Here is a 55,897-nt window from a genome sequence, read left to right as displayed (position 1 = left end):
CAGAGCACACCTTTCCTGGTGCGGGATTGCACGATCACCCGTAACGGCATGGCGGCAACGACGACATTAACGCCAGTCGCGACCATGTCATGCGATATTGATTGGCTGACTTTACACGAATCAAGCACAGGAACCACGCCATGATGCGAGTGCTCTTGATGGCCCTGTTATTGGTGACACATGCCAGCATGGCCGCAGAGCCATTGGGGCGTTTGTTCACTACGCCACTTGAGCGAAGCAACCTGGAGAAATTACGCCAGAGCCAACGTGGGCAACTGCTGGAGCAAGCTTCCCAACCTGAGGCAGCAGATAACATGCCAGCCACGGTGCCATTACCCCCACCAGATTTGAGTGTTCAAGGCTATGTAAAGCGAAGTGATGGTGGCAAGGGCACAGTCTGGATCAATCACCAGCCCTTGCAGGAAGGCAGCAACAATGGCCAGGTACAGGTGGGTACAGTGAATCAACAAGGCGTACCGCTGACTGTGCATGAAAATGGGCAGCATGTGCGCCTCAAGGCAGGACAAGTATTCAATCCCGAAACCGGACAGATCATCGAGCGTAATGTGCATACAACGCCTGGCGTACCTACCAGCCCGGCTGAGCAAGGCGTGATTCGCTAGGTGTGGGCGTGATGCCGTTTGACAATCACTCTCTTCACCATCGCAGCCAGCAAGGAGCCGCTTTGTTGCTGGCGATATTTATTATTGGTCTGGCAGCAACGGCTTATGTTGTGCATGCCGCTACACAGGCGGCTACCAGGCAAGCTCGAGCGGAGCAAGCTGACTACTTATTGTCGGCAGCAAAAGATAGCTTGCTGGGATTTGTACTTGCTAATGCTACTTCTGGTATGCCTTATCCTGATGTGTTATCAGAGGTGCCGCCAAATTATGATGGTTTGACTGAAGGCGGGTGCTTGGATTCTGCAAAAGCCAATGGTTTGCCCCTCATACAGACGGGGATCACTATGCGTTGCTTGGGGCGCCTGCCATGGAAAACGATAGGATTGCCAGTGGATGTTGCGCCACAACATGATCCATTGGGAGCCATGCCATGGTATGCAGTCTCCGCAAATTTAATTGATTTGACATGTCTCAAGGCATTGAATTCAGGAGTCTTGGAGCGGCAATATAATGGTATTCGAGATTGCTCAGGCCGTGATTTGCCCTATCCTTGGCTTGTAGTAAGAGATAGTCATGGCAATGTAATCAGTGATCGAGTGGCATTTATCGTTATTGTGCCAGGGAGTCCCTTAGGCAACCAAAAGCGGGAGGCATCAGTGCTGCCTGGTTCAGAGGCATACCTTGATAAACTGACAGTACTGAATGGATGCGCACAACCTTGCATCCCGGGGACTTATAGTAATGCTGATTGGGACAATGATTTTGTCGTAGGCGATGCGTTGAATTTGCCGCAGGTGAATGACAGGGTCTTGTTTGTCACCATAGAGGATGTCGTGCGGCAACTGGAAAGACGGGCAGCAGGCGAAGCACGAAAGGCCTTGCAACAGTATTATCGGGAGCATGGTAGGTACCCAGACGCGGCCCAGCTTGGGGCTACAAAGAACTATAGCTGCCAAGCTGGCTTAGCCGTTGGGTTTTTACCGATTGATACGCCAACAGTATGTCGTTATCAACACAACAGTCAGGATAACACCTGGGAAATGCAGTGCAGTTTCAGGGACGTTGATCTGATAAGGTTTACTCGAGACTCAGGCAAGTTCAGTAGTAGTTCAAATGATTGCAAGACGAATGGAAATGCGACTTGTTCGTGCAATGGAAATGGAAGGTGCGGTACGCAATTTTCGTGTAATAGTAAAGGGTTTTGTACTGCCAAAGTTGCTGGAGTCTTCTCACTAGAGGGGAGTCGTTTCACTGAGAGAACGGGAGTATGCGAGTTAACAAGAGCTGCAACATTGTCTGCTGGTTGCCATAACACGGATGCCATTATTAGTTGTAAAACTCAGCAAAGTGAGGCAGTAGGTACTGCTGCATACAGTACGACTGGCATGGTCTGTGTGGATCCACCCCTAAACGTGTCAGATTGGTTCCGAGAGAATAATTGGCAAGATTACATTTACTATGATAAATCTGCAGGGTTGACCATAGGGGCGTTAGCTGCAGATGCTGTGTTGATTAGTGTTGGTAAGGCAATTGCTTCACCTCCATTTGCACCATCTAAATTATCACCACAGTCTCGTCCCTCTTGTGATGCACAAGCTGCAAACGACTATTTGGATAGCCAAGAAAATGTCAATGGGGATACAAAGTATGATGCAGTGAACTCTCCCCGTTCCGTTCAATACAATGACCAGATGTTTGTGATCACTAGACCATTGCCATGATCCACTTCTACAAACTGCGAATGCAAGGCTTTTCTCTGGTGGAAATGGCTGTCGTCTTGGTGATTTTAGGCTTGGTCATGGTTGCATTTATTTCTCCGCTTAGTATGCAACATGAGATACGGAATATTGAGGGAACAAGAGCGTCATTGCGTCAGATTAATGAAGCTATTCATGGGTTTGTTATATTGAATGGGCGGCTCCCATGTCCTACTACTCAACCTGATCCTCTTGATGCTACATACGGAGAAGAGGATTGTTCTTTTTCAGGTGCTGAAGGATTTCTACCGTGGAAAACTCTGGGGGTTAATGCCACTGATGAGTGGGGTACGCCAAGGCGAACAGCGACGGAGTCATGGAATGGTCATTGGAGGTATCGTCGTGATGCCAATTTCGGAACAAATGCATTATTTCAAGCCAACATTCTTTCAACATCATCTTCAGTTTTTATAAATGCCTTAATGGTTAGAAATAGTTCAGGGGTTATGTTGACCTCTGAAACAGAAAGGCCGATAGCAATTATATATTCTACAGGGCGCGATTTACTCCCGAATGGACTTAATGCAGAAGTAGACAGCTCATATGAGAGTGATGTGAGTTCTCCAGTATTTGATGATGTTTTGATTTGGATTACCCGTCCTAGTTTGGTCAATAGATTAGTAGCTGCTGGTAGATTGACACAATAAATGACAGCACTTTTCCTATGAGGCTAGGTTATTGATCAATTGCTAGTGAGCGATTAACTGACTAAAATGATTGCATTGCAATCATTTTCCGCGAGGTGCCAGATGGCAAGTTTAACCATACGAAACCTAGATGACGCTTTAAAAACTAAGTTGCGTTTGCAGGCAGCTGAGCATGGATGGTCTATGGAGCAGGAGGCGCGGGAAATCTTGCGACGAGCGGTGAGTGCGCCTAGTACGGAGTTGGGTTTTGCGGACAAGATTCGACAGCGGTTTGCTGGGCTTGAGGGTGAGTTGGAGATTCCTGCGCGACAAACGGTGCGCCAGATTTCGCTGGAAGATTAAGCTATGCAACGTGGTTTTATGCTGGATACAAATGTGTTGTCTGAGTTGATCCGTGCCAAGCCTGATGCGCAAGTGCTGGCTTGGTTTGCGGACAAGCAACAGGCGCAGCTATATACCAGCAGCATTACACAGGCTGAAATGTTGTTGGGCGTTGCTTTACTGCCGTTAGGAAAGCGACGGGAAGCGTTGGCACAGGCCGTCATGAATATGTTTGATGAAGACTTCAGTGGCAATTGCATGCCTTTTGATCATCGTGCTGCACAGGAATATGCCTTGCTGGTTGCATCGCGCCAAGCGGATGGGATGCCTATCAGCACGGAAGATGCCCAGATCGCTGCGATAGCGATGTGTAATGCTTGTGTGCTGGTCACACGTAATACTAAAGACTTCTCCAACATCAAAGGATTGGCGCTGATCAATCCTTGGCTGAGTGTTTCATGAACGACAACCAATTACTTCGCTACAGCCGCCATATCCTCCTGCCGCAAATCAGTTATGAAGGGCAGGAGCAGCTCGTTAACAGTCATGCCCTGGTGATAGGGGCAGGTGGCCTGGGCTCACCCGTAGCGCTTTATCTCGCTGCGGGTGGTGTGGGCAAGCTCACGATCTGCGATTTTGATGAGGTGGACCTTACCAACCTGCAACGGCAAATCATTCATACTACGGCTGCTGTGGGACGCAATAAGGCGCAGTCGGCTGCCGATACGATTGCAGGCATTAATCCAGAGGTGACAGTGCATGCCGTGCAGCAGCGTGTGGATGTCGCCAGCCTGCGTGAATTGGTGCAGGCGGCGGATGTAGTGATTGATTGTACGGATAACTTTACGGTGCGCTACGCGGTCAACCAGGTGTGCGTCGAGCTAGGCAAGCCCTTGGTGTCGGGTGCCGCGATTGGTTTTGAGGGGCAGGTGACGGTGTTTGATATGCGCCATGAGGATAGCCCTTGCTATCACTGCCTGTTTCCCAATCTCGGTGGCGATGAAGGCTTACGCTGTGCCGAGAATGGCGTGTTTGCGCCGTTGGTGGGCATGATAGGCACTACCCAGGCGGCAGAGGCGATGAAGTTGCTGCTGGGCCTGGGCAGGAGCTTGCAGGGCAGGCTGCTGTTGCTGGATACCATCAATATGGAGTGGCGCAGCCTCAAGCTGGCAAAAGACCCGACCTGCCCGGTTTGCCAGCCCAAATAAGGCGCGTTATTTACTGCTGCCACCTACCAGTGCTTTGACCGCACTGACAACATCTCCCGGCATCACCACAATCTTGCTGTTGTTGGCATTGGACATGCGCTGTAATGCCTGGATGTAACGGTCACCCAACAGGAAGGTGGCCGAGGTGTCGTTTTGTTGTACGGCTTGGGCAATCAGGCGGATAGACTCTGCCGAAGCCTCTGCTGCCACTTTTTGCGCTTCAGCATCTTTTCTCGCGGCTTCCAGGCGTGCCTCGGCATTGAGGATAAGCGATTGCTTGTCGCCTTCGGCGCGTGTCACCACGGCAACGCGTTCGCGCTCGGCTGAGGCTTGCTGCTCCATGGCATTTTGCATATTCGCTGAGGGCTTGATGTCCTGGATTTCAACTGACTTCACTGTCAGGCCCCAGTCTGAGGCTTCGTCGGCAATGGCTGTTTTCAATTCGGTCTTGATGCGCTCGCGCGAGGTGAGGGCTTCATTCAAATCCATGCCGCCGATGATGGAGCGCAGGTTGGTTTGCACCATGTTGCGCATGGCTTCGCGAAAATCCTCAATGCCATAGACCGCACGCTCGATATTGGTGACCTTGATGAAAGCCAAGGCATTGGCGAGGATGACGGCATTATCCTTGGTGATCACGTCTTGCTCGGGTACGTCGAGAATGATGTCCTTGGTGGTGACTTTGTAGGTCACCTTGCTGAAAATCGGGTTGATGATGTGCAGGCCGGGTGTGATGACCGCATTGAATTTCCCCAGGCGCTCCACCACCCATTCTTCGCCTTGCGGCACGATGCGTATGCCTTTCCAGGCCAGTACGGCGGCTGCCGCTATCAATACAAATGCAAATTCGAACATGGTCTCTCCTCAGAGTTATTATGGTTGGGTTCTTTTGCTTACGCGCAGGCGGTTGCCTTCCACGGCGACAATCACCGCTTCGTTGCCTGCCTCGATTTCTTCATTCGCGATGGCAATCCACTGGCGACTGCCCAGCACGCCTTGGGCAAACTCGATTTGGCCGTTTTGCCGTGGGCTTACAGCGGCAGTGATGACGCCGATGCGGCCAATTTCATCGCCGCGTGATTGCCCGATATTGGAATCATTGTGTTCGCGGCGGTAGAACTGCTTCCAGATCACGAGCGAGCCGAGGGAAAGCACGGCAAACAGCAGCAGTTGCCAGGCAGTCCCTAGGCTGGGCATCAGGTAGGTGAGCAAGGCCAGGCAAAGGGCGGCAATGCCAAACCACAGTATGTACAGCGTGCCGGTGAGCATTTCCAGTGCGATCAGCGCCAAGCCGAGTATGGCCCATATCCAGAGTGGTTCCAGCATCTTGTGTCGATCCCGTTCAATATTCAGTACGCCATCGTACCAGAACTTTATGCGCGACTTCTGGCCATGCAGCGGGGGGGAATTTTTCAAGCACGAGGTTGAAGCTTGAGCATTATTTTTTCAACATCAAGGAGGTCGTGATGAAATTTCCCGTATTGGGTTTTGTGTTGACGTTAGCATTTGCACCCGCTGTACATGCCGCGACTACCATCAGTACGTTAGATCAATGGGATGGCGATGTTTCGCCATTCGGTACGCCGGATACTGCAACCTATGGCCAGACGATCACCATTGGCGAACAGGCGCAGGTTCTGGAATCCTTCTCTTTTATCCTCACCGAGCTGAATACACCATTCACTATTGAGGTCGGCACCTGGACCGGCTCGCGGGTCGGCGAAATTCTCTACCAATCCGATCCATTCCGTTTCAGTGCTGCCAGCGAATATACCGAAATCACGGCATATCCTTCGGTGACTTTGAATGCCAATAGTGAATATGTGCTGTATTTCACTACCTCCGGTATTCAGGGCAGTGGTGAAAATACCAATGCATGGGGATTTGCGCCGGATACAGCCTATGGCGGCGGTACCTTCGTTTACCTAAACAATGGCAACGATCGTAGCCAGTTGACCGGGGCTGCATGGAATACCACCCTGGGTGGCGACTTGGCGTTTACTGCAACCCTGGCGCCGGTGCCGGAGCCTAGCGCTTATGGCGTCATGCTGCTGGGTCTGGCTCTGGTCGGGTTTGCTGCGCGGCGTAATCGATCAAGCGCATAATCTCCGTTTAACTAACACCTAGGAAAGAAGGCCAGCATTGCTGGCCTTTTTGTTGGCTAAGATTGCGCTCACGAGAAAAGGCAGATTACACTGCCAGCAAAAAAGGGGAGGGAATATGCAGATTTTCTTGCTGGTGGTACTGGTGGTGGCAGTCGTGTATTTCATCATGGTCTATAACGGCCTGGTGGTTCTCAAGAATAATGTAGAAAAAGCCTGGGCCAATATCGATGTGTTACTCAAGCAGCGTCACGATGAATTGCCCAAGCTGGTAGATACCTGTAAGCAATATATGCAGCATGAGCAGGACACCTTGCAAAAGGTGATTCAGGCTCGCTCGCGTGTTGCCGAAGCGCGTGAATTGCATGATGTGGTGGCATTGGGTGCCGCTGAGAGCGCACTGCGCAGCGGCTTGGAGGCATTGTTTGCCGTGGCGGAATCCTACCCGGAGCTGAAAGCCAATGAGCAGTTCCTGCATTTGCAGGCGCGTATCAGCAGCCTGGAGAACGCGATCGCCGACCGGCGCGAGTTCTATAACGACAGCGTCAATCTGCATAATGTACGTATTGCCCAGTTTCCTGATTTACTGGTCGCCCGCCCGCTGGGCTTCCAGCGCCAGGCCTTATTGCGTTTTGCCAAGAGCGAATTGCAGGACGTGGATATTGCCAAGCGGTTCAACCAATAACGTACTGCTGTAACTCCTGTTTATGTTGCGGTGCTGGCGCCAGCATTACGTCGATTTGCTGACTTCTGTCAGTCATCTGGCATTGTTGCTGATCGGCATCCAGTTTGGCCGGCCCGATGTGTGGCAATGGTGCTTGGGGCTAGTGGCGTTGGTGAGTGGCTTGGCATGGGTCGCTAATTATCGGCGTGTGCGAGCCATTGCCGATTTACCTACTTCTCGCATCAATTCGGCCGCGCAAGGCTATGTCGAGTTATATGGCCGTGCGCTGACTGATCCCGAGCACTTGATCGTCAGCCCATTTTCAGCTTTACGCTGTGTCTGGTATCGCTATAAGGTCTATCGCAAGCATGGTCATCATGGTTGGCGCCTGGAGCATCAAGGCGTGAGCCATGAGACATTCATCATGACGGACGGCAACGGCCAGTGCTTTGTTGACCCTGATCATGCGGAAGTGATGGGGGCAGAGCGCAGAGTGACCTACCAGGCAGATTACAAGCGGGTGGAGGAGATACTCTTTGGCGGGTCAATTTACGTACTGGGCGAATTGACCACAGTGGGCGGTGCCAATACGCCGCTTAATCCACGCGAGGATGTTTCGGCCCTGCTGGCAGAGTGGAAGCAGGATAAAGCCAATCTACTGCAACGCTTTGACCTGGATGGCAATGGCGAGATCGACCTGAAGGAATGGGAGCTGGCGCGCCGCGCTGCTGCTCGTGAGGTAGAGAAACAGCATCGCGAGTGGCGGGCAACGGCGGGAGTGCATGTCATCCGGGCACCTGCAGATGGCCGTATATTCTTGCTTTCCAGCCTTTCCCCACAACGCCTGCGGCAGCAGTACCAATGCTGGAGCTGGGTGCATCTGCTGATATTGATCGTCGCGATAGGTGCATTCTTCTGGGTGGGTGAGCATCCTTGGTAGCTGCCGCAAATAAAAAGCCCTTGCATCGGCAAGGGCTGGTAGCGATAGAACGCTGAGTACTGTTAAGACTGCATTGAGCGGCGGCGTGTCACAAAACCAATCACGCCCAGCCCAGCCAGCAACATCGCGTAGCTATCGGCTTCTGGCACTGCAGCGATGAAGGCCTGGTTGACAAAGCCAGTAGTGGTGCCCAGGTCAGCATCGGTGAATTTGAATACAAAAAACTTGTTATCACCTGCTTCTGCAATGAAGTCGTTGTCGTTGCCCACATACAGGGTATGGTAGGTCAGGCCATTTTCGATGATGTCTGCACCGAAGGCCATGCCTTCAAGCTTGGATGGGATATTGCTGGCCGTGATGCCCGCTGCGGTGAAACTGCTCTTCAAATCCAGGAACAAGGTTTTCTGCACGGCATACGGCAGCAGGTTGGCTTCGCCACTCAGGTTCAAGGTGCTGATGTCGGTAGCGCCTGCCAGGTCAATCTTGTAGATACGCTTGACGTCAGCCTTGGAGCCATCACCCAGACCCTTGCCATCGCGCTCCAGCACCAAGAACTCATGGTCATTCACCGCCAGGATTTCACTGCTGTTGTAGGTCTTGTTTTTATCCGTGAGCAGGTTGTCATACACAAACTGCTTGGTGGCACCAGTGGCAGTGTCGATGGTAACGATGCGATTGATACGGCCACCGTCGCCACCATCCTGCAGTAGCGGGCCTTGCTCAAAGCCAACCAGTGTTTTGCCATTAGGGGTAATCGCCAGGCCTTCCATGCCTTTGTTGGCAAGACGTCCAGCACTGTTGCCGCTGATTTCCAGTGCGCCTTGGCTGCTCAGGTTGTTGGCTGCGAATGCGGAAGGCAGGCTGTAGACATTGGTGCGCTCGCCAGTGGCGCGGTTGAATTGATAAACATAAGGGCCGTATTCATCTGAGATGTAAACGCTTTTGCCATCATTGGAAACACGGATGGCTTCAGGGTCTAGCCGGGCATTGTTGCTGTTCAGCGAGTTGCCTGCGGCAAAGTTGTCAGAGCGTCCGCTGAAATAATATTTGCCTGCGGTGTTGATGCTGGGCGTGACAGCGCCATAGTTTAGCGCTGTGCTGCTATAAAGCAGGGTGGTGCTGGTCAAGGTGGGGGTCAGCGAATAATTGTAGACGCCGCCTGTCACGGTTGCGCTCAGGTTCAATGTCACCGTGTTGAAGCGAGGGATGTACGAAGTGGTGTTGTCTACTGCGGCGTTCCAATTAGTTGCATTCGGGCCACGATCCGGCAAGGCCAGGAAGGTATTGCCGCCAGCCCAGGCCAGGCCTGAACTCATGCCACCGAGAATATTGGCGGCTACACCGCTTTCCAGTGTGCCGGTCAGGTCGGATAAATCCGCACCGGAAATGGAGCCGGTGGCGATAAAAACAGGGGCCGCATGGGCGTTGTGGAAGGCCATTGCCAAGGCCATGGCAATCAGCGAGTGTTTCAATGTCATTGTGAGATCTCCGGTACAGGTGCCTTGTTGGTGGTGCTACTGTCGGCGCTTAATCTAGTGTGTTCCCGTGACAATCCGATGACTGGGCGGCCTATGGTTTTCTTGGGTTTTTTCAGAAATCAAACATGGTCGATATGCTAGAATTGCGCGCTATGAATACAGACGCACAAGCCAACGAGAGCACACTCGCTAAATCCTTTGAACCCAAGCACATAGAAAGCCGCTGGTACCAATTTTGGGAAGACCGTGGTTACTATGCAGCGGGCTTGGATTCCTCTAAACAAGACAATTTCTGCATCCTGTTGCCGCCACCCAATGTGACCGGTACGCTGCACATGGGTCATGGTTTCAACCAGACCATCATGGATGCGTTGACGCGTTATCACCGCATGCGTGGCGACAATACATTGTGGCAGCCGGGCACTGACCATGCCGGGATTGCAACGCAGATTGTCGTTGAGCGCCAACTCGATGCGCAGGGTGTCAGCCGCCACGACCTTGGTCGCGACAAGTTCCTGGAGAAAGTCTGGGAGTGGAAGGAATACTCCGGCGGCAGCATTACCAAGCAAATGCGCCGCTTGGGTACTTCGCCTGATTGGAGCCGTGAGCGCTTCACCATGGATGAGGGATTGTCCAAGACTGTCACTGAGACGTTTGTGCGTCTCTACAATGAGGGCCTGATTTATCGCGGCAAGCGCCTGGTGAACTGGGATCCCAAGTTGCATACCGCTGTTTCCGATCTCGAAGTGATCTCTGAGGAAGAAGACGGTTCACTTTGGCATATCCGTTATCCATTGGCCGATGGCAATGGCGAACTGACGGTAGCGACGACGCGCCCCGAAACCATGCTGGGCGACGTTGCGGTGATGGTGCATCCCGAGGATGAGCGCTACGCCCACCTGATTGGCAAGCAAGTGAAGCTGCCTTTGTGTGACCGTGAAATCCCGGTCATTGCCGATGATTATGTTGACCGTGAGTTTGGCACTGGCGTGGTCAAGGTCACACCAGCGCATGACTTCAATGACTATGCCGTGGGCCAGCGCCATCAACTGCCGATGATCAGTATTCTTACGCTGGATGGCCATATCAACGATGCCGCTCCAGCGCAATATCAGGGCCTGGAGCGTTTTGCTGCGCGTAAGCAAATCGTTGCTGACCTCGAGGCCCAAGGTTTCCTGGTCAAGGTGGATAAGCACAAGCTCAAGGTGCCGCGCGGCGACCGTACCAATGTCGTGATTGAGCCGATGTTGACCGATCAGTGGTTTGTGGCGATGAGCAAGCCGGGCGCAGATGGTCAGAGCATCACCGAAAAAGCACTGGAAGTGGTTGCCAATGGCGAAATCCGCTTCGTGCCGGAAAACTGGGTGAATACCTATAACCAGTGGCTGAATAACATCCAGGATTGGTGTATTTCGCGCCAGCTATGGTGGGGTCACCAGATTCCAGCCTGGTATAGCGACGATGGCAAGGTGTATGTCGCGCATAACGAAACCGAGGCGATCCAACTCGCTGCCAACGATGGTTATCGTGGCAACTTGAAGCGTGACTCCGATGTGCTGGATACTTGGTACTCCGCTGCCTTGTGGCCATTCTCTACATTGGACTGGACCGGTGACGAGGCGCAAGACCAGGCTAACCAGGCGTTGCAGCAATTCCTGCCATCTTCCGTGTTGGTGACTGGTTTCGACATCATCTTCTTCTGGGTAGCGCGCATGGTGATGATGACCAAGCACATTACCGGCAAGATCCCGTTCAAGGATGTCTATGTTCATGGCCTGATCCGCGATGCGGAAGGCCAGAAAATGTCCAAGTCCAAGGGCAATGTGCTTGACCCGATCGACCTGATCGACGGCATAGGCATTGAAGAGCTGGTGAAGAAGCGCACGACTGGCCTGATGAACCCCAAGCAGGCCGAGCAGATCGAGAAGCGTACACGCAAGGAATTCCCCGAAGGTATTGCTGCATTTGGTACTGATGCTTTGCGTTTCACCTTTGCTTCGTTGGCTTCGCCCGGGCGTGATATCAAGTTTGACTTGCAACGCTGCGAAGGTTACCGCAACTTCTGCAACAAGCTGTGGAATGCTACCCGCTTCGTGTTGATGAACACCGAGGGCAAGGATTGCGGTCTGGAAGATTGCAAGACACAACCAGAAGGCTACCTGGATTTTTCACCAGCGGACCGCTGGGTCGTGAGCCTGTTGCAACGTGTTGAGGCGGATATTGAGCGGGGTTTTGCCGAATATCGTTTTGATAATGTCGCGCAAGCCATTTACAAGTTCGTCTGGGATGAATACTGCGACTGGTATCTGGAGCTGGCCAAGGTGCAATTGCAGAATGGCGACGAGGCCCAACAGCGCGCCACGCGCCGCACCTTGCTGCGCGTGCTGGAAACCATCCTGCGCTTGGCGCACCCCTTGATGCCGTTCATTACCGAGGAAATCTGGCAGACCATAGGCCCGATGTCTGGCCGCACTGGCCCCAGCATCATGCTGGAGCAATATCCGGTGACCCAGCCAGCCAAGCTGGATGAGCAATCCGAAGCCTGGGTTGCTCTGCTGAAGGAGTCGGTAGATGCCTGCCGTAGTCTGCGTGGTGAGATGGGTGTATCACCTGCTACTCGTGTTCCCTTGATTGCGGCTGGTGATCAGGAAAAGCTGGCAGCGTATGCGCCACATCTGAAAGCCTTGGCTAAACTGTCTGAGGTCGAGATTGTCGCCGAGTTGCCAGAGGCCGATGCACCTGTGGCACTGGCAGGTGATTTCAAGCTCATGCTTAAAATCGAGATTGACGTAGCTGCCGAGAAAGAGCGCTTGAGCAAGGAAATCAGCCGCATCGATGCCGAGATGACCAAGGCACAAGCCAAGCTGGGCAACGAAAGCTTTGTAGCGCGTGCGCCGGCAGCGGTGGTTGAGCAGGAAAAAGCCCGGCTGGCGGCATTTAGCGATACGCTCGCCAAATTGCAGGCCCAGCTTGCCAAGCTGAAATAAACCTCACCCGGGTCGGGATAACAGGAGAAGTTCATGATCACTCATCCACAAAATCCCAGCGCCCGGGTACTGCTGTTTTCGCTTAAAGGCTCAATTATCCCCAGCATCTGGCGCAAGGTGCTGTTTACGACAGTGCTGAGCTCGCTGGTGGTGGCGACCCACGGCACGCTTTATCACTACAAAGTCACGCTGACTGCTACCCCTTTCACCTTGTGGGGCCTGACGCTGGCAATTTTCCTTGGTTTTCGTAATAGTGTGGCCTACCAACGCTTCTGGGAAGCACGCACGTTATGGGGCGAATTGCTGATTAGCGCCCGTAATCTCACACGCCAAGTGCAGCAGTTTTTTCCGCAACTGGATCGCGAAGAGCGTTTATATCTGCTGCAACCGTTGTTGGCGTACCCGTATGCGATGCGAAATTTTTTGCGCGACGTTATATATGAAAATACCAATCGGATTGCAGACGATGAGGTGAAGCGGCAACTTCATGCACCATCGTTGATGCTGGCCACCTTGGGAAAGCGCGTGACGGAGTATGCCCGTTTATCCAAGCTGGACCCTATCATGCTGGCGCAGATGGATACCCAGATCAACCAGCTATCGCATGTGCTGGGTGGGTGTGAGCGCATCAAGAGCACGCCGATTCCTTACCCTTACATCTTGATGCTGCATCGCGTGGTGCATGTGTATTGCTTCCTGCTACCGTTCTGCCTGGTGGATAGCATCGGTTGGCTTACCCCCGTGGCGGTATGTATCCTGGCTTATACCTTCTTTGGGTTGGATGCCTTGGGCGACCAAATATCAGACCCTTTCGGCACCGAGCCTAACGATCTGCCGCTGGATGCCATGAGCCGCAATATCGAGATTGCTGTGCTGGAAATGCTGGATGAGCCCTTGCCGCCTGCATTGCAGGCGCAAGAAGGTGTGTTGTTATAGCTTAATCGGCTGAGGGCTGGGCACCCGATGCGCCGCATTTGTGGCAAAAGCGCGAGAAAGCACTCTTGCGTGCATTGCAAGCCGTGCAATAGTTATGCAGGCCAATGCCGCAATGCGGGCAGAAATCGTTCAGCGTATCTTTAAGGTCGACGTTGCGTTCGCAACCTGGGCAGACATTCTTGGCAAGGCGAGCGAGTGCCGTATCATAGCTGAGCTCCTCGCGACGCTTCGTTTCCGGCTGTTGTTCTGCCAGCTTCTGTTTTTCAAGATAGCTGTTAAGCGCAATGATGGCTTGCCGCCCGATCAACACGGTTAACAGCAGGCCCACACCGTAGCGCACATAGCCGCCATAGCTGGGGAGATAAGGCACCAGTTCGACAAAGAAGGCGAACAGCGCAAACAGGATAAAGCCCCAGACAAAGGGCCAGTAAGTACTTTTTCTGTGCTTCAAGAATAACCAAGCGGCTACTAGCAGCAATGGCAGTGTCAAGGCCAGCCGATAGAGGAAAACGCGGATTTCCTGCGCGTGCATGGCATCTGCGTAGCGCTCATAGGCAGTTTGCTGCAGTTTGTCCAACTGTTGTTGCAAGCGAGATTCTTGCTGTTGGACGTCTAATGATTGCTTTTCTAATTGCTCGACGCTGGATTGTGTTTCGCGTTCCACGGCCTTGAGCTTATCCAACTGCTGAGTCCGGCTGATCAGCTCTGTATCTTGTGCGGCTTGCTCGGTGGCATGGCGTGTGGATAGCCAGTTATTGAAGATATCACGCGCGGCGTTGTAATCGCTGCTGGCCGTATTGCGCCTTAACTGCGCTTGCTGCACCTGCTCATGAATATCCTGGCGTTGTTGTTGGGCGTGATTGAGGTGTTCGCGTAGCGGGTTTGCCTGCGCATGGTCGAGGAAATCCTCAGTGGAGTAGTGGTGCTCAATGCGCGGCAGATCCTGGATGACGCTTTGGCCCAGCCCGATGAGGAAGTTGGCGAAGATCAAGGCAACCAGCCACAAACCACGCCGGAACCACTTTTCGGAAAGTCTCAACCCCTTGCTCATCGTGTTGCTTCCTTTGCGTGGTGAGGGTCAGGCGGCCCGTTTCTTGATATGGAAAATGAATTCTTTTTCAGGGGCATCCGCGTTCTCGGCCATGGCAAGCATTTCATGCCCTGTTTGTTTGCAGAAGGCCTGAAAATCTTTGACCGAGCCGGGGTCGGTAGCGGTGACCTTGAGGATCTCGCCTGCGGCAACATCGGACAGTGCCTTTTTGCAGCGCAGGATGGGCAGCGGGCATCTGAGGCCGCGTGCGTCTAGCTCTTGATGAAATTCCATGATCAATCCATCTTTGGTACAAAAGTGTAGCCAGCATTGGCCCATGCCAGGATGCCGCCACGCAGGTTGTAGACGTTGTCGCGCGCCATGTTGGCAATGAAGGCAGCAGCTTGTGCTGAGCGTATGCCGCTGTGGCAATAGAAAATGAGCGCGGTGTCGTTGTGTTCGCACAGCAAGTTACCCATGCCGGGAATCACTGCCATCGGCATATGCATGGCACCCTCGATGATGCCTCGGGCGACTTCATCATCGTTGCGTACATCAATCAGGATGGTGTTTTGTGATTCAAGCAGCGCGTGTAATTCGCTGGCATCAATATCGGTATGGCTGGCCATGGACGGTGTCGCTGGTGATAAACGGCAACATCATACCATAGCCAGCTGGTGGCTCTTGCCAGGCTAAGTCGCTGGCCAGGGGCTATGGCTGTTGCTGATCGCCAATACGCGGTAGCTGATGACTTCTTTGCCGAATTTTTCCTCCAGGGCTGGCAAAAAGGTGTTCAGTGTGAGTGCCGGGATTTGCAGCATGAACAGCACTTGCAGGCGGAAGCCCGTAACGCGTTCTGTCAGGCTCTCCAGAGAGCGGCCATATTGCTGGACCCGGCTGGTTTCAAAGACTGGCGCCTGCTCTTGTGCCAGCAGCCAATCGATCATGGCGTCTTCCAGTTTTGGGGAAACCAGGATGTGCAGCAGGTGATGTGACATATCAATTCCTTTCCGGCATGCCGAAGCGGCGATAGAGGATGGGCAGCAGCACCAGCGTGAGCAAGGTAGAAGTCACCAACCCGCCAATGACGACGATGGCAAGTGGACGCTGGATTTCAGAACCCGGCCCCGTCGCGAACAGCAAGGGCACCAGCCCGAATGCCGCGATGCTGGCTGTCATGAGGACAGGGCGTAGACGGCGCTTGGCACCTTCGATTACCACTTGCGCGATGCCCATGCCTTGCTCTGCCAATTGGTTGAAATAGCTCATCATCACGACGCCATTAAGTACCGCAATGCCCAGCAAGGCGATGAAGCCGACGGAGGCTGGCACCGATAAATATTCTCCTGAAGCCCATAGGGCAAACACACCGCCTATCATGGCAAATGGAATATTGCAGAGTATCAGCGCAGCTTGGCGTGCCGAGCGGAAGGTGGCGAACAGCAGCAGGAAAATCAGGCCGATAGCCAGTGGCACGACAATCGCCAGCCTTGCAGCAGCACGTTGCTGGTTCTCGAATTGGCCGCCCCATTTCATCAGGTAGCCTTGCGGCAGCTGCACTTGTTGTTGCACCTTGTGCTGGGCTTCCTCAACAAAGCCGACCAGGTCGCGGTCACGCACATTGGCGATGACGACGACCATACGGTTACCTCGTTCGCGGTCTATCTTGACCGGGCCATCGACGCGCTCCAGCTTGGCGACCGTGCTGATGGGCACATTGCTGCCATCTGGCAAGGTGATGCGGAGATTGCCAAACTCTGCTGCCGAGCGTTGCAACTCCTTGCTGCCGCGCAATAGCACTGGCGTGCGTCGTTGGCCTTCCTGCACAATGCCAAGTTGCTTGCCTTCCAGTTGCGCGCGCAGGGTGTCTTCCAGTTGCGTGATGTCTAGCCCAAGCCGTCCGGCTGCCAGGCGGTCTATCGTGATGCGCAGGTACTGCACGCCGCTGTTGATAGGGGTGTAGACATCTTCCGAGCCCTGGATGTTTTGCAAGACATCAACGGTGTGCAGTGCCAGGCGATTCAGTTCATCAATATCGTTGCCGAATATCTTGATCGCCAGGTCGCCACGCACACCGAGAATCATTTCATTCACCCGCATCTCGATGGGTTGAGTAAACGCATAGTGCATCCCGGGAATGTCGTGCATCACCTTGCGCAGCTTGTCTAGCAGCATGTTCTTATCAGGTGAGCGCCATTCGGCGCGTGGTTTCAGCACCAAAAAACTATCCGTCTGGTTGAGGCCCATGGGGTCTAACCCCAGTTCATCCGTGCCGGTACGCGCGATGATCTGCGTGACTTCCGGCACCTGAGAAAGGATGGTTGCCTGTACGACTTGGTCGATGGCCAGGGCGGATTCAAGGTTGATAGAGGGGAGTTTTTCAGTTTGCATGACGATGTCACCCTCATCCATCTCTGGCATGAACGTCTTGCCGATCAAGGTATAGACAAAAGCCGTGATCGCCAGCAATAAAAGGGCAACGGTGAAGACCAGGCGACTATGCTCCAGTGCCCAGTGCAATGCCGGCTGGTAAATCCGCAATGCCTGCCGTACTAGCCAGGGTTCCTCATGGTTGACCTTGCCTAGCAGGAAGGTGGCGAGCACGGGGATGACGGTGAAAGACAACAAGAGTGAGCCAGACAAGGCAAACACAATCGTCAGCGCCACCGGGGAGAACAACTTGCCTTCCAACCCTTGCAAGGTTAGCAGCGGCAGGAATACGGTGACGATGATGATAATGCCGGAGGTCACGGGCACGCTGACCTCCTTCACTGCGCGGAAAATCAGGTGCAGGCGCGGCAGCCGTGATTGTTCGCCATGGGCGAGGTGGGATACGACATTTTCCACCACGACCACCGCGGCATCGACCAGCATGCCAATGGCGATAGAAAGCCCGCCCAGGCTCATCAGGTTGGCAGAAATACCAACATGGCGCATGAGGATAAAGGTGATCAGCACTGCCAGCGGTAAGGAAAGCGCCACGGTGAGGGCCGCGCGCAGGTTGCCCAGAAACAGGATCAGCAACACGACAACCAGCACAATCGCTTCCATCAGTGCCTTGCTGACTGTGCCGATAGCGCGATCTACCAAGGAGCTGCGGTCATAGAAGATATGCAGGCTGACGCCCTTGGGCAATTGCGATTCAATCTCGGCAAGCTTGGCCTTGATGCCCTGTACCACTTCCTTGGCATTGGCGCCACGCAGGCTGAGCACCAGCCCTTGCACGGTCTCGCCTTCGCCATTGCCGCTGACCGCACCATAACGTGTCAATGCGCCAATGCGCACTTCGGCCACATCAGCAATACGAACAGGGTTGCCGTCTTGGTTGCGGATGACAGTGGCTTCCACATCCTGCAACGCCTGGAACCTGCCTTCTGCGCGCACCAGCAATGATTCTTCACCATCATCCAGACGGCCCGCCCCGTCATTACGGTTGTTGAGCTCCAGCGCTTGCTGCAATTGCACCAGGCTAATGCCACGTGCATACATACGAGCCCGGTCTGGGATGATCTCGAAGCTGCGTACGGTACCACCCAAGGCATTAACATCAGCGACGCCTGGCACCGTGCGCAAATGCGGGCGTATCACCCAGTCGAGCAGGCTACGTTTTTCCTGCAACGCTAGATCACCTTCTATGGTGAACATGAACATTTCACCTAGTGGGGTTGTGAGTGGCGCAACGCCACCAGTGGCATCAGGCGGCAATTTATCCCACACGCCGTTGAGGCGCTCTGTCACTTGCTGCCGTGCCCAGTAGATGTCGGTGCCTTCAGCAAAGTCGATGGTGATGTCGGTCAGTGCATACTTTGCTACTGAGCGCAGCATGGTCTGGTGTGGTAGCCCGAGCATTTCGATTTCGATGGGGGCCGTAATGCGGGCTTCGACATCTTCCGGCGGCATGCCGGGCGCCTTGATGATGATCTTGACCTGAGTAGTGGAAACATCAGGAAAAGCATCAATCGGCAATTGCTGGAACGCCTGGATACCCGCACCTATCAATAGGGCAGTCATGACCAGGATCAACAATCGCTGCGTTAATGCCAGCCGTATGAGGAAGGACAACATTTATTGCTCCTCCCCTGAATGGCCAATCCAGGTTGCCTTGAGTGTAGCGATGCCACTGATGGCGATGGGATGATCCAATGCGCTTTGGCTCTTGATCGTGAGCTGTTCACCGTGCTCCGCAATGACGTCTATTTGCTGTGCGACAAAACGCTGCTGGTCCAATTTGCGGAAGACATAGGCTTTGCCCGCATATCTCGCGACTGCATTGCGTGGCAAGCGGTATAGCCTGCCTTGGCCTGCTACAAGCGCTGTGTTTTCCAACGCCAACTGTGCCTCGACAAATTGACCGGGAATCAGGCGTTGCTCAGGGTCGCTGAATGCTGCCCGCACTTGCAGGGTTTGTTGCTGCCTGTTGGTGTTGCGCACAATCGCAATGACCTTGCCAGTCATCCCAGCCGCACCGATGCTGACGCGTGAACCTTCGTGAATGGAAGCCAGTGCGTCTACAGGAACATGGATCAACAGCCACAAGGTCGATAAGTCGGCCACTTTGAACAACGGCGTAGCTGGATCCACGCGCTGACCGGTCTGGATGTTTTGCTCAATCACTTGACCACTAATGGGTGCGGTCAATGTCGTGCCGCTTCCCAGATTGCGCGCGCCCTTGATCTGATTGATGGCAGCCTCGCCTAGCCCGGCAATGCGCAGGCTTTGACGGCCTTGTTGCAAGGCAGTGTCGGCCTCTTCAAACTCGGCTTGCGTGGCGAGATAGCGGCGTTCGGCAATAATGCCATCCTTGAAAAGCTCCGCATCGCGATCCAGGTTTTTCTTGGCAAGACGTTGCCGTGTCTGAGACAGCAGGTAGTCTCGCTGCAAGGCGGTCAGCTCCTGGCTGCTCAGGTGTGCCATGGCTTGTCCGCGTTGTACTTGCTGGCCGGCCGCGACGTACATTTTGTCGATCAAGCCTGCTTGGGGCGCGCTGATGATATATTCTTTGCCTACGGGCAGGATGATTTCACCTGGCAGCTTGAGGCTGTTGATGGTGTTCGCAGGTTCGGCCTGACCAACACGTATCCCCAGCGCTGCTTGTTGCTGTGGTGTGATGTTGATGGTGTCAGCGGCGGCTGCCTGCAGGCTACAGCCCAGGCAGAGCGAGATGAGGGTAAATGCAAGCTGCTTCATGGCAAAACTCCTACTGCCTGGTTGAATTTGGCGATATCCCATTTCATTTGGGTTTGGCGGCTGCGGTATGCGCGCTCAGCCTCGGTGGCGAGTGCCTGGATGCGCATCAGGCTGACGAGATCACTCTCGCCAAGCTGGAAGGCCTTGCGTGCCAAGCGCAGGTTTTCCTGCGCGAGGTCGCGTTGGCGGGTGGCAATCTCCAATTCTTCGTGGGTGACTTCCAGGTTGTGCATGGCTTCATGCAGCATGGTTTGCATGGCTAATCGCAGGCGATCAAGCTCTGCCGACGCACGAGCCAGGTTGCTGTTGGCGGTAGCGAGCATGGGGGCAGCGCGCACTTCTGCATCGAAAGGAATACGCAGGCTCAAGGTCAGTGCACTGTTGAACTGCGTATCAAAGCCGCCACGGATAGTGCGCGTGCCAACATTCACCATCGGGTTTTCGCGTTTCTCGATATTGACCAGATGCAATTCGTCCTCTGCCAAAGCCAGCTTGGTTCTGGCTTCTTTCAACAAAGGATGGTTGTCCTGCAGGGTACGGATACTGGCCAAATCTTCGGTAGGCCGGGCTGGCAAGATATCGAGGCCCGTGAGCTGGGTATAGCGATGCCGCGCATGCTTCACCTCGGCTTCGGCCCGGATAACCGCGGCTTGCGCTTTCAAGGTTTCATCTTCAGCCAGCATGGTGTCGGTACGTGGCAGTTCCCCGGCCTTGAAACGCGCCATGACATCTTTGTGGATAGCTTGCGCGTTCTCGTGCCGATATTGCGCTAGCTTGAAATCGTTTTCGCGCATCGCAACATCCCAGACCGTGTCGCGAACCAGCCCCGCCAATTGCATCATGAAACCCTCGCGGCTGGCGGCTACACCTTCCTGGGCATGGTTTGCCACGGCTTGCCTGGCGGCGCGTTGCCCCGGTAACCAAACCGGCAGGTCCAGGCCAGCTTCCCACTCACGCTCTCCACGGCCACTGCTGAGGCTATCGTTGACATGGCGCACACCCACGGCAGGTGCCATGGGTAACATGCTTTTGGCACGGGTATAGCTTGCTTGCGCCTCGCCATCCAGTGCCTGTAACAGCTTTTGCTGCGGGTTGCGGGCATAGGCTGCTTCCAACACCTGATACATGGACAGTGTGGCGCTACCCTCCAGTACATCGTCATGGTCAATATGGAGGATAGGTAATGCTTCGTTACTGTCTATTTCAAAAGGCGAGGCATGCGCCTGGCAAAATAGACAACTCATGGCGAACACCAGCCATGTCGTTCGAGATGCTTTCAAGGTCAAGGCCCTCTGATCATTGATCCAGCACTGCCATACAAGGCAGCGTAGTGAGCCCGGCGCAAAACAGCGCTAGGCTAGACGTGATGGATCAACGCAGGGGAGGGGCGCGCAGAAGGGAGCGAGAAAAAGTGGGAGCAGGCGCCGGGTGAAAATTATGCTCGCGCCAATAGATGCGGCGGATTGATCCGCTAAAACACAGGGCCAGCAGCAGGAAAGAGGCTAGCAGGAATAATGTCGGCAGATTCAGGCGCTCGGGCTCATGGGCATTGCCTACGCCGATCACCTGCACGTAATCATGCTGGATATGGATGGTTGGTATGACCCAGTGGTTGCCAAACTCGCTAACGACGTCGTGCATGTGAATGCCACTACCCATGCCTGATAATGGTGTCCCGGCAGGGTGTGCATGTATCAATGGCAAAAGCACTTGCAACATGGCAAGCAGCAATACCAGATACATCGAGAATTTCTTGAACCGCCGGGAAAGCATGAAAGTGATTGGGACGCCTATGAAATACGAGCCTAAGATAAAGTGTTTGTGCTTATTTGACAACCAGATGGCAGAGGATCAAGGGTAATGTTGATCTCTTTCCAGCACGTTATCACTGTTGTTTGACAGCCCGATGACATAGATCAACGCCGCATGAAGGGCTACATTGAGGCAGGGATAGATTTTGCAGTCAATGTTGCTTGATGCTCGCGCCAAGTCAGCCATACACGCATATCAAACTCCAGCTGCAAGTAATCAGGCTCCATATGGACGCACAATTGGTAAAAAGCCTTGTTGTGGTCTTTTTCCTTCAGGTGCGCGAGCTCATGTACCACAATCATGCGTAAAAACTCTGCGGGTGCCTCACGAAAAAGCGCGGCAATGCGTATCTCATTCTTGTTCTTTAGCTTGTTGCCTTGTACCCGGGCCACAAAGGTATTCGTCCCCAGCGTGCCTTTGACCGGGTGCTGTTGGTTATCGAACAATATTTTCGCGATGGCTGGTGCATTTTTCAGATAGCGCTGTTTGATGTCAGAGACATATTGATACAGTGACTTATCCGTTTGCACGTCATGCCGTGCAGGGTATTTGTGCGCTATCCACTGACCAAGCCGCCCTTGTTCCAGAATGGTGCAGACCTGTGTAACTAGGGGTGCGGGGTAGCCGTTGAGATAGGGGAGATGTGTCATAGGGAATGGTAGGGTGGTTTAATCGAATAAATTTCTCTGGGGAGCAATCACCTTGGGCGCTTGGTAAGTTCGAGGATCGAAATCAAGATCAAACAGCCCGGGCTTTCCCCTGCATGGGATGAATGTCACAGGGGCTACATTCGCAAAGACCAGCCCATAGTGACCGGGGCCGCTATAGGCGCGCTTTTCAAGCGGGAAGCCGCCGGATTCACCAGGCCTCAACACATCAACTAGTTCGCCCACGCCGACAATACCCCCACGTTCGAGGTCGACCATATCAGGCACATCAACGCCAGCAATCTGCCTGCAGTAATGAATATATTCCTCTAGCCCTGTTTTGCTGGCATGAATCGCAATTGGCCCTCGGTAATAAGGAATCCAGGTTCTGTCATCGACAACAAAATGACCATGGGCCAGCATCCAGGCAATAGGCTGATAAAAGGAGAGGGCTTTCATGGGATTTTTTTAATGCGCTGAAGTGGCTGAATCGGACATTTTACAAGCACTGGCTATTGAAGGTGCCTGAAATGCTGAATTGCACAATGTTTTGCAGGCAATTGCCAGACATGAAAAAGGGCTAGCTCATCACTGAAGCTAACCCTTTAATATTCTTTGGTGGTGGGACACTCCCCCGCCACCGACAGTAGCATGAACCTACGCAAAACAGCCTGCACGTACTGTTGCGAGCTGATGCGAAAGGTTCGACCAAGCTCGCATCCTAACGCAAAACCGGCTTGGTTCAATCATCTTTTGACGCCTCAGACTGGGTACCCGGAAGATACAAGATGAGCAAAAAATTCATGGGAAATTCATCTTTGGACGCACCAGAATGCCCTTCGTTTCATCTCGCAAGCGAGTCAATTTTTAATTTACCGATCGACCTCAAATACTAAAAACTTCTCATTTTCAAATGCTGGCTGCTGAATTGACATCGACCTAACAGCTCCTGGGCTCTCGCGATCCATAACAACCCAATCTGGCCGAGGGCTCATCTTCATAAAGTCAGAGACGTTAAGGCCTGCATAGAATTTCGATGAATTCATTCTGCCAGCTTTTCCAGTTGGCACACCACGGATATTTACGTACCTTACATAGTTTTCCCTCAGGCAGCGGTCTTCAAAGGGAAATCCATTTCCGTGATAAGTGCCGCGCCCAGTAATTAACGGAATCTCGACAGGCAAAAAACCACCCGAAGCAATTTCACTGGCAGGGTCTGTATTGACAACAATCCAATCAAGAAGCTCCTGCTTATTGGAGTCAATAAGATCTTGCGGAGCCTTTAGATGAAGAAATCCTGTCACACCCAACGCGGCAGATAAAAAAATAAAAATTGCTGAATAAATATATCCATATGGCTTGAAGATTTTGCCTGACATGAAATTTAACTTAAATTGACCAGCCGCGGAGAGGTAATGCGAAGGAAGATTATTAATCCTGTTTCGGAACTCAATCAACACAAGAGCAATGCACACAGCGCTCATCCAGTAGCCAAAGGCAGTAAATCTAACGGGAGATATCAGCAGTAAAGTTGTAGATACAGGGTATTTCTCCACAAATAAATACTGGGACACAACAGCCGAAAAGTAAACTGCGAAGAAACAAAACGCAATCAGTGATGCACTTTTCTTCTTCATTAGATATAGCGCAACGCCGGAGCCAAAAAAAATAAGATTAAGCAGAAAGAATGGAACATGCCATGGGAATGATCCCATAGCTACAAATCTGCTTGGTATGTAATGCTCTGGATGCAACCAAGAAAAATACTGAAAATATTCGTCCACAGAAAGTGCACCCGAGTCTGAGAAAATCTTGACAAAAACAAGACCCAGGAAAACGGAGCAGATTAATATGATGGCTCTTGGCTTTTCGCGAGACAATCCGAGCATTATGGTAAAGAAAATTACCCCCCCCAAGGAGTAGGCGGGGTGCACTAAGGCGGAAAGAAAAGCTAAAATCGATCCAAGCACTTTCCATCCAATGCGGCCAGCGCCTAATGCACACACTCCTAAGGATATAAGTGAAATAGAAAAAACAGATGGATGGAAATATGTTCCCCACCCACTCCACCAAGCGACAGTTAGCTGACTTACCCTTCCTGGATTGACTATTGCGATAGCAATAAAAATAAAATAAACAAAGGCACTTACATTATTTCTTCCAGGAGTGCTCGACTGAAGCCCCAAGTACAACGCCACTGGCAGGGCGGCACTGTTAATTAGCATCCACAGATAGAGTGTTTTATACCAGTCCAATCCAAGATGAATAGGCCAGGCAGTCAATAAGCCAAAAATCGCCCGCCCATTACTATCTCCAAAACAAGATGTAAAGAAATCATTTATTATCATCCCAGGCTTCTCCACCGAGGCATAATAAGTGGCCATATCGAGATCTGGCCATCCCCATGGATCAATTTCCCGCCAAACAAAAACAAAAAGACCAGCAATGCCTAAGAGATATCCCGGAAGCAAACCGGCAGAAAATGAATAATTGTTTGAATTTTTAAACATCATACTTGCCTAAACAAACCTTAAGTAGAGTCATTAATACTTCAAGATTCCCATTAAAGGCCGATATCTTTGTCGGAATAGACCCATTCGGATAACGCCTGACACTAGGCAGTTCCAGGCATTTAAATCTGCTTCTTGGTGCCTGCCATGACATGTAAGCAAGCAGCTCATAATTTACAAAAACATCTCTAAAAGGTGCGATCTTCGGACTTACGAGCAATCTTCTGCTATAGCCTCTAAAACCCTGAGTAGTGTCTGTCCATTTGAACCCAGATGCCAGACTTAAACACGGGGCATGGATATAACGGATAGCAAAGTCTCGTGACTTTGGCGTGTTCACAGCCACCCCACCAGGCAGGAAACGCGATGCCTGAACAAAATCAATACCGTTTTCTAGCGCCTCGATAAATCGCGGTATGGCTTCAGGGTCATCCTTGTCGTTCCCATCGATGGTGACAATGCCCTTGTATCCTTGATCGAGCGCAAAAGCATAGGCACATCTAAGTTGGGCGCTCAGCTTTCCCGGGCCTTTTTTAACCACAAGCCCTCTGACTCCCACTTGCTGCAGTGAATCTAGCTCCAAGGAGCCGTCCGTACTGCCACCATCAACAATGATGATGTCTGCAATCGACGAGATCCGCTCCGCCTCCATACGCTTAAGCAGGCTCTTAATACGCTCTCCTTCGTTAATCACGGGGATGACAACGCAGTAAGGATGTTGCTTGCCCAACCACAGCGGTGTCTCCATGGCGGGTACTTGCCACTTTGCCCGCTCTTTCGGAGAAATATCTTGTGTCGTATTCATTTGTTTATGCAACCCGAGCTGTGATAAGTGCCACGCCTGCAATCACGAGCAGGATGCCGGCACCTGTGGTCCAGTGAAAGGGTTCACGGAAGATCAAAACGGAAAAAAGTGCGACTGTTGCTACCGCCCCGGAAGTCAGTACCGGGTGAGCAACATTCAAGGGCAACCTGGCCAGTGCAGCGGCATAGAGCAGAAAAGCCGCACCGTATAGACCTAAGCCGAGCCAGAAGGGCCAGTTGCTCAAGGCTGCCAAAGGCTCTGCAAGAGAGGGGAACCTCCTCGGAGGCATCATGGCCATCTTGACCAGCACACTGGCAGACGCGTTTGCGGCGATACCAAGCACCAAGATCAACCATTTCATCTGGCCACCCCGTTTACAGTCCGGTAGCAATCAACGGCGTAGGTCAGAGCCCGCTCAATCGAGTGGAGGTGTGATTCCGCCTTTGTGGCGACCATCTCAATCGAGACCACGTGGTCTGGTAGGTAGCTGTTCAGAGCCTCGTGCATCAACCGATGATCCGTTCCACCATCGCCCAAGGGCAAAAGATCCGGCTCACTCGCGTGGACGTGCCCGATCAATCTGGCACTGCACTCCAACACGGCTTCTGGAGACTCACCATTGATGGTCAAGGCCCCAGTATCAAACTGCATCCGAATAGCCTCGTGACCAACCGCTGCGACGACATGGGCCGTCTCTTCGCTGGTCGTCATGAAGTTTGCCCCGTATCGGGTGGGGTTTGGTTCGAGGCAGACAAAGACTCCATGATCTTTTGCAGCATCGCCCAGACGTCGAAAAAAGCCCACTGCCTGTTCCAGGGTCTGGACGTCGCTCAAGCCGGAGCGGTCGCGATTCTTGGGTGAGCCAAATACCAAGCGAGTCGCACCAAGACCTGCTCCAATGCGGCACACGGCTCGCAGATGCTTCAGCATCGCTTCCTGACTCTTGCTATCACCAAATACATTTAGCCCTGTCGTGCCAAACAGCAAGGCTTGCATACCCGTGATTTCAATGCCGTGATCGGCCCACCATCGCCTGACGTTCGCGATGTCCTCATCTTTAGCACTGGCAGGGTCAGGAAAGTACTTGCCGGGCGCTACATCAACAGCATCAACACCGAACTTGCCCAGAAGGTCTGCGACGGAAGCATCCTCAGAGATGTCCCAGGCAATGTTTGAAATGGCGAGCCTCACGAAGCCACCCCACTTTCACTCTTCAAGGTAATGGGTTCGGACTGGGCATAGGCTCTAATCGCCAGAATGGTTTCGCGGGCACTGTACTGATACTGTCCAAGAGAACCGAAGATTTGCGCGTGCCGCGTTTGCATGTCGTAACGAGTGGGCGGGTTTTCCAGTGTCTGAGTAAACGGTCTTCCGAAGCCCTGTAGCGAGACATCCGCAACGCTGATCGGTTCGGCAGTCAGGTGAACCAGTGATAGACCAGCCTCAAGCGCCTTCTGAATGTCGAACCATAGGTTCACCATAGGATAGAACTGGAAAACCCCTCGACTCTCAATCGCATGAAGATTGTTGTTATTGAGGAAGTCAAAAATCACGTTCTTGCGCAAACCGGGTCCCACCAAACCCGGCAACCGAACAATCAAGTAATTGGAGAAATTCTGCTCGACAAACTTTTCAAGGAGTCTGCGATGGAGCCCATAGGCATGCAAACCTGACTCTTCAACCGGCGTAGATTCATCAACGCCAATCGGCTCCTTAAATACATCGACTGTGCTGATCAATATGAATGTTTTGCACGTAATCGTACGAAGGTGACCGATCAGAGAATCAATCTTTTTTCGATCATCTACCGGCTCACGATTGGCAATCCACTTCTGCGCAGGCGCACCTGCACACACCACCAAATCGAATTCACGATTCTCAATTTCGTGGATATTTTTCGAGCGATAAAGCGCAGAAAAGTTTTTTTGTTTGAGGAGCGTGCCCCCAACGAAACCAGAATAGCCTATTAGACCGCTTCTCATAATTTAAAAATCTTCACGGATTTAATGATTTGATGTACTGCGGAACAGCTTTAAAAGTAACAACGATAGCATTCACACATACATAAAACAGGGCAGGCACAAAGCCTAGGTACCATAGAACATAATTCATGTGAGTGTGTATATGCGAGTGCCCCTTTGCCATAACATACCAAGATAGGGGTATAAGCGACATGTAGGCAATGAGCGCAAAATCTCTAACAAATGTTTTATGTTTGATTTTTTTCTTAATCCACAACCCTAAGATCGCAATGATTATTAGCACCTTAAACGACTTGCCAGACACCTCTGCAACAAGGGGGGTTCTCCATGAGGTAACGTAGGTCTTGACAACAGCGATCGGGCTTGTACTAAGGGATTCAGCGTAGGCTGCGTCAAAATTCGACGGATCAGAGTACGTTCGACGCTTGACATCTTGCTTGTAAATTGCAACAACCCCTTCGGCAATAGTTTCTCCTCGCATTTTGGCGTGTATGACGAATGCACAAATGAAGCCAAGGACACATAAAACAAAAACGATGAGGGCCGGCTTCATGCATGGCTTTGATTCACCATTAAAAAACGGTCCCAGCATAAAGGGTGAGCACGCGAGCAAAGTTATCGATGTAATGTACTCATACCCACTCAGGCATTTTGCAAAAAAAGATATAAATATCAAAAAATAGAAAAATATCCGAACCTTGGGTGAAGTTACCGCATAAGCCAGCGTTCCAAAAAACAGAGGGAGCAGCCACATAAATGGAGACCAATATAAGTTCCTCGCAAATGAAACAACCCATGGCGAAAGAACCAAGACAAGAGAGAAAATTAGTGCATATCGTGCACCATAAATACGCCGATGCAAATAGTAAAACGCAACAACCAAAAACGCAAAAATGGCAGAGGGAAAATACTGAAGCCTTGAAATCGATTTAAAAGAAAACACTTTTTGCAGAGTCGAATAAAAAACCCCCAACCCTCCAACTTGCGAAACATATGGAGAATAAATCGCATTGAGTGCTTTTTCCTTATTGGAAAAAGCCTCATAAGAATCCATTATGTTATTAGGATACTGAAATTCACCATTCATCCCAATAAAGCCAAGTCCCCAAGCGTTTTTTTCAATACCCAACTCGTCGGCGACGATGCCGCCAACCACAAGAGCTTCCGAGTCTTTTTGAAATGAATCAAAAAAATCTTTATTTACTGTGTTAAATATATTTTTTTGAAACACAAAGAACGCCATCAAGAAGAAAATAAAAGGCAAAAAGCACTTCAACTTGTTAGCCAAAAAATTCTGCATCCAACTTCTCCAATACATCATATATGTTGTCGATCTTTCCGCCCAAAACTGAATAACAGCCGGGCAGCTCCGCATGTTTTTCAAAAAGAATCGGGCGACCATCATCCCCTTCGTTCTTGACCAAAACGGTTTTGACCTCAAAGAGGGAATCGACATACTTTGCTCCAAGTACGGCGGGTAGGTACCGGCCTACATCCCGAACCATACGATCGACGCGAGTGGCTCGATCGTATTCGTCGAGTTTCTTGTACGGGTCAGTTCCCTGCTCATCTTTCCAGCTGAAGTGTGGGGTGTAACGAACGTGCGACAGTGTGTGCAGGCCCCGAGCAGGGAATGGCATCATCGAGAAAAATGGGCCATCCATGACCGTGACCCCAATTTCCTTGAGCACGTCGGGCGCTTGCATGAGCGCCATCTCTGTCACTTCTTGCTTGAGGCCCGTTTGCGTACCAGGAAAGTCGCCGGAAAACTGATTCAGACCGCTGTAGGTACAGTTAAAAACGTATCGACAGGTTATGGACGATGCGCCCCCTGACTTCGGCTGGATGTCTACGGTCAAGCTTTTGTCGGTTTGCGAACGCGAAATCGCTAACGCACGGGTTGAATAATGGACCTCTACCCCCGCATTCCGAAGCTCCTCAACAGCCCACTCAGCAAGTCGCGTTGAGTCGAATGCATACTCCTCGACGAGAAAAACATCCTCAATCAGTCGTGGTTCAAAAAGCCGCTTTAAAACAGACTCAGCAGGCCTGATCTTGGCTCCGATTTCATGACAAAAACGCTCAAACTGCTTGGCAGTTACTTTAGAGTTGCGTTTTGCAATGGCGTAGAGCTTTACAAAATCCTGCTTTACGGCTTGCGGCCAATCTCGTACAAACCGAGGCAAATTGACTCGACTACGAAAGGCGGTCGTAAAGCTTCTTGGGTAGTGGTATCCGTTGTGTACACGTGCCTGATTGTTATACGAGGCACGGAGCAGCAGTTCCGGCTCACGCTCCAGGAGGACCACCCGGCGCAATCCACGGGTCTTGGCAAGGTAGATCGCAATTGCAGAACCGTAGAAGCCACCGCCAATGATGACTGCATCCGCAGTGACGCGTTGCACGGTCATGCAACAACCTGACCTGCATTGCGCGAGTCACTCGTTGCAGACGATGAGACATCTTCAATGTTGAGCTTCTCCCGTCTGGTCATACGTGCGCTCGTAAACTCTTGACCGACGTGATATAGCGGCCCTTCATTACTGAGGCTCGCCATATGCAATATATATTCCCCAAGCACTAGGAGAACCAGCGAAATCAGGAAAAACATGCCCGATTGTTGCAATGACATACTCACCCATCCGGGTGCAACATCAGTCTTAAAAAGGCCAATTGCAACGACATAAATTGAGTAGATTAAATTGGCTGCCGCCCCGAACAAGGACAGAGATGTCACAAGTCGCATTGGTGCTTGCGTCGTCGAAACGAGAAGACGCATCCCTCGATCAATGCTTTCCCGCAATTTCTTGGTGTTTGTCGCAAGCGGTTTGGCGCTGTACTCCATGTTGATGCGCGCAAAGCCACCCGTTGCAGGTAAGTGGCGGTAAGTAACGGCTGGCTGGGGATGCTGCAAAATAAAGTTCACGACGCGCTTACTCAGTAGCCTGTACTGGGGCGCCTCTTTGGCCAGATGTATTCCATTGAACGATTTGTATAGAAAATTAAAGGCTGCATAGGCGGCGCGGTAAGCGAAACTTTGGCGCGGCTTTTGCTGGTTGTTTGCAAAAACAACATCAGCCCCCGTAACTGCTTTATCAAGCATTTCGGGCAGAAAACAGATATCGTCAAGAAGCGGATCAATTACTGCAACAAAATCGCCAAGTGCGTTCTCAAGCCCTACCCATGATGCCGTGTCACCATCAACTTCCTTGGTGAGTGCATATACTTGTAAGTTTGGGTAACCCGATTGTCCTGTTAGGTTTTTTAGTACATTAACGCTTTCATCATCGGATGCGTTGTCCACGATGATCAGCTCGTAATCAGTGACGAGTGTTGAAAGTTTTTCAGATGCACTCTGAATAATGCTCTCTAGCTGCTGGCCTTGATTGCGTACAACATACACAATAGACAGAAATACCGGGAAAAAAGCCATTCTTGTGGTCCCCACAACACGCAACTTTGCGATGTGATTGCATTTATCTACAAAATCTTGTCATTTTAAACCGTGGGGGGGGGTACGTCACCTTTTCTGCATGCCTTCGCCATCATCTTTGCGCATCGCAGCGCCCACGTCATGGAGGGCACCTAGCCAAAGCAGCTTTCAAAATTTACCCGTCAGCTGATGGCAACCTGGGCCTTGGACTGACAACTATTGCAAGTCGCGATGGACAGCTTGGGCTCAACAGACCCACCTTCGCCATCCCAGGTTGTTTGGAAGTGCGTGAAGCTCGCACCGCTTTGCCACCATGAACCGTTCCAGTTGGAGCCTTTGTCGAGGACTTTCTGCGACTCGCTGGCCCCACATTTCGGGCAAGTGAGGGTATATGTCGTTTGATCGATGATTCCCATGGCCTCTCCTGAAGGATGCGTAAATGGTCATCCTACCAATTCAAGAAAACAACCGCTTGATCGATCAACTCGCAAGCCGTTGATTTACATAGGTCGCGAGCGTGACGCCTGCGGACTTCGGGCCGCTTTTCGGCGGAGAGGAAAAGGAGAGAAATGGCCCGGAGAGAGTGCCATGTGGCCACAGATGGGTAGCCAGCCAGACCGGCGAAGTCCGCAAGCCTACTCAGCGTTCCGCGCGTGTTCGCAGGGTCTGGCGGGAGCAGATAAGAAAAACCCCCAACCGAGAGTGGTTGGGGTTTGAATATTGGTGGCCAGGGGCGGAATCGAACCGTCGACACGCGGATTTTCAATCCGCTGCTCTACCAACTGAGCTACCTGGCCTTTACTGCTTGGATTACGTTGGCTCTAGAAGCTCACGCAAGGCCAGCATTATAGCAAACTTCGGCGTTTCGTCCAGCTGCGATCGAAAAATTTCCTGTTTTATTCCTCTAGTTTAAAAAAATGGCCTGGTCGGTTATGCTTCGGGCTTGATTTGAAAAGTAAATTTCATGAGCTTCCCAACGTCGTCCTTGCCAGCATTCGTTATACCTCCCTTGGATCAAAGCCTGGCAGCTGCATTACAAGCCAAGATCGATAACAAAACCAAGCCTATTGGCGCATTGGGCAAGCTGGAGCATGTGGCTTTGCAGCTGGGATTAATCCAGCAGTCTTTGACGCCAGTGCTGCAACGTCCTGCCATGCTGGTATTTGCTGGTGATCATGGGGTGGTTGAGGAAGGGGTTAGCCCGTATCCGCAGGAAGTGACGCGGCAAATGGTGATGAATTTTCTCGCTGGTGGCGCGGGTATTAATGTGTTTACCCAGCAATATGGCATGCGTATCCGCATTGTCGATGCAGGGGTTTGCCACGAATTTTCTGCGCATCCGGAATTGATACGCGCCAAGGTCAGCATGGGCACCAATAATTTCCTCAAGATGGCGGCCATGTCTTCCAGTATGTGTGCTCAAGCCTTGATCAACGGCCATAAGCTTGCCCAGGCAGAAGCCGACGCTGGCACTAACATTATGGGCTTTGGCGAAATGGGGATAGGTAATACTACTTCTGCCTCTGCGCTGGTGGCGGTGTTATGCAATTTGCCGGTGGAGCAATGTGTTGGCCGGGGCACTGGCCTTGATGATGCAGGTGTTGCTCACAAGGCCGATGTCATCAGTCAGGCAATCGCACGGCATCAAGTGGATAGTAGTGACCCTTTGGCCGTATTGGAAACATTTGGCGGCTTCGAGATTGCCATGATGGTGGGTGCCATGCTGGGTGCTGCGGAGCGTCGGGTGGCTTTGTTGATTGATGGCTTTATTGCCACAGCTGCTTTGCTGGTAGCGAGCCGCATTGCGCCTGCCATATTGGAATATTGTATTTTCGCGCATTGTTCTGATGAGGCTGGGCATCAGTTGGTGTTGGAGCAGTTGCAGGCGCAGCCATTGCTGAATCTTGGTTTGCGATTGGGTGAAGGAACAGGGGCCGCGCTGGCTTACCCGCTAGTGCAGGCTGCCGTGAATTTTCTTAACCAGATGGCTTCATTTGAGTCTGCAAATATCAGCCGCCAGGATGCTTCATGAAGCAGCAGTGGCGCTTGTTTCTAATGGCCTTGGGCTTTTTGACGCGCCTTCCCTTGCCTGCCATCAAAGGCTTTGATCCGGCAGAGTTGAATGATGCCGCACGCTACTTTCCATTAGTGGGCATGATAGTGGGCTTGCTTGCCGTGCTGGTGTTGATGGCCAGTTTGCACCTGCACTTGCCTGTGATGGTGGCGATCAGCCTGAGTATGGTGGCTAGTGTGTGGCTGACGGGTGCGTTTCATGAAGATGGTCTGGCAGACAGCATGGATGGTCTCGGTGGCGGCTGGACCAAGGAGCAGGCGCTCACCATCATGAAGGATTCACGCATCGGCAGTTATGGGGCGATCGCCTTGGTGCTGGCCTTGCTGCTCAAATTTGTGAGTCTAAGCTATATCTCCCTGGAGATACTGCCTTGCGTGATGTTGGCAGCGCATGCGGTGAGCCGCCTGGCTGCCGTGTTGGTCATTGCTTCGCAGGAATATGTGCGGGAGGAAGGCAAGGCCAAGCCGCTGGCACACAAGCTGAGTGCCGCCAGTTTAGGCGTGGCATTATTCACCGGCTTTGCGCCATTGGCCTTGTTGCCAGCTGGCTTGTGGCTGGCGTTGGTGCCTGTTGTGCTGGTTTGGCTTTGGTTCAGCCGCAAGCTCAGGCACCGCCTGGGTGGATACACCGGAGATTGCCTGGGTGCCATGCAGCAGCTCACTGAGCTGGCGTTTTATCTGGGTGTATTGCTGTGCGTGGCAAATTAAATGTGGAGTAAGTGATTTGGAAATTTATCTGGTGCGTCATACGACGCCTGCCGTGTTGCCTGGCACATGCTATGGGCATAGCGATGTTGATGTGACGGAAACTTTCCTTGCCGAGTTTGAAGCCTTGCATCCTAAACTCGGGCATTTGAGTAACCCCGTGATTTATAGCAGCCCCTTGCAGCGTTGCGTCAAGTTGGCAGAGGCGATGGCGGCGACATTCAGCCCGCAAATCACGGTAAAGACCGATACCAGGCTCAAGGAGCTGAATTTCGGCGATTGGGAAATGCAGTCCTGGAACGATATTCCGCGTGGCCTGGTGGATGTTTGGGCAGAAGATCATGTGCGCCACGTGCCACCGAACGGGGAATCATTCTTGCAGCTGTCACAGCGTGCGCAAGCCTTTATTGCCGAGTTGCATCACGATGACCAGCCAGCGCTGGTGTTCACGCATGCAGGTGTCATCCGTGCCTTGACGGGGTATGCGCTGGCATTGCCTTTGGTACACACGTTTAAATTACAGGTAGATTATGCCAGCGTGAGCAAGATCATTCTGGATGACCGTGTCACCAAGGTAGCCTACGTGAATCGCTAAGCGGGTGTGAGTCAGGCTAGCCTATGGCGAGTGCTTGCAGCACCTGACGCAGCTTGTCCCAGCCAGCTGTGGTAGGTAGGCCAATGCGTAGCCCTTGCTGGGCAGGGAAGTGGCGTGTCCATATCCCCTGGCTCGCTAGCTGGGTATGCCAATCCTCAGCATGATCTGGTTTCAGCCATTGAAACAATGCGCAACCATTGAGCGCACCCAGGCCAGATTCTTGCAGTAACGCAGCCAGTTGTTGGCTTTCGTTGAGTAGCCGCGCGCGGTTCTGCTGTTGCCAGTTCACATCCGCCAAGGCTGCTTGGGCCACGATTCTCGCAGGGCCAGTGATAGGCCATGGCCCTAAAATATCTGCTACGCTGCGCAACAATCCAGGCTCGGCAAGCAGAAACCCGACCCTGGCACCGGCGAGGCCAAAAAATTTCCCCAATGAACGTAAGATAATCAGGCCCGGCAAGTGGCTGTATGCGGCCAGGCTATGCTCCGGGGTTGTATCCATAAAGGCTTCATCAACAATGAGCCAGCCACCATGCTGGGCCAGTGCCTGGTGCCAGGTCAGTAGCGTTTCCGGGGAAATCAGCCGAGCAGTGGGATTGTTAGGGTTGCACAGGATCAGTACGTCGATACTGGCGAGTTCGCTGGTTTCGGGCAGGTGCAGGAGTTCACTGACGTGATGCCCTTGTTGCCGCCAGGCATGTGCGTGCTCTGCATACATGGGGCCAAGGAAGCTTACCCGGCATGTCGCGCGTAACCTGGGCAATGTTTGTATTGCGGCTTGCGAGCCTGCGGTCGTCAGCAGGTGCTGGGCACCGTAATACTCTGCCGCAATGTCCTCTAGTTGTTGGTTGGTTTCTGGCAGGCGTTGCCAGGCTGCTGCGGGAATGTCGGGCACCGGGTAGCCATGCGGGTTGATACCGGTGGAAAGATCTAACCAATCTGCTAATGCGATGCTGTATTGCTGGCTCGCCTGGTGCAAGTTGCCGCCGTGCTCAAGCATGGCAGGCCCCGATCAAGGCGTAAGCCACGATCATCACTAAACACCACAGCACAATGCTGCGGTTCACCAGCCTCACCGCGGCATCAATGCTGTGTGCTGAGGCAGCTGGCCCGGTGCCTAGCGTGGGGCGTATTTTATCTTCCCCGTGATAGCGCGCTTTGCCACCCAGTGTGACCTGCAAAGCGCCAGCGCCTGCTGCCATTACCGGCCCCGCATTGGGGCTGTACCACAGTCGTGCTTGCTGCCACCAGCACGATAATCCACTCCTGGTATGCCCACACAGCGCGTAGCTCAAGGCTGTCAGCCTGGCGGGGATGAGGTTGAGCAAGTCGTCCAACCGTGCGGCGGCCCAGCCGAAATAAAGAAAGCGCGGAGTGCGGTAGCCCCACATGGCGTCTAGCGTGTTGGCGAGCCTGAACAACAGTGCGCCTGATCCGCCTAAGAGCACAAACCAGAATATCGCACCAAAAATGGCATCATTGCCGTTTTCCAGCACCGATTCCACGCTGGCGGTGGCAATGTCACGTTCGTCCAGTTCAGTGGTGTCGCGACTTACAATCATCCCCACGGCATGGCGTGCGGCAGGTAAATCTTGCTGTGCGAGTGCGTGGTAAATGCGCAAGGCGTGCTCCTTGAGGCTGCGCGTGCCGATGGCAAAATATAGCAATACGATGTCGAGTAGCCAGCCATAGGTGAGTTGCGTGAGCCAGTAGGCTAACGCGCATGCTGGCAGCAGCAAGGCCAGCCAGGCTAGCAGGCCCATCAGGCGCGCCATGAGTGGCGTATGTTGGCGGTTGAGGCGCTTTTCCAGTGCGGAGGCCAGATTGCCAAACCCCACCAGCGGGTGCCAGCGCCCAGGCTCGCCTAGCAGCCGATCCAGCAACAGAGCGGCGATCAGCAGGGCTGGGGTTGCGAGGAAACTAATGGGATAATGGGCCAATGACATATGCCAACACATTGATGGTTCAGGGCACCACCTCCGATGCGGGCAAAAGCACGCTGGTGGCTGCGTTATGCCGGGTATTGTACCGCAGGGGCGTGCGTGTCGTGCCATTCAAGCCGCAGAACATGGCGCTCAATTCCGCCGTGACCAGCGATGGTGGCGAGATAGGCCGTGCGCAGGCGGTGCAGGCGCAGGCGTGTGGCTTGCAACCACATACCGACATGAACCCGGTGCTGCTCAAGCCGAATACCGATACCGGCTGCCAAGTCATTATTCATGGCAAGGTACTCACCAATCTTGAGGCTACGGCCTACCATGCCTACAAGCCCAAGGCGCGCGAAGCCGTGCTGGCGTCATGGCAGCGGCTACGCGAGCAGTATGAGTGCATCATTGTCGAGGGTGCGGGTAGCCCTGCGGAAATCAACCTGCGGCAGAACGATATTGCCAACATGGGCTTTGCCGAAGCGGCAGATTGTCCCGTGATCCTCATCGCGGATATTGATCGCGGCGGCGTATTCGCCCATATCGTTGGCACCATGGCCTTGCTCTCCGAGTCGGAAAGAAAGCGCGTTGTTGGCTTTGTCATCAATCGCTTCCGCGGTGATATTGCCTTGCTGCAACCCGGCCTGGATTGGCTGGAGCAGGAAACCGGCAAGCCCGTGCTCGGCGTGCTGCCCTACCTGCGCAACCTGCATCTCGAAGCCGAAGATAGCGTGGCGAGAAGCACCCCGGAAAAATCGCAGACCTGGCTACGCGTCATTGCCCCCGTGCTGCCGCATGTCAGTAACCACACTGACATGGACGCCCTGCGCATGCACCCGCATGTCGATTTTCAGTTTATTGAGCTCAATGAGCCTGTGCCGCCAGCCGACCTGATCATTCTGCCTGGCAGCAAAAATGTACGTGGCGACCTGGCCGTGCTTGAGGCCCATGGCTGGCGCGATAAGATCGCCCGCCACCTGCGCTATGGCGGCAAGGTGCTTGGTATTTGCGGCGGCTTCCAGATGCTGGGTCGGCATATTCACGATCCACATGGCATGGAGGGTGATGCTGGCTCCAGCGATGGTTTTGGCTGGCTGGAGATGGAAACCACGCTCACCAAGGAAAAGCACCTCAAACAAGTCGAAGGCAAACTTACTTTTGCCGAGGCGACGGTCACCGGCTACGAAATCCACATGGGCGTCAGTAGCGGCCCAGCCCTCAAGCGCCCGTTGCTGCATCTGGGCACCCAGCCAGAAGGGGCTCTGAGTGAAGATAGCCAGATAGCGGGCACTTACCTGCATGGCTTGTTTGACCATGCCGAGGCCACCCAGGCCTGGCTGGATTGGGCAGGTTACAACCAGCTGAAACAGGCGCAAGAAGAAATTGCTCACTACGATTACACCGCTCTGCGCGAAGCCAGCCTGGAGCGCCTGGCGGATGAAGTGGAACAGCATCTGGATTGGAGCAAGTTGCAGCCATATTTGCCTAGATAGGCAAAGGCAATAATCATTTCAGGGCTGTGCCTTCATCCCTGGATTTGCATTAGAATGCGAACAATTCTTATTGTATTGCTTTCGCCATGTCTGTCGATCAGCCGCAATCTTTGCATAGTCTGTATCACCATCATCATCGCTGGTTGCATGATTGGTTGCGGCGCAAGCTGGGTGACTCCTTCTTGGCGGATGACCTCGCGCAAGATACTTTTGTCAGCATCATGTCCGCCAATGCCTCAGATGACATCCGGGAACCGCGGCCTTTCCTAGTGACGATAGCGCGACGCTTGATGGCCCATCGTTATCGGCGGCAATTATTGGAAGCCAGTTACCTGGAAATGCTTTCTTGCTTGCCGGAAGCGATGGTGCCCGCACCTGAAATACGGCTGATGGCGCTGGAAGCTTTGCAACAGGTTGATAAAGCGCTGGATGGTTTGCCGCCACAAGTGAGAGAGGCGTTCTTACTGGCTCATCTGGAGGGCTTGAGTTATGCGGCTATTGCCGAGCGTCTGCAAGTGTCTACCAGCTCGGTGAAGCAATACCTTACCAAGGCCAACCGTCAGTGTTTGTTCGCATTGGCTGTGTAACGCCCCATGACCCTACCTGATTCCCGTGATGTGTCGGTACCCATGCTGTTAGTGGGTGGAAGGCTAATCAAGGCAGCTGCAGCGGATGAGGCTGCCGAATGGCTGACCTTGCTGATGTCGGACGAAGCAACGCAGGAAGAGAAGCAACGCTGGCAGCAATGGCGCGAGGCTGATCCTGACCATGAGCATGCATGGTCGCATATAGAGGCCGTGACTGGCTGGCTTGGGGGCATGCAACCACAGGCGGCTTATGGCGCACTCTCGCCTTATGCCCAATCCAACACGCCGAAGTTACCGGGTCGGCGCAAGATGATTAGTTTGTTGTCATTCGGCGCAATTGCCATCTCCAGCGGCGCACTAGTCTCGCGTAGCAGCTTTTGGCAGAGACGCACTGCTGATTATCACACTGCAGCAGGTGAGCAACGTAGCCTGACACTTGACGATGGCACCGTGGTGACCTTGAATACCGCCAGTGCAATAGACGTGCGCTTTGATGCGCATGCCCGTGTTGTTCACCTTGTGGCTGGTGAAATAGCACTTCTTACTCGGCATGCCGCCGCTGGTGCTCCTGCCGACCCCAGACCCTTGTATGTGTACACTGCGCAAGGCCGCATACAGGCCTTGGGTACGCATTTTGTCGTGCGGCAGTGGGATGGGCATAGCACTGTAGCGGTGTTGCAGAGTGCCGTGGATGTTGTGCTTACTGATAATCCAGCAAACCATCGCGTTGTACAACAGGGCGAACGCCTGCTTTTTACCAGCACCAGTCTGGGTGCGCCAGTGCCTCTGGATGAGCAAGCATTGGGTTGGCTCAAAGGCCAGATTATTGCCGACAATATCCGCCTAGGCGACTTCATGGCAGAGCTGGCACGCTATCTCCCCGGCATTGTGCGCTGCGATCCTGCGATAGCAGATTTGCGCTTTTCTGGCGTATTTCCATTAAACGATATTGACCGAATTTTAGCGACGCTACCCAGCGTGCTGCCGGTGCGCGTGCAGTTGCGCACCCGGTATTGGGTGACGTTGACCAGTGCTGAATAAATAAAATGATCGCATCAATCTGCCCGATTGATGATTTCGCGGCACTTACCTTGTGAGGGAATTGATTTTTATTTTCAAACAAGGGGAAGTTATATGCCAGCCCGGCAATTACATCAGCGCAGCATGACATCATTGAACACAGCCACGCTATCTAACATAGGTATACCAAGGCGATCTATTGCTGGTGCTTTATCCGTATTGTTTTCCACCAGTCTATATCTCGCTATACCAGGGATTGGGCAGGCTGAGCCTGCGGCAGCAAATCACAGTATTGAGGCAAGCCAGCATTACAGCATCCCGGCTGGGCCTTTGGCACCGGCTTTGCGTCAACTCGCCAGCAACAGCAATGTGCTACTGACCTTTACCGATGTGCAAACTGCAGGGAAAACGACAGCAGGCATAGCCGGACAATACACACTATCAGCCGCGTTATCCGCTTTGCTGGCAGGGACGGGAATGCAGGCGGTACAGGTAAGCGGTGGTGGTTATGTGTTGCGAGCAGCGCCAGAAGTTGGCGTGAGCACGTTGCCCGAGGTGGCGATCAAGGCAAGCAGGGAGCCAGAGGAAAAGGCTACAGGGCCCGTGCGTGGCTATGTGGCCAAGCGCAGCGCCACGGGCACGAAAACAGATACGCCTATCATCGAAACACCGCAATCTATTACAGTGATTGGTCAGGAAGAAATGCAGACACTGGGCGCACAAAGTCTGCAGGATGCATTGAGCTACGCAGCAGGGGTGAGCCGGGCGGAAGGTCTGGATAGAACCACGGATAGTTTCTTCTTGCGTGGGTTTCGTACCAATGTTGGTAGTACCTACAGGGATGGTAGCTTATACACCGTGAATATCTACAATGGGCGGCAAGAAACCTATGGGTTGGAGCGTATTGAGCTGCTGAAAGGGGCTGCTTCTGTGTTGTATGGTAGCGCTGGGCCGGGTGGCATTATCAATACCGTGAGTAAGCGTCCGACGATTGAGCCATTGCGCGAGTTGAGTGTTCAGCTAGGCAGCTTTGATCGTAAGCAGGTAGCGGGTGATTTTGGTGGCGCATTGGATAAAAATGGCGAGTGGTCATATCGCCTGACTTTCCTCAAGCGTGATAGCAATACCTTTGTCGATTATGTGCCTGATGACCGCGTCTATATTGCGCCTGCACTCAAATGGCAACCGAGTACGGATACTTCCTTGACCTTGCTGAGTGAATATCAGGAGGACAAGACGAGTTATGTTTATGGCCTGCCTGGTGCTGGCACTGTGAATCCCAACCCCAACGGCAGGATAAAGCGTAGTTTGTTTCCTGGTGAGCCAGGCTATGACAAGTTCGACGTGAAGCGTTACTCAGTGGGCTATTTGTTCGAGCATGCGTTCAATGACCAGCTCAAGCTGAGAAACAACGTGCGTTACTATCATGCAAGGAATGAATATAACTCCGCTGATATCTGGCAATTGCTCAATGATCAAAGAACCACGCGTTTCCGCGGTGCCCAAGACCGTGAGGACACATCATCGGCAATTACCGCTGATACATCGTTACAGTACCAATTCGCACATGGTAGCGTGCAACATACTGCCTTGGTAGGTGTCGATATTGCCACGCTTAGGCATCAGGACAAACGCTACAACCGGGATGGCGTGTCTCTGGATCTTTATGCTCCTGTTTATGGTGGTGCTTTAAGTGATGCAGTTCCTGCAAGTAACTCAGCCGTTACTAAAACAAGGCGCCAGGGCGTTTATGTGCAGGATCAAATCAAGATCGCCGAGAAATGGGTAGTCTTGCTGGGTGGTCGCTATGACACTGTCAATCAAGATGGAAAAGCCTTGTTTACCGGTGAGAAATGGGCAGATGATGAAAAGAGTTACGCCTTCACCGGACGGGCTGGTGTAGTGTATCTCGCAGACAATGGTCTTGCACCGTTTGTCAGCTATAGCGAATCTTTTGAACCAACCACGGGCACGGATCGCACTGGCAGCCGTTTTAAGCCTACCGAAGGCAAGCAGATTGAAGTGGGCCTGCGCTATCAACCCAGCGGCTCGGATACCTTGTTGTCAGCTGCGATGTATCAACTGACACGTGAAAACGTCACGGTGGCTGATCCTGGTGGTCCCGCTTTCTCCATACAGGCTGGCAAAGCAAGATCCAGAGGCCTGGAACTTGAAGCGCGTACGCGAGTTGGTCAGCACGCCAACCTGATTGCTGCTTATGCCTATACTGACGCGCGCACAACACAAGCCAGCCCATTGTACCCAGAGCAAGAGGGGCAACGGTTGGATAGTGTGCCGTTTAACCAGTTATCTTTGTGGGGAGATTACAGCTTAGCCGCATTCGCATTGCCTGATTTGAAAATTGGCGCTGGTTTGCGCTATGTAGACGAAACCCGTGGCATGGGGCATGGCACGGCGGTGAGTGTGCCAGCCTTCACCTTGCTGGATGCGATGGCAAGCTATACAACAGGCGCATGGAGGTTGGCGTTGAACATCACCAACCTGACAGACAAGACCTATGTTGCCAGTTGTACCTATGGCTGTTTCTACGGCGAACCACGCAAGGCTGTGTTGTCTGCGACTTATCGCTGGTAATAGATTGCACTGAGTTTTAATCGAAAAGCACTCCGAGGGGTGCTTTTCTTTTGCTCAGGGTTTGCCATGTCATGATGCAATCCAATAAAATGAGAATCATTTTTATGTGATAAGCATTCCATGCCACCCGATAGCTCCACGGTTCAACAAGCCATCAGTTCGCTTTACTCCTTGCATCATGGCTGGTTGCAGGATTGGTTGCGGCGCAAACTGGGTGATGGTGCAGATGCTGCCGATGTGGCGCAAGATACGTTTATGCGCATTTTGACGGCGCCGGAGCATATCGCCGAGAAGCAGGCGGGGTGGGCGTTACAGGAGCCGCGTGCTTATCTCACTGTGGTGGCCAAGCGCCTAATGGCGAATCTGTATCGTCGGCGGGCATTGGAGCAAGCTTATCTTGACTCCCTCGCACTCATGCCGGAGCTGGCGGTGCCTTCTGCCGAGCACCAGCTTGTGATCCTGGAAACCCTGCAACAGATCGACAATATGCTGGATGGCTTGCCAAGAAAAGTGCGGGCGGCTTTTCTGCTTGCCCAGCTTGAGGGCATGACCTATGCGCAGATTGCCGCACAGTTGGACACCAGCGAGCGCACCATTAAGCGCTATATGGTGCAGGCCATGGCGCAATGCATTCTGCTGGCACCATGAAACATATGGATGAGGCGATGGATAAAGCCATAGCCTTGCAAGCAGCGGAATGGTTTTTCCGTTTGCAGGAGGCGGAAGCCTCTGAAGCTGATCAACGTGCTTGTGCTGCCTGGCGTGCAGCCGACCCTATGCACGAAACGGCCTGGCAGCGAGCGCAGCAGGTGAGTGGCATGCTGGGCGGTGTGCCCGGTAAGCTGGCGCATGCCACCTTGCAGCGCAGCCATGTTGAAAGCCGCCGCAATGCGATCAAGGCAATGGCGTTGCTGGTAGTGGCAGGAGGGGCTGCTTGGCAAGGCTCGCGTAGCGAGCCAGTGCGGCTACGCTTGGCGCAATACAGCACGCGTACTGGGGAACTTAGGCAAATCCACCTTGCCGATGGCACTTTGGTGCACCTCAATACCTCCACTGGCATCAATACTGCTATTAATGCTCAGCAGCGGTTGATTGAGCTGGAAATGGGAGAGGTATTGATCCAGACAGGTAAAGCTGGATCAGCTGGTCATGCAGCATATCGCCCATTGGTGATAGCAACAAGGTATGGGCAATTGCAGCCTTTGGGTACTCGTTTCATTGTGCGGCAGTCTGCGGATGATATTCGGCTTTCTGTATTGGAGGGTGCGGTAGCAATTACCACGCGTGAAGGCCATCAACAGGTTATAGAGGCAGGTAGGCAAACACGTTTTAATGACCATGTCATCATGCCGCCTGTTGCTTTGGCAGATCATGCAGATAGCTGGACACGAGGTGTTCTGCATGTGCGCGAAATGCGTCTTGTGGATTTCGCTTCCGAACTTGCACGTTATCGACACGGCGTGGTGCGCTGCTCAACTGAAGTGGCAGATATCCGGATTTCTGGTGCGTTTCAGATTGCGGATACTGATCAGGTATTTGCCAGCCTGCCTATGATGGTGCCTGTGAAAGTCAGCTATCTCACGCGTTATTGGATTAGTGTCAACGCAGCTAATGCAGGGATTTAGCATTTCAAGACAAGATAGCTGGAAATTTTTTCAAGTGGTGTCCCCTTTATTGATTTGGCGTGTGAAGTGAATTGAAAGCAATTCTTATTCACTAAAGGGGAATTCATGTATCCGCAACATCAACGTCACCTACTGCGTCAGGCAGTCCAAGGTGCGTTTCTTATTTTTACCATGACTAGTGCTACTCTGGGTTTTGCCTCCACCGCATTTGCAGAAGAGCAAAAGCAAGTGAGTAACTACCAGATCAAGGCTGGCACATTAGAGCAAGTGCTAAGTGACTTTGCGGGTGCTGCAGGGGTGAGTATTACATTGCCGCCAACGCTGGTAGATGGCAGAACGAGTACAGGACTGAGGGGTTCTTATAGTGTGCAGCAGGGCTTTAATACGCTTCTGACTGGGACTGGCTTGCAAGTTGTGAACACAACTACGGGTGTTTATCTCTTGCAAAAAACCCAGACAGTTTCCAGCCAAAAGACAAGTGATGCGGCAACATTGCCAGAAGTGCAGGTCTCTGTTGCCAGTGATAAAAACGTCATGAGCGAAGAAACCGGTTCCTATACCGTGAAATCATCAGCGACCGCGACACGCTTCAATCTTTCTCTGCGAGAAACGCCGCAGTCGGTGAGTATCATTACGCGTCAGCAAATGGATGATCAAGGCCTGACCAGTATTGCGGATGTATTGCAGCAGACACCTGGCATTACTGTGAATCGTGAGAATACCGAGGGTTATAGTTTTTACGTACGTGGGTTCCAGGTACAGAATTTCCAGTTTGATGGGGTGCCCAGCTTATCCAGTGATGGGGGCAATGTTCGTGATAACTACAGTATCACGAATGCTGCAATCTATGACCGTGTCGAAGTGCTCAAAGGGGCAACTGGATTATTAAATGGTGCGGGCTACCCCTCGGGTGTAATTAATTTTGTTCGTAAACGTCCAACGGCTGAGTTCCAAGGGCATCTCATGCTCGGGGCTGGTTCGTGGGATAACTATCGTGCTGAACTGGATTTGTCTGGAGCATTAATTGAGGATGGCCGTATCAGGGGCAGAGTAGTCTCTGTGTTGCAGGATCAAGGCAGCTTCATGGATTATGCGCGTAGCGAGCAGAATATTTTCTATGGCATCCTAGAGGCTGACCTGACTGATAACACCAAGGCCTCACTCGGGATAGACTACCAGCAGAACAATAACGATGCGACTACCAACTCACATTTGCCCACCTTCTTCACTGATGGTTCGATTGCTAAATTCAAGCGCGATACCAATCCAGCAGATAAGTGGGCGTATCGTGATCAAAAAACCCAAAGAATATTTACCGATCTAGAGCACCGTTTTGACAATGATTGGGTAGTCAAAGCAACCGTGAGCCATCGAGACTATACTTCCAAAGAGCTCATTTCAGGAATGGCAAGTCCTTCCTCGACAGGGTTGATTAACGTGGTTGATCACAGTGCTCCACATGGTTTCTACGTTGGGGGTGCAGCTAGATTTAATACTGATACCAAAGAAAACGGCATAGACCTGATGGCTAAGGGTGAATATTCTTTGTTTGGTCGCAGCCATGAATTGGTATTCGGCTACAACTTTGCCAAAACTGAGTCCAGGTCACGCCGTTATGATGGGGATACGGATAGCACGGTCAGTGATGTCTTCAATTGGAATAATAATGCTACCAAACCAAGTCGGTTTGATTGGTGGCTTACCCATGATGTGGATGTGAAACAGACTGTATTTTATGCAGCTACGGCACTAAAACCTACTGACTATCTTTCTATGATTGTCGGTGCGCGCGTAACCAATTATGAATGGTCTTTGCAGAGTAGCAATGCACTACCTAGAACAGCGCTATATGATACCAAGGTCAGTGGTGAGGTCACGCCTTACGCGGGTGTGACCTTGGATGTTGATTCATATCATTCTGTGTATTTCAGCTACACCGACATCTTTAAACCACAGGCTTACAATTTCAACGCCGCAGGTCAGCAGCTTGACCCATTGACCGGTAAAAGCTATGAAATAGGCGGCAAGGGAGAATATTTCGATGGCAAGCTGAATGCCAGCATTGCCTATTTTCAGATAAAACAGGATAACTTTGCCATTCTGGATCCTAGTGGTGCGGCAACACCTACTGGTGGTTCAGCGATGATTGCGGCCAAGGGTGTTGAAACCAGAGGTATAGAGTTGGAAATGTCTGGTGAGGTTCTTCCGCGTTGGCAAGTGCTGGCAGGCTATACGTATCGTCATTCCGTCGATGCCAATGACGAGCGTGTGAGTACTAACCAGCCGCTCAGTCTGTTCAAGCTGGCTACTCACTATCGTTTCGCAGGTATGCTTAATAAACTGTCGGTGGGAGGCAACCTCAATTGGCAGAATGGTACTTACTTCAACTTTGCTGTGAATAATGCCACTTGGAAGTTTGAGCAGGATGCCTATGCAGTGGTGGGTGTTAATGCCACGTATGACATCAACCCTAAATTGAGAATGCTGCTGCAGGTGAACAACCTTTTCGACAAGCATTACTACAGCGGTATTGGCAATTACAATACTGTGTTCTATGGAGCACCGCGTAATGCAATGCTGACATTGCGTTATCAGTTCTAGCTATTGCTGATGGCATGTACAAGCACTCTTTCGAGAGTGCTTTTTTTTGTGCTTCTCAAGCAGGCTATAATTCTATCCTGGCAGTCTAATACCGATAGAGATGTGGTGACATGATGAGTAATGTGGTCGAAAGTAGTGAAAATGCAGGAAAAAAGCTAGGCATCATTGCTTTATTACTTTCTGTTTTCTGCGTGCCGTTGCTGGGCGTGGTGGTTGGTGTCTTTGCGTTGTTCAAGTCACGGGCCGCTGGGCAAAGCAATTTGTTTGCAATCCTGGCGATCATCATCAATGCGATCTACACTATCCTGTTGTTATTTTTCCTGGTCAGCATCTTTGCTGTCTCCAAGGCGGTGGTTGAGCAGCGCCAGCAGGAGGATGCGCTGGAAGCATTAACCCTGCAACAGCAACAGGCGGAACGTGCGGCTGGCCATGTGGATACTGATCGTATTGCGGAGGAGTTGCAGGCCAAACTGGAAATGTTTCACCAGGCGCATGGGGTTTACCCATCCTTCGGCAAGCTCTTGTCCGAACGTGGGCCGCTGGCATTGAGCGAGGAGCAGCGCGAGGTATTGGTCAGCACTGCCACGCCGCGTAGCACGCGCGTGGGGTTTCAGTCCTGTGTTGCGTCCAATGGCGTGAGTAGTGGTGTGATGCTCCGGCCAGGCTCTGGCAATGCTCCGTTGATCGTGGGGGATTGCAGCAACATCGCGGCTAGACGCGAGTAAGCCTGCGCCAGCCCATCACCATGCCTGCGGCGGTGAGGATGACTCCCCCAATCGAGAACAGGATCACGACAATCCAGCGCGGGATTTCTGCATTATCTAGCGGCGCGAAATCAAGACGGTGTAGCGCTGCAAACAGCCAGCGGTAGGTGCGGCTGCTATTGTCCTGTGATGCCACGATGCGCGTGGTGGCTAGGTCAACGTAATAGCTGGTGGCAGAAGCATCATCCAGGTCGATGCGGATGACCAGGGACACAGCTTCCAGCCGTTTGCCGTAGTAATACCGGTCGCCATGCGTGAGCAGCGTGGCTGTTTTAACTTGAGCCTCGGGGAGCAGCCCTGCTGCCTGGGTTGCAAGTGCTGTGGTGGTCAGTGGAGCCAGGCGAGTACCAGTGTGTGCATTGAACATCAAGGTGCGATGCTGCGCAAGGCCGAGCAAAAGAGGTTTCCCGGCAAAATATATCCATTCAATCTCGCCAATTTTTTCTGGGGAATCTATCTGCGCTGGCAAGGTTGGCAATGGCCCGTAGCCAGGCTTGCCTGCCCAATGCTGTGATTCTTCTGTACTGAGCTTCCTGCCGGAAAACATATCGAACGGCTTCATCGACAGCCAGCCACTGAACAGCCAGGTCAGGCATAACACACCTGCGAGCAGGCCAGAAACATGGTGCCATTTGGCCCAGCCGCGATAGGGCGTCATACGGCCACCCTTGTAGCGGCGACGCAGGCGCAAGCGGTCTATGCCCAGCCAGATGCCCATCAGACTCATGGCCGTGGCGGGGAAGGACAGCCACATGACGATTTGACGCCAGGCTTCGTGATGATCAAAACGCAACGGCGTGAAATAAATCCAATGGATGATGGAGCCCAGCCAGTTCCAGGCACGTTCGCTACGTGAGGTATCCAGCACGACTTCAGCCGTGCGGCTGGATAAATACAACACGTCCCCGTTACTGAAACTCACGCGATGCAAAGGCCGATGCGGATGAAGTGAGGACGAGATTGACCATTGATCGCGCTCGATTAACTCGATATTGTTGATCGATAAGCCAGGCAAGAAAGTCTGCGCAGATGCGCGAATGGTGTCTGGCGTTACATGCAGTGATTCGCCATGATCGGCCCAGATAGACTGCCAATGATCTTCATACAAAGCATGATAAATCGGCCTTCCCTGGTGCATCGTCAGCCGGAGTTTGTCCGGCTCCCTTCCAAGCATCATCGCGACCTGATGCGGCGTGATGTTTACTTGCTCGGGTGCCACTGTTTCCAGACGAGGTATGCGTTCTTCCTGCGTGAGTTTGGGGTAGGCCACAAACAGCATAACCACCCCGGAAATAAACCAGAGCAACACCAGCACCCCAAGCGCTATCCCCAGCCAGCGATGCCAGAGGTGGAGATTACGCATGGAAAAGAGCTTCATGGTGCTGTGCTCCGGAGCTTAGTAGCGGAACTCGGCAGTTAGCTCGAGCTGGCGGGGTGTGCCTACGATGGCTTGGTCGGTATATGTGGCTCGAATGCCATATAGTTTGTCAGTAATGTTGCGTAAATTGGCGCGCAAGGTCATACGAGGGTTGACATGCCATGCAGCACTGGCATCAAACACGGTATAAGCATCCAGACTATTGCTATTGGCATTGTTGACGTAACGTTTGCCGACATAACGAGCACCCACTCCAGCCTCCCATGTTGGCTGTGTGTAATACACCCAGGCATTTGCGACTTTTTCTGGTACGTTTTCAGGAGTGTTCCCAGCTCTAGAGATTGCAGTATCTCCTTCTTTCAGCTCATCAAAACGTGCATTGAGCAGTGTAGCATTGAAATCTAGGCGCCAAGCCTTCGTAGGCAGAACGGTGGTTGAGAACTCAATGCCGCGTGATGATTGCGAGCCTCCTTGTGCGGGATTCAAGGGGTTATCTTGATTACGCGTGATAATGTCATCTTTAACGATATGAAACGCTGCCAATGTCATCTCACCCTTGGCTTCTGGCAATAGATATTTCCAGCCAATTTCTGTTTGACGTGCCTTGGTCAGGCTGAACAATCGATTTGCCAGATTCATGCTGATTAGGTGCCTGACAGGGTCGGTGCCACGGCTAGTTTGTGCATAGACCGAGGCATGTTCAGTTGCTTGGAATACTGCGCCTAATCGCCATGTTAGTGCTGCGTAATCTCTGGAGAAGTTAGCGGCATTCGTTGGGTCAACGGAAATATCGATAAACTCCTTACGCAAACCAATCAGTAACTTAAGTTTGTCTGTAGCATCCCATGCATTTTCAGCGAAGAAAGCATTTTGATTGGCTTTGGAACTGTAAGTACGGCTTGCATTGAGCGAGCTTGGGAAGAAGCCTGTAAAACCGGCATTCACTGGTAATGTATCCGTTGGGCTTGTGCCGGAAATATAATAATCCAGGTCTGTGCGAGAGATTTCCCAGCCCATGTTCCAGCGATTACTATGTCCAAACAGTTCTGCAGAAGATACAAGCTCTAATCGGTTTCCTGATTGACGGGCATCATGGGTAATATCGTAGAAGTTATCACGAGTGACAATATTGCTTGCCGGGTTGAGTAGTCTATAACGCTCAGCTGTCACCCAATCACGATCTGTCTTGAACCAATAGCTTACGTTGCGTAGAGATAGGGTTGAGGAAATATCCCACTCCACCTTTGCCTTGAAGCGAGTATCACGAAAATCCATTACCGTATCTTCTATGTTCAGGTTGGTTTTGCGGAAAGCAGAAACCAGCTTGCCATTACGCAATGGTGAGCCAAAATTGGCAGTGGGAGATTCGTCAGAGTGATCTAGTGTGAATCCAATCTTGAGGTGGTCGGTTGGTGTGAGTTGCAAGGCAGTCATGATTTTCTTGCTGTCATGCTCGCCGCGGTCAATAAAACCATTACCGCCAGTCGTTGATGCATCAAGGCGGAAGGCACCGATTTCCCCGACTGCGCCAGTGCCGCCAATCCCAATACGATACTCACCTCGTGTACCGATACCAACCAGTGCTTCTGCGGAAGCCTCACGCTTGGGTTGTTTGCGAATACTGTTGATAATTCCACCGGCGGTGGCATCACCGTATAGCACAGAAGCAGGGCCTCGTAATACTTCCACACTTTCGTAACCCCAAATGTCAGAAGGGTAGGTAAGCGTGCCGCCAATCGTCATGAGACGTATACCATCTTCGGCTTGACCGACAGAACTGTTATCAGTAAATCCGCGTGAGGAAAATGCATTGCCACGGCCAGGTGTTGATACATCGGTGAGGCCTGTAGTGCGTGTAATAGCATCACGGATGCTGAAATCACCTCGCTTCTTGATTGTCTCAGTGTCTAGAGATTCCACGCTGGCTGGTGTTTCTTGTGCAGTGAGTCCCAGACGACTACCAGTTGAGTTTCTTTTTGTCAGATTCAGGCCGGGTTTGTCTTGAGATGTTTTGACCTGAACCTCTTCCAGCGTGGTTTCTTCCGCCAGCGCCCCGCTGGAGAAGATGGTCATCAAGGCGCTGGCCAGGATGTAGTGACGATTTTTCATTATTTGCTCCCAATGTGATAGTTCAGCATGACGACGTCATGTGGAAATCAGCCATCTGGTAGGGGCAAGAGGGGGCAATGCATGCAAAGCGGCCACAATGGCAGCTCAACTTGAGGGCAATGATAAAGCCCTCAAAATACATACATCAATGAGTACGAATGAATGTGGTGAACATTCGCCGATTTCAGGACACCCCGCCCTTGCTCGAACAACATGACTGACTTGCGGCAGGTCTCCTGACTCTCGGGTCATCGTCTTGTTTGCGGCCTTCCCGGATCAATATCCAGTGGCAAGAAATGCAAACAGACTCACCGATTACAGTTGCGGGGGCAGTTCCGGATTACGATCATGATGTCTTCACCGGATTCCCTATTAATTTCCCCCTCTTGACGATGGGGAAAACCGTAAGTGGGGCGGATTCTACGGGCGGGAGGTGGAAAGGTCAATGAAAATCATAGGGTTGCTGCTTTATGCTTGAGGCAGCACGGTGATGGTCTGACCCATGCACTCCACCACTTGGCCAGCGCGGATTTTGGCGGTTTTGCGTTGTTCTGGCTGACCATCGACAGTGACTAGGCCCTCCGCCACCATGGTTTTGCCTCGACCACCAGAATCAGCGATGCCAGTGAGTTTGAGCAGGTTGCACAGTTCGATATAGTCGTCACGCAGGGTGAATTCCATGGGGTCATGCCTTGAGGTTGAATGCCCGCGATTAGATCATGTTTTCTAGCATGGTGAAACGAGTGTGCGCTGCTTTCACGTAAAATAAGGCCTGGTTCATCAACAAGGGTATGTCATGCAGCATTTTTCTCCACCAGCATTCGGGTCACGCTTCACCCAGGCGATCACCACATTTGATGCACGCAATGCCCGCGACCCAAACCAGACCTTGGTTGATGGTGTCGCAACGCCGAAGGAGCTGGCCTATGCCCAGCGCATGACGGAGATGCTGCAACGCTACCAGCCCGATGCGCCCGAAACACTGCACTTGGCAGCCCGTTGTCAGCACATTGAGCGCTGGACCTTGCCACGCGATGCTTACCCGATGACCAAGCCTGGCTATCACCAATGGCGGCGCAAGCTCAAGGAATATCATGCCGAAGTGGCAAGTGAGATCATGCAGCAGGCGGGATATGACGCAGAGGCGATCGCACGTGTTACCAGGCTGGTGAGCAAGGATGCGCCGCTGGCGGATGCCGAGATGCAGGTGCTGGAAGATGTGATCGTGATGGTATTTGTCGAGTATTACCTTGAGGAATTCGTCGCCCAGCACCCGGAGTACGATGTGCCGAAATGGAAGGATATTTTACGTAAGACCCTGCGCAAGGTATCCAAAGCCGGACACCAAGCCTTGCTGACCCAGGTGAAATTACCTCAGGCGTTGGTGCCGCTGATCCAGGAAGTCATGACGGAGGAGGGCTGGTTATAAGCCTGCACGAGCGATAGTTCGTCTTAGCTTTTCAGCACTAGTGGTAATCCTGCCGCAATAAAACTGACTTTGTTGCAAATGGCTGCCACGGCCTGGTTAAGGCGGCCTGCTTCATCCTGGAACTGCCGGTTGATTTCCCCCAGCGGCACGATGCCCATGCCGACTTCATTACTCACCAGCAGTATCTTGCCGGGCAATGACGGGAGCACATCGAGTAGGGCGGCGCGTTCGTGTTGCCAATCCACACCCTCTGGCGGTGCGCATTCCGGGCAGATGCATTGCGCTAGCCATAGGGTCAGGCAATCCACGAGTAGGCAACGGCCTGGTGCGGCCTGCTGCTGCAAGACCTCCGCCAATTTGTGCGGTACTTCGACGGTATGCCAGTGTGATGGGCGGCGTTGCTGGTGCTGGTCTACCCGCTTGCCGAACTCTGCGTCATAGACCTGTGCCGTGGCGATATAGACAACTTCCAGGCCGCTTTCCTGGGCTATTTTTTCTGCATAAGCGCTCTTGCCGGAGCGGGCGCCGCCAAGAATCAAGTGGTGGTCGTGTGCATTCATGGTCAACTCCAATGCTTGCTGTGCATCTGTTGGACGCCCCAGCGCTGAATAATGGTTTGCAATTGCGCCAGGCCATGCAGAATGGCAGAGGGGCCGGGTTGCAGGATGTCGGCAGACTTGATTTCATGCACTTGCCCGGTCTGTACGGCAGGTATCGCCTGCCAGCCCGGCCTCGCCAGGACTTGTTCTGGCTGGAATTTCTTGCCACACCAGGAACCAATGATGATATCAGGCTGGCGCTGGACGACCTCATCCGCTGCAATGACGCGCTCCTTGGCGGATTTGCAGGCGGATAACTCAGCGAAGCAATCGTTGCCGCCAGCAATCGCTATCAATTCGCCCACCCATTGGATGCCGCTGATCAGCGGGTCATTCCATTCCTCGAAATAGACCTTGGGTGCACGCGGCAGGTAGCTTGCCGTCTCGGCAGCTTGCTGTATACGTGCCTCTAAGCCCGCAATCAGGGCCGTTGCCCGGTCAGATGCGTCAGTCAGCGCCCCCAAGGTTGCGATCATGTTGAAGATACCCTGGATAGAGCGCTGGTTAAACACATGCACCTCAACCCCGGCGCGTACCAGTTCGGCGGCAATGTCTGCTTGCAGGTTGGAAAATGCCAGCACCAGGTCTGGTTGCACGGCAAGGATTTTTTCCAGCTTCGCACTGCTGAAGCCCGAAATCTTGGGTTTTTCCTTGCGCGTAATGGCAGGGCGAGTGGTAAACCCGGAAATGCCCACAATACGCTCCTGCTCGCCCAGCATATAAAGCACCTCAGTAGTTTCTGCTGCCAGGCAGGCAATGCGCTGCGGGCCTTTCATTCTGTAGCGGCCCAGGTGTTTTCCATCATCAGCTCTGACAATGGGCGCTCCTTGGCCCAGCCCTCCTCTACCAGCATCGGGTTTTTGTAGAACTCATCCACATAGCCCAGGCACAGGATGGCGATAGGCTTGGCACCTTCCGGCATATTCAGTAGCTTGGCGAGCTTGATCGGGTCGAAAATCGACACCCAGCCCATGCCCAAGCCTTCAGCTCGTGCGGCGAGCCAGAGATTCTGGATCGCGCAGGAAACCGATGCCAAGTCCATTTCGGGCAGAGTGCGGCGACCAAAAATAAAGCGTTCGCGGTGATCACACAGACCAGCTACGAACAACTCCCCACATTGCTGAATGCCTTCCACCTTGAGGTGCAGAAACTCGGATTCACGCTCACCCAGCGCATGCGCTGTCTGCATACGCTCCTCCTGCACTAGGTCATAAATTGCCTGACGTACTTCAGCGCTGGTGATGCGGATGAAGCGCCATGGCTGCATCAGCCCGACACTGGGCGCATGGTGCGCTGCATCCAGCAGCTTATGCAGGATTTCTGGCTCTATCTTGCCTGGCTTGAAGTGGCGCATGTCGCGGCGTTGGTGGATGGCACGGTAAACGCCGCTCATCTCGGGTTTGGTAAAGGCAAATTCGTTACTGGACATAGTGATCGTGAGCTTGGAGGCTAAGGCTTAAGTATAAGAGGATTGCGGCATGAACTTAAGGAGGCGTTGTCGTTTGCTCAATCAGCACTAGCTTACCGGTCTTGGGGTCGCGGTAGACTTGCCCAACAGCCTCGTAACCACTCCCTGTTGCATTGCTGCTGGTGGTTTCTGGTGCTTCGATTTCCTTGCCTTGCTCTATTTCCTTAGGCTTTACCAGCATGGTCTGCCCACCCGCGCTCAAGGCGGCAAGCAGCCCGCAGGCGAACACCAGCATGACATCCACCAGGTTGACCAGGCTGGCGCGTGGGTCTTCGTCTTCGTGATCAAACCGGCTTTTGAGGCGGAGCTTGCTCATATTGCTTTTGCTCATGGCTGCGATTCCAGCGTTTCCAGCACGTCTTCATACCAGCGGCGGCGCAGTTTGCCGACAACCAAGCCGATAATGCCTGCGATCAACCCCAGCACTGTCGCGTCGAATGCCGTGGTGACGGCTTGCGCCAATTGTGCTGGGTTGCCTTGACCGAGTGCGGCTAGCCCAGGGCCAAGCGGGATGATGGTCGCCATCAGGCCCAGCATGGGCGGAATGCGAGAGAGCAGGTCGGCGCGCTCCAGTCGATGGCGGGCGAGCCTGACCACGGCATCGGTATTGCCTGAGTTTCGCATCGCCTTGAGTCCGAACAGGCGCTCGCCTACGGCCAACCCGGCTTCTAGCACGGCAATGATGACGCTCAGCGCCAGGATAATAATGACCGGCTTTAACAGCCAGGTAATCGCGTGATGCAGGGAGTCGAGTTCAAATGACATGGCGGAGAGTGATCCTGTAAAAAGTTAGAGCCGGGGTTTGCGCGTGCCGAACCACAGACCCGCTACGAATACTGGCAGCAATGCCAGCCACCAGTACCAATGCTCACGCACGGACTTGATGGCGACTTCAAAGGCGCGTGGTACAGGCGCGGCCTTGGCTGTCTCAGGTTCAGGCGCTTTTGTAGCAGGCTTGGGTTGTGTTGCCGGAGTTGCTGGTTCCCGTGCTGCTTCTGGCTTCGCTTCCGCAGGGATGGCGACTTGTTCGGCCACCATCGCCTCGTTGCTTGCATAAGCAGGTGCGGCATCACCGCGTGCCTTGGCAAGGGTTTGTTGCAGGGCGGCGGCAGTGTCGCTGTCCAGGTGCTGACCCAGCCATTGCCACATCGGATGGTTGGGTGAGGTGTGACCGCTACCGGGCAGGCCGTTTTTGTTGACCAGTCGTGCCAGTTCGCCACCTAGCTGGCGTAGCGTTTGTTCATCGGTATGCCAGAAGCCTTTTTCTGCTGCTACCATCATGATAGCGAGCATGTGCGCTTTCACCTGGGCGTTGTGTTTGTGCTCAAGGAATGGCTTGAGGCCGAGTTGCAAGCTGTCATCCATATACACCTTTTTCACTTCGTCCCAGGCCCAATCCTTGATGATGTCGGGCCGGGTGACTTGCCAGCCCCACAGGTTTTCCATGAATTCCTGCCCCATAGTGCGTGCGCCAGCATAACCGTGTTGCATCAACGGGCGTATCCACGCCGGGTTGAGGTAGCGCCCGCGTAGTTCCATCAGTAGCGCGGTTTCTAGCGGGTCGTCGCTGAGATTGTCAGGGTCTGTATGGTTGAGGATGCGCGCGGTGGGGCGTTTGCCAGTGACAGTTTCCGTGGCGAGTGATAGGCCACCGAGGTAATCAAAGGCGTCGTTATTGTCCATCAGGCCATAGAGGTTGGAGGCGCGACCATGGTAAGTGTTGCTGATGCTGGTAAGGGCGGTTTTAAGCACCTCGTGCGCAGGTTGGCCCTGGGCATCCATGCCGTAGGCGTGACCCATGCGTGTGAGGTAGGCTTGCCCCAGTTCGCTGCGGTCTTTCCAGGTGCCGGAGCGTTCGGTCA

Annotated in this window: 57 protein-coding genes, 1 tRNA gene and 1 riboswitch (2 of these 59 only partly in view); of the genes, 24 read left to right on the top strand and 34 right to left on the bottom strand. The window is 52.8% G+C overall.

All coding sequences use genetic code 11. The features are described from left to right. The 7 genes from ACIKP9_RS09505 to ACIKP9_RS09475 all read left to right on the top strand — a co-directional run. On the top strand, positions 1-144 hold the 3' end of the coding sequence (locus ACIKP9_RS09505; protein ID WP_400881772.1) for a hypothetical protein. It extends 471 nt beyond the left edge of the window; only the last 144 of its 615 coding nucleotides appear in the window; its start codon lies off the left edge, out of view; it ends in the stop codon at positions 142-144. Then, the gene (locus ACIKP9_RS09500) at positions 141-623 is read left to right on the top strand and encodes a hypothetical protein (protein WP_400881770.1); all 483 of its coding nucleotides are present in this window, start codon (positions 141-143) and stop codon (positions 621-623) included. The genes ACIKP9_RS09505 and ACIKP9_RS09500 overlap by 4 nt, the downstream gene beginning before the upstream one ends. Before the next feature lie 11 nt (positions 624-634). Continuing rightward, positions 635-2,344 (top strand): hypothetical protein, encoded by a 1,710-nt coding sequence (locus tag ACIKP9_RS09495; protein ID WP_400881768.1) that lies wholly within the window; start codon positions 635-637, stop codon positions 2,342-2,344. Next, entirely contained in the window at positions 2,341-3,027 is a 687-nt protein-coding gene (locus ACIKP9_RS09490; protein ID WP_400881766.1) for a type II secretion system protein, read from the top strand. The genes ACIKP9_RS09495 and ACIKP9_RS09490 overlap by 4 nt, the downstream gene beginning before the upstream one ends. A gap of 102 nt (positions 3,028-3,129) precedes the next feature. After that, positions 3,130-3,369: a FitA-like ribbon-helix-helix domain-containing protein gene (locus ACIKP9_RS09485; RefSeq protein WP_400881764.1), complete on the top strand. Its 240-nt coding sequence runs from the start codon at positions 3,130-3,132 to the stop codon at positions 3,367-3,369. Between the two features lie 3 nt (positions 3,370-3,372). Further along, positions 3,373-3,810 carry a type II toxin-antitoxin system VapC family toxin gene (locus ACIKP9_RS09480; RefSeq protein WP_400881762.1) on the top strand — a complete coding sequence of 146 codons (438 nt, stop codon included), beginning with the start codon at positions 3,373-3,375 and terminating at the stop codon, positions 3,808-3,810. After that, a complete protein-coding gene (locus ACIKP9_RS09475) occupies positions 3,807-4,556 on the top strand; it encodes a HesA/MoeB/ThiF family protein (protein WP_400881760.1) in 750 nt (249 codons plus the stop codon). The genes ACIKP9_RS09480 and ACIKP9_RS09475 overlap by 4 nt, the downstream gene beginning before the upstream one ends. A 6-nt stretch (positions 4,557-4,562) precedes the next feature. Here ACIKP9_RS09475 and ACIKP9_RS09470 read toward each other — a convergent pair whose 3' ends face one another. Next, positions 4,563-5,411, bottom strand: coding sequence for an SPFH domain-containing protein (locus tag ACIKP9_RS09470; RefSeq protein WP_400881758.1), 849 nt, complete (start codon positions 5,409-5,411; stop codon positions 4,563-4,565). Between the two features lie 18 nt (positions 5,412-5,429). Further along, positions 5,430-5,972: an NfeD family protein gene (locus ACIKP9_RS09465; RefSeq protein WP_400881756.1), complete on the bottom strand. Its 543-nt coding sequence runs from the start codon at positions 5,970-5,972 to the stop codon at positions 5,430-5,432. A gap of 50 nt (positions 5,973-6,022) precedes the next feature. On the opposite strand from ACIKP9_RS09465, the gene ACIKP9_RS09460 reads away from it, so the two are divergent. The 3 genes from ACIKP9_RS09460 (at position 6,023) to ACIKP9_RS09450 (ending at position 8,262) form a co-directional block, all read left to right on the top strand. Next, positions 6,023-6,661 (top strand): PEP-CTERM sorting domain-containing protein, encoded by a 639-nt coding sequence (locus tag ACIKP9_RS09460; RefSeq protein WP_400881754.1) that lies wholly within the window; start codon positions 6,023-6,025, stop codon positions 6,659-6,661. A gap of 115 nt (positions 6,662-6,776) precedes the next feature. Continuing rightward, positions 6,777-7,343: a LemA family protein gene (locus ACIKP9_RS09455; protein ID WP_400881752.1), complete on the top strand. Its 567-nt coding sequence runs from the start codon at positions 6,777-6,779 to the stop codon at positions 7,341-7,343. Between the two features lie 22 nt (positions 7,344-7,365). Continuing rightward, the gene (locus ACIKP9_RS09450) at positions 7,366-8,262 is read left to right on the top strand and encodes a hypothetical protein (protein WP_400881750.1); all 897 of its coding nucleotides are present in this window, start codon (positions 7,366-7,368) and stop codon (positions 8,260-8,262) included. A 62-nt stretch (positions 8,263-8,324) separates the two neighbouring features. Here ACIKP9_RS09450 and ACIKP9_RS09445 read toward each other — a convergent pair whose 3' ends face one another. Continuing rightward, a complete protein-coding gene (locus tag ACIKP9_RS09445) occupies positions 8,325-9,740 on the bottom strand; it encodes an esterase-like activity of phytase family protein (protein WP_400881748.1) in 1,416 nt (471 codons plus the stop codon). 152 nt (positions 9,741-9,892) lie between these two features. On the opposite strand from ACIKP9_RS09445, the gene ACIKP9_RS09440 reads away from it, so the two are divergent. Continuing rightward, a complete protein-coding gene (locus ACIKP9_RS09440; protein ID WP_400881746.1) occupies positions 9,893-12,727 on the top strand; it encodes a valine--tRNA ligase in 2,835 nt (944 codons plus the stop codon). A 33-nt stretch (positions 12,728-12,760) separates the two neighbouring features. Further along, positions 12,761-13,663 carry a bestrophin family protein gene (locus tag ACIKP9_RS09435; RefSeq protein ID WP_400881744.1) on the top strand — a complete coding sequence of 301 codons (903 nt, stop codon included), beginning with the start codon at positions 12,761-12,763 and terminating at the stop codon, positions 13,661-13,663. A gap of 1 nt (position 13,664) precedes the next feature. Here ACIKP9_RS09435 and ACIKP9_RS09430 read toward each other — a convergent pair whose 3' ends face one another. From ACIKP9_RS09430 to ACIKP9_RS09335, 20 genes are all read right to left on the bottom strand, one after another. After that, a complete protein-coding gene (locus tag ACIKP9_RS09430) occupies positions 13,665-14,714 on the bottom strand; it encodes a serine endopeptidase (RefSeq protein WP_400881742.1) in 1,050 nt (349 codons plus the stop codon). Positions 14,715-14,741: 27 nt separating this feature from the next. Next, on the bottom strand, positions 14,742-14,987 hold the full coding sequence (locus ACIKP9_RS09425; protein ID WP_400881740.1) for a sulfurtransferase TusA family protein: 246 nt from the start codon (positions 14,985-14,987) through the stop codon (positions 14,742-14,744). A 2-nt stretch (positions 14,988-14,989) separates the two neighbouring features. Then, positions 14,990-15,322, bottom strand: a complete 333-nt coding sequence (locus ACIKP9_RS09420) for a rhodanese-like domain-containing protein (RefSeq protein ID WP_400881738.1) — start codon at positions 15,320-15,322, stop codon at positions 14,990-14,992. Between the two features lie 63 nt (positions 15,323-15,385). Further along, positions 15,386-15,691 (bottom strand): DUF3240 family protein, encoded by a 306-nt coding sequence (locus ACIKP9_RS09415; RefSeq protein WP_400881736.1) that lies wholly within the window; start codon positions 15,689-15,691, stop codon positions 15,386-15,388. A gap of 1 nt (position 15,692) precedes the next feature. After that, a complete protein-coding gene (locus tag ACIKP9_RS09410) occupies positions 15,693-18,758 on the bottom strand; it encodes an efflux RND transporter permease subunit (protein WP_400881734.1) in 3,066 nt (1,021 codons plus the stop codon). Beyond that, on the bottom strand, positions 18,759-19,880 hold the full coding sequence (locus ACIKP9_RS09405; RefSeq protein WP_400881732.1) for an efflux RND transporter periplasmic adaptor subunit: 1,122 nt from the start codon (positions 19,878-19,880) through the stop codon (positions 18,759-18,761). Further along, positions 19,877-21,124 (bottom strand): TolC family protein, encoded by a 1,248-nt coding sequence (locus ACIKP9_RS09400; protein WP_400881730.1) that lies wholly within the window; start codon positions 21,122-21,124, stop codon positions 19,877-19,879. The genes ACIKP9_RS09405 and ACIKP9_RS09400 overlap by 4 nt, the downstream gene beginning before the upstream one ends. A gap of 127 nt (positions 21,125-21,251) precedes the next feature. Then, positions 21,252-21,653, bottom strand: coding sequence for a hypothetical protein (locus tag ACIKP9_RS09395; RefSeq protein ID WP_400881728.1), 402 nt, complete (start codon positions 21,651-21,653; stop codon positions 21,252-21,254). Positions 21,654-21,814: 161 nt separating this feature from the next. After that, on the bottom strand, positions 21,815-22,342 hold the full coding sequence (locus ACIKP9_RS09390) for a YgjP-like metallopeptidase domain-containing protein (protein WP_400881726.1): 528 nt from the start codon (positions 22,340-22,342) through the stop codon (positions 21,815-21,817). A gap of 18 nt (positions 22,343-22,360) precedes the next feature. Beyond that, the gene (locus tag ACIKP9_RS09385) at positions 22,361-22,798 is read right to left on the bottom strand and encodes an ASCH domain-containing protein (RefSeq protein ID WP_400881724.1); all 438 of its coding nucleotides are present in this window, start codon (positions 22,796-22,798) and stop codon (positions 22,361-22,363) included. Between the two features lie 413 nt (positions 22,799-23,211). Next, on the bottom strand, positions 23,212-24,852 hold the full coding sequence (locus ACIKP9_RS09380) for a hypothetical protein (protein ID WP_400881722.1): 1,641 nt from the start codon (positions 24,850-24,852) through the stop codon (positions 23,212-23,214). Further along, positions 24,842-25,654, bottom strand: coding sequence for a glycosyltransferase family 2 protein (locus ACIKP9_RS09375; RefSeq protein WP_400881720.1), 813 nt, complete (start codon positions 25,652-25,654; stop codon positions 24,842-24,844). The genes ACIKP9_RS09380 and ACIKP9_RS09375 overlap by 11 nt, the downstream gene beginning before the upstream one ends. Positions 25,655-25,658: 4 nt before the next feature. Beyond that, positions 25,659-26,015: an EamA family transporter gene (locus ACIKP9_RS09370; RefSeq protein ID WP_400881718.1), complete on the bottom strand. Its 357-nt coding sequence runs from the start codon at positions 26,013-26,015 to the stop codon at positions 25,659-25,661. Beyond that, entirely contained in the window at positions 26,012-26,845 is an 834-nt protein-coding gene (locus tag ACIKP9_RS09365; RefSeq protein WP_400881716.1) for a sugar phosphate isomerase/epimerase family protein, read from the bottom strand. The genes ACIKP9_RS09370 and ACIKP9_RS09365 overlap by 4 nt, the downstream gene beginning before the upstream one ends. After that, a complete protein-coding gene (locus ACIKP9_RS09360) occupies positions 26,842-27,636 on the bottom strand; it encodes an NAD-dependent epimerase/dehydratase family protein (protein ID WP_400881714.1) in 795 nt (264 codons plus the stop codon). The genes ACIKP9_RS09365 and ACIKP9_RS09360 overlap by 4 nt, the downstream gene beginning before the upstream one ends. A 13-nt stretch (positions 27,637-27,649) precedes the next feature. Next, positions 27,650-28,936: a hypothetical protein gene (locus tag ACIKP9_RS09355; RefSeq protein WP_400881712.1), complete on the bottom strand. Its 1,287-nt coding sequence runs from the start codon at positions 28,934-28,936 to the stop codon at positions 27,650-27,652. Next, complete coding sequence (locus ACIKP9_RS09350; protein WP_400881710.1) at positions 28,917-30,047, bottom strand: FAD-dependent oxidoreductase; 1,131 nt, start codon at positions 30,045-30,047, stop codon at positions 28,917-28,919. Before ACIKP9_RS09350 ends, ACIKP9_RS09355 begins: the two co-directional genes overlap by 20 nt. Then, a complete protein-coding gene (locus tag ACIKP9_RS09345) occupies positions 30,044-31,069 on the bottom strand; it encodes a glycosyltransferase (RefSeq protein WP_400881708.1) in 1,026 nt (341 codons plus the stop codon). The genes ACIKP9_RS09350 and ACIKP9_RS09345 overlap by 4 nt, the downstream gene beginning before the upstream one ends. A gap of 182 nt (positions 31,070-31,251) precedes the next feature. Next, positions 31,252-31,485: a hypothetical protein gene (locus ACIKP9_RS09340; RefSeq protein ID WP_400881706.1), complete on the bottom strand. Its 234-nt coding sequence runs from the start codon at positions 31,483-31,485 to the stop codon at positions 31,252-31,254. Positions 31,486-31,790: 305 nt separating this feature from the next. Beyond that, positions 31,791-31,866: transfer RNA gene (locus ACIKP9_RS09335), tRNA-Phe, on the bottom strand. Between the two features lie 167 nt (positions 31,867-32,033). On the opposite strand from ACIKP9_RS09335, the gene cobT reads away from it, so the two are divergent. The 3 genes from cobT to cobC are packed head-to-tail and all read left to right on the top strand — an operon-like array spanning position 32,034 to position 34,442. Further along, positions 32,034-33,101, top strand: coding sequence for a nicotinate-nucleotide--dimethylbenzimidazole phosphoribosyltransferase (gene cobT / locus ACIKP9_RS09330; protein ID WP_400881704.1), 1,068 nt, complete (start codon positions 32,034-32,036; stop codon positions 33,099-33,101). Then, positions 33,098-33,850, top strand: a complete 753-nt coding sequence (locus ACIKP9_RS09325) for an adenosylcobinamide-GDP ribazoletransferase (protein ID WP_400881702.1) — start codon at positions 33,098-33,100, stop codon at positions 33,848-33,850. Before cobT ends, ACIKP9_RS09325 begins: the two co-directional genes overlap by 4 nt. A gap of 16 nt (positions 33,851-33,866) precedes the next feature. Further along, the gene (cobC, locus tag ACIKP9_RS09320) at positions 33,867-34,442 is read left to right on the top strand and encodes an alpha-ribazole phosphatase (RefSeq protein WP_400881700.1); all 576 of its coding nucleotides are present in this window, start codon (positions 33,867-33,869) and stop codon (positions 34,440-34,442) included. 16 nt (positions 34,443-34,458) lie between these two features. On the opposite strand, the gene cobD is transcribed toward cobC, so the two are convergent. Both cobD and cbiB read right to left on the bottom strand, forming a co-directional pair. After that, positions 34,459-35,442, bottom strand: a complete 984-nt coding sequence (gene cobD / locus ACIKP9_RS09315; protein WP_400881698.1) for a threonine-phosphate decarboxylase CobD — start codon at positions 35,440-35,442, stop codon at positions 34,459-34,461. After that, positions 35,435-36,388, bottom strand: a complete 954-nt coding sequence (cbiB, locus tag ACIKP9_RS09310) for an adenosylcobinamide-phosphate synthase CbiB (RefSeq protein WP_400881696.1) — start codon at positions 36,386-36,388, stop codon at positions 35,435-35,437. The genes cobD and cbiB overlap by 8 nt, the downstream gene beginning before the upstream one ends. A 14-nt stretch (positions 36,389-36,402) precedes the next feature. Between cbiB and ACIKP9_RS09305 the strand changes: the two genes are divergently transcribed. The 8 genes from ACIKP9_RS09305 (at position 36,403) to ACIKP9_RS09270 (ending at position 47,013) form a co-directional block, all read left to right on the top strand. After that, positions 36,403-37,860, top strand: coding sequence for a cobyric acid synthase (locus ACIKP9_RS09305; RefSeq protein ID WP_400881923.1), 1,458 nt, complete (start codon positions 36,403-36,405; stop codon positions 37,858-37,860). A gap of 86 nt (positions 37,861-37,946) precedes the next feature. Further along, on the top strand, positions 37,947-38,447 hold the full coding sequence (locus tag ACIKP9_RS09300; RefSeq protein WP_400881694.1) for a sigma-70 family RNA polymerase sigma factor: 501 nt from the start codon (positions 37,947-37,949) through the stop codon (positions 38,445-38,447). 6 nt (positions 38,448-38,453) lie between these two features. Next, the gene (locus ACIKP9_RS09295) at positions 38,454-39,488 is read left to right on the top strand and encodes a FecR domain-containing protein (RefSeq protein WP_400881692.1); all 1,035 of its coding nucleotides are present in this window, start codon (positions 38,454-38,456) and stop codon (positions 39,486-39,488) included. Between the two features lie 123 nt (positions 39,489-39,611). Further along, on the top strand, positions 39,612-42,062 hold the full coding sequence (locus tag ACIKP9_RS09290; protein WP_400881690.1) for a TonB-dependent siderophore receptor: 2,451 nt from the start codon (positions 39,612-39,614) through the stop codon (positions 42,060-42,062). Positions 42,063-42,182: 120 nt separating this feature from the next. Then, positions 42,183-42,710 carry a sigma-70 family RNA polymerase sigma factor gene (locus ACIKP9_RS09285; protein WP_400881688.1) on the top strand — a complete coding sequence of 176 codons (528 nt, stop codon included), beginning with the start codon at positions 42,183-42,185 and terminating at the stop codon, positions 42,708-42,710. Positions 42,711-42,727: 17 nt separating this feature from the next. After that, a complete protein-coding gene (locus ACIKP9_RS09280) occupies positions 42,728-43,687 on the top strand; it encodes a FecR domain-containing protein (RefSeq protein WP_400881686.1) in 960 nt (319 codons plus the stop codon). A gap of 105 nt (positions 43,688-43,792) precedes the next feature. Beyond that, positions 43,793-46,288 carry a TonB-dependent siderophore receptor gene (locus tag ACIKP9_RS09275; RefSeq protein WP_400881684.1) on the top strand — a complete coding sequence of 832 codons (2,496 nt, stop codon included), beginning with the start codon at positions 43,793-43,795 and terminating at the stop codon, positions 46,286-46,288. Between the two features lie 110 nt (positions 46,289-46,398). Next, complete coding sequence (locus ACIKP9_RS09270) at positions 46,399-47,013, top strand: hypothetical protein (protein WP_400881682.1); 615 nt, start codon at positions 46,399-46,401, stop codon at positions 47,011-47,013. On the opposite strand, the gene ACIKP9_RS09265 is transcribed toward ACIKP9_RS09270, so the two are convergent. The 3 genes from ACIKP9_RS09265 to ACIKP9_RS09255 form a co-directional block, all read right to left on the bottom strand. After that, a complete protein-coding gene (locus ACIKP9_RS09265; RefSeq protein ID WP_400881680.1) occupies positions 47,000-48,430 on the bottom strand; it encodes a PepSY domain-containing protein in 1,431 nt (476 codons plus the stop codon). The genes ACIKP9_RS09270 and ACIKP9_RS09265 overlap by 14 nt on opposite strands. Before the next feature lie 18 nt (positions 48,431-48,448). Continuing rightward, positions 48,449-50,539, bottom strand: coding sequence for a TonB-dependent receptor (locus ACIKP9_RS09260; protein WP_400881678.1), 2,091 nt, complete (start codon positions 50,537-50,539; stop codon positions 48,449-48,451). Positions 50,540-50,748: 209 nt separating this feature from the next. Next, a riboswitch (cobalamin riboswitch) is annotated at positions 50,749-50,961 on the bottom strand. Between the two features lie 46 nt (positions 50,962-51,007). Continuing rightward, the gene (locus tag ACIKP9_RS09255) at positions 51,008-51,220 is read right to left on the bottom strand and encodes an RNA-binding S4 domain-containing protein (protein WP_230348230.1); all 213 of its coding nucleotides are present in this window, start codon (positions 51,218-51,220) and stop codon (positions 51,008-51,010) included. Positions 51,221-51,335: 115 nt separating this feature from the next. Here ACIKP9_RS09255 and ACIKP9_RS09250 point away from each other — a divergent pair, with 115 nt between their 5' ends. After that, complete coding sequence (locus ACIKP9_RS09250; RefSeq protein ID WP_400881674.1) at positions 51,336-51,968, top strand: DUF4202 domain-containing protein; 633 nt, start codon at positions 51,336-51,338, stop codon at positions 51,966-51,968. 23 nt (positions 51,969-51,991) lie between these two features. On the opposite strand, the gene cobU is transcribed toward ACIKP9_RS09250, so the two are convergent. The 6 genes in view from cobU to ACIKP9_RS09220 are tightly spaced (at most 55 nt apart) and all read right to left on the bottom strand, a layout consistent with a single transcriptional unit that may run on beyond the window. Continuing rightward, positions 51,992-52,528, bottom strand: coding sequence for a bifunctional adenosylcobinamide kinase/adenosylcobinamide-phosphate guanylyltransferase (gene cobU / locus ACIKP9_RS09245; RefSeq protein ID WP_400881672.1), 537 nt, complete (start codon positions 52,526-52,528; stop codon positions 51,992-51,994). A gap of 2 nt (positions 52,529-52,530) precedes the next feature. Beyond that, a complete protein-coding gene (locus ACIKP9_RS09240) occupies positions 52,531-53,343 on the bottom strand; it encodes a cobalamin-binding protein (RefSeq protein ID WP_400881670.1) in 813 nt (270 codons plus the stop codon). After that, on the bottom strand, positions 53,340-53,996 hold the full coding sequence (gene bluB / locus ACIKP9_RS09235; RefSeq protein ID WP_400881668.1) for a 5,6-dimethylbenzimidazole synthase: 657 nt from the start codon (positions 53,994-53,996) through the stop codon (positions 53,340-53,342). Before bluB ends, ACIKP9_RS09240 begins: the two co-directional genes overlap by 4 nt. Positions 53,997-54,051: 55 nt before the next feature. Then, on the bottom strand, positions 54,052-54,366 hold the full coding sequence (locus ACIKP9_RS09230) for a DUF2149 domain-containing protein (RefSeq protein WP_400881666.1): 315 nt from the start codon (positions 54,364-54,366) through the stop codon (positions 54,052-54,054). Beyond that, on the bottom strand, positions 54,363-54,800 hold the full coding sequence (locus ACIKP9_RS09225) for a MotA/TolQ/ExbB proton channel family protein (RefSeq protein WP_400881664.1): 438 nt from the start codon (positions 54,798-54,800) through the stop codon (positions 54,363-54,365). The genes ACIKP9_RS09230 and ACIKP9_RS09225 overlap by 4 nt, the downstream gene beginning before the upstream one ends. Before the next feature lie 24 nt (positions 54,801-54,824). Further along, positions 54,825-55,897 carry the final stretch of a cobaltochelatase subunit CobN gene (locus ACIKP9_RS09220; RefSeq protein ID WP_400881662.1) on the bottom strand. Its footprint extends 3,256 nt past the window's final position, so 1,073 of the gene's 4,329 nt are visible here — the last part of the coding sequence; the start codon falls outside the window, past its right edge — the gene reads right to left on this strand; its stop codon occupies positions 54,825-54,827.

It is taken from the genome of Methylobacillus methanolivorans (assembly GCF_044751345.1).
GTDB lineage: Bacteria > Pseudomonadota > Gammaproteobacteria > Burkholderiales > Methylophilaceae > Methylobacillus > Methylobacillus methanolivorans.
Note: the sequence above shows the minus strand (reverse complement) of the source record. Positions and strands in the feature narration are given on the sequence as shown.

Coding starts and splice junctions, on each gene's coding strand:
- ACIKP9_RS09500 (WP_400881770.1), top strand. CDS start 141: ATGATGCGAGTGCTCTTGATGGCCCTGTTATTGGTGACACATGCCAGC.
- ACIKP9_RS09495 (WP_400881768.1), top strand. CDS start 635: ATGCCGTTTGACAATCACTCTCTTCACCATCGCAGCCAGCAAGGAGCC.
- ACIKP9_RS09490 (WP_400881766.1), top strand. CDS start 2,341: ATGATCCACTTCTACAAACTGCGAATGCAAGGCTTTTCTCTGGTGGAA.
- ACIKP9_RS09485 (WP_400881764.1), top strand. CDS start 3,130: ATGGCAAGTTTAACCATACGAAACCTAGATGACGCTTTAAAAACTAAG.
- ACIKP9_RS09480 (WP_400881762.1), top strand. CDS start 3,373: ATGCAACGTGGTTTTATGCTGGATACAAATGTGTTGTCTGAGTTGATC.
- ACIKP9_RS09475 (WP_400881760.1), top strand. CDS start 3,807: ATGAACGACAACCAATTACTTCGCTACAGCCGCCATATCCTCCTGCCG.
- ACIKP9_RS09470 (WP_400881758.1), bottom strand. CDS start 5,411: ATGTTCGAATTTGCATTTGTATTGATAGCGGCAGCCGCCGTACTGGCC.
- ACIKP9_RS09460 (WP_400881754.1), top strand. CDS start 6,023: ATGAAATTTCCCGTATTGGGTTTTGTGTTGACGTTAGCATTTGCACCC.
- ACIKP9_RS09455 (WP_400881752.1), top strand. CDS start 6,777: ATGCAGATTTTCTTGCTGGTGGTACTGGTGGTGGCAGTCGTGTATTTC.
- ACIKP9_RS09450 (WP_400881750.1), top strand. CDS start 7,366: ATGTTGCGGTGCTGGCGCCAGCATTACGTCGATTTGCTGACTTCTGTC.
- ACIKP9_RS09445 (WP_400881748.1), bottom strand. CDS start 9,740: ATGACATTGAAACACTCGCTGATTGCCATGGCCTTGGCAATGGCCTTC.
- ACIKP9_RS09440 (WP_400881746.1), top strand. CDS start 9,893: ATGAATACAGACGCACAAGCCAACGAGAGCACACTCGCTAAATCCTTT.
- ACIKP9_RS09435 (WP_400881744.1), top strand. CDS start 12,761: ATGATCACTCATCCACAAAATCCCAGCGCCCGGGTACTGCTGTTTTCG.
- ACIKP9_RS09430 (WP_400881742.1), bottom strand. CDS start 14,714: ATGAGCAAGGGGTTGAGACTTTCCGAAAAGTGGTTCCGGCGTGGTTTG.
- ACIKP9_RS09425 (WP_400881740.1), bottom strand. CDS start 14,987: ATGGAATTTCATCAAGAGCTAGACGCACGCGGCCTCAGATGCCCGCTG.
- ACIKP9_RS09420 (WP_400881738.1), bottom strand. CDS start 15,322: ATGGCCAGCCATACCGATATTGATGCCAGCGAATTACACGCGCTGCTT.
- ACIKP9_RS09415 (WP_400881736.1), bottom strand. CDS start 15,691: ATGTCACATCACCTGCTGCACATCCTGGTTTCCCCAAAACTGGAAGAC.
- ACIKP9_RS09410 (WP_400881734.1), bottom strand. CDS start 18,758: ATGTTGTCCTTCCTCATACGGCTGGCATTAACGCAGCGATTGTTGATC.
- ACIKP9_RS09405 (WP_400881732.1), bottom strand. CDS start 19,880: ATGAAGCAGCTTGCATTTACCCTCATCTCGCTCTGCCTGGGCTGTAGC.
- ACIKP9_RS09400 (WP_400881730.1), bottom strand. CDS start 21,124: ATGAGTTGTCTATTTTGCCAGGCGCATGCCTCGCCTTTTGAAATAGAC.
- ACIKP9_RS09395 (WP_400881728.1), bottom strand. CDS start 21,653: ATGCTTTCCCGGCGGTTCAAGAAATTCTCGATGTATCTGGTATTGCTG.
- ACIKP9_RS09390 (WP_400881726.1), bottom strand. CDS start 22,342: ATGACACATCTCCCCTATCTCAACGGCTACCCCGCACCCCTAGTTACA.
- ACIKP9_RS09385 (WP_400881724.1), bottom strand. CDS start 22,798: ATGAAAGCCCTCTCCTTTTATCAGCCTATTGCCTGGATGCTGGCCCAT.
- ACIKP9_RS09380 (WP_400881722.1), bottom strand. CDS start 24,852: ATGATGTTTAAAAATTCAAACAATTATTCATTTTCTGCCGGTTTGCTT.
- ACIKP9_RS09375 (WP_400881720.1), bottom strand. CDS start 25,654: ATGAATACGACACAAGATATTTCTCCGAAAGAGCGGGCAAAGTGGCAA.
- ACIKP9_RS09370 (WP_400881718.1), bottom strand. CDS start 26,015: ATGAAATGGTTGATCTTGGTGCTTGGTATCGCCGCAAACGCGTCTGCC.
- ACIKP9_RS09360 (WP_400881714.1), bottom strand. CDS start 27,636: ATGAGAAGCGGTCTAATAGGCTATTCTGGTTTCGTTGGGGGCACGCTC.
- ACIKP9_RS09355 (WP_400881712.1), bottom strand. CDS start 28,936: ATGCAGAATTTTTTGGCTAACAAGTTGAAGTGCTTTTTGCCTTTTATT.
- ACIKP9_RS09350 (WP_400881710.1), bottom strand. CDS start 30,047: ATGACCGTGCAACGCGTCACTGCGGATGCAGTCATCATTGGCGGTGGC.
- ACIKP9_RS09345 (WP_400881708.1), bottom strand. CDS start 31,069: ATGGCTTTTTTCCCGGTATTTCTGTCTATTGTGTATGTTGTACGCAAT.
- ACIKP9_RS09340 (WP_400881706.1), bottom strand. CDS start 31,485: ATGGGAATCATCGATCAAACGACATATACCCTCACTTGCCCGAAATGT.
- cobT (WP_400881704.1), top strand. CDS start 32,034: ATGAGCTTCCCAACGTCGTCCTTGCCAGCATTCGTTATACCTCCCTTG.
- ACIKP9_RS09325 (WP_400881702.1), top strand. CDS start 33,098: ATGAAGCAGCAGTGGCGCTTGTTTCTAATGGCCTTGGGCTTTTTGACG.
- cobD (WP_400881698.1), bottom strand. CDS start 35,442: ATGCTTGAGCACGGCGGCAACTTGCACCAGGCGAGCCAGCAATACAGC.
- cbiB (WP_400881696.1), bottom strand. CDS start 36,388: ATGTCATTGGCCCATTATCCCATTAGTTTCCTCGCAACCCCAGCCCTG.
- ACIKP9_RS09305 (WP_400881923.1), top strand. CDS start 36,403: ATGGTTCAGGGCACCACCTCCGATGCGGGCAAAAGCACGCTGGTGGCT.
- ACIKP9_RS09300 (WP_400881694.1), top strand. CDS start 37,947: ATGTCTGTCGATCAGCCGCAATCTTTGCATAGTCTGTATCACCATCAT.
- ACIKP9_RS09295 (WP_400881692.1), top strand. CDS start 38,454: ATGACCCTACCTGATTCCCGTGATGTGTCGGTACCCATGCTGTTAGTG.
- ACIKP9_RS09290 (WP_400881690.1), top strand. CDS start 39,612: ATGACATCATTGAACACAGCCACGCTATCTAACATAGGTATACCAAGG.
- ACIKP9_RS09285 (WP_400881688.1), top strand. CDS start 42,183: ATGCCACCCGATAGCTCCACGGTTCAACAAGCCATCAGTTCGCTTTAC.
- ACIKP9_RS09280 (WP_400881686.1), top strand. CDS start 42,728: ATGGATAAAGCCATAGCCTTGCAAGCAGCGGAATGGTTTTTCCGTTTG.
- ACIKP9_RS09275 (WP_400881684.1), top strand. CDS start 43,793: ATGTATCCGCAACATCAACGTCACCTACTGCGTCAGGCAGTCCAAGGT.
- ACIKP9_RS09270 (WP_400881682.1), top strand. CDS start 46,399: ATGATGAGTAATGTGGTCGAAAGTAGTGAAAATGCAGGAAAAAAGCTA.
- ACIKP9_RS09265 (WP_400881680.1), bottom strand. CDS start 48,430: ATGAAGCTCTTTTCCATGCGTAATCTCCACCTCTGGCATCGCTGGCTG.
- ACIKP9_RS09260 (WP_400881678.1), bottom strand. CDS start 50,539: ATGAAAAATCGTCACTACATCCTGGCCAGCGCCTTGATGACCATCTTC.
- ACIKP9_RS09255 (WP_230348230.1), bottom strand. CDS start 51,220: ATGGAATTCACCCTGCGTGACGACTATATCGAACTGTGCAACCTGCTC.
- ACIKP9_RS09250 (WP_400881674.1), top strand. CDS start 51,336: ATGCAGCATTTTTCTCCACCAGCATTCGGGTCACGCTTCACCCAGGCG.
- cobU (WP_400881672.1), bottom strand. CDS start 52,528: ATGAATGCACACGACCACCACTTGATTCTTGGCGGCGCCCGCTCCGGC.
- ACIKP9_RS09240 (WP_400881670.1), bottom strand. CDS start 53,343: ATGAAAGGCCCGCAGCGCATTGCCTGCCTGGCAGCAGAAACTACTGAG.
- bluB (WP_400881668.1), bottom strand. CDS start 53,996: ATGTCCAGTAACGAATTTGCCTTTACCAAACCCGAGATGAGCGGCGTT.
- ACIKP9_RS09230 (WP_400881666.1), bottom strand. CDS start 54,366: ATGAGCAAAAGCAATATGAGCAAGCTCCGCCTCAAAAGCCGGTTTGAT.
- ACIKP9_RS09225 (WP_400881664.1), bottom strand. CDS start 54,800: ATGTCATTTGAACTCGACTCCCTGCATCACGCGATTACCTGGCTGTTA.